Consider the following 46,298-nt stretch of genomic DNA (forward strand, 5'->3'; position numbering starts at 1 on the left):
GCCGACCAGCTGCAGTGGCAGTAAGCGACGCAGCTTAAACTCGCTGAAAAACTGTCTTGACCGATGGGTCCACTTTACTGGACCAGACAAGAACCAGGCGGAGCCTGCCGACCCTTGTCGAGGATCAGCTCAGTTACACCCTGCTCCCCGGCCTCCGACTCAGGGTCGTGGTGCACGAGGATTACGGCGTCGGCGTCCTGCTCGATCTGGCCCGAATCCCGAAGGTCACTAGCCTGAGGCTTCTTGCCCGGACGGCTCGCGGGGTTTCGGTTGAGCTGCGCCAGCACCAGCACCGGCACACCCAACTCCTTGGCAAGGTTCTTCATCGCAATCGAAACCTTGGCCACTGCATCGGTACGGTTCTGCGCTTTGCCATCCGTGCCCACCAACCCCAGGTAATCGATCATCAGGATATCGAGGCCCTTCTCACGCTTAAGCTTGCGAGCCTCTGCCCGGATCGCGCTTACCGTCAGGCCGGGAGTGTCATTGAGGTACAGCTCTGCGCCATTGATCTTGCTTGCCGCAATGCCGATACGATTCCACTCCTCCTGCTCCAGGCACTTCACTTCCTCCAGGCGCCGCAGGTCGATACCACCTTGCGAAGCGATAGTCCGCACGGTCAATTCCTCCTCGCCCATCTCCAGGGAAATGATCAGGCCCACCCCGGCACCGCGAATCGCCACATGGTTGACGATCTGCAGCCCCAGCATGGTCTTGCCGCTACCAGGTCGGCCAGCAATCACCACCATGCTCTTGGGGCGCAGAAAGCCGATTAGCTTGTCCAGATCCACAAGGCCCGTGGACAGCTTCGGCGGCGCCTTGTCGTTGAGAACATCGTCCATGGTGCTCAGCACCAGCGGGACCACGTCAGCCATCCGTTTGTACCCGGCCTTTCCAACCGATTGCAGTTCCCGCAGGTCAGCCATGGCCTCCTGAGCTGCGGCAATTACCTGGGGTGCCGGCGCGCCCTCTGCCACCTGCTGCGCCGCCAAGTCACCAATCTCGATGATCTTGCGCAACACCGCCCAATCCTTCATGTGCCGGACATAGGTCAACGCGTTCGCCGTCGATGGAACGTCACGGCTGAGCGTCACGGCATACGCCATGGTGCCTTGACCACTGGGAAGGCTTCGCTGAATCGACCCGACAGTGACCGCGTCAACGGGCATGTCCTGGGCCAAGCAATCACTGATTGTGTCGAACAAGGATGCATTGTCGGGGTGATAGAAGTCGGCCGAGGTCACCTGACCAACGATGTCATCGACCAGCGCTCGGTTGCCGTCCAGCGACGCCTGCATGATGGCGCCTAGGACGCCTTGCTCTGCCTCAGGCAGATACAGTTCGCGCTCCTGATTCATGCCTGAGCCCTCATTGAGGGCCAGGTGAAGCCAACTGCCTTTCCGCCGTTCTGACGCAATCGGTCGAGCGCTCGGTCGCCGATGTAGGCCTTCAGGCTAGCGGTATCCAGGTTGCTGATCAGTACCGTCGGCAGCACCAGCTGGTACCGGCGATCAATCACGTCGTGCAGCACACTCAGCTCGTACTCGGTCCCCTTCTGACAACCGACCTCATCGATCACCAGCAGGTCGAGGCTGGCCAAGTGCGCCAGCACATCGCGCTCGGTGTACTCGGCATCACTCGCCATCGAGCCACGAGCAACGCGGATGACCTCACCAGCAGTAACCAGGAGCGCCTTTGCGTGATCTGCGACAACCGTCCGGACGATGGCTGTAGCCAGGTGAGTTTTGCCACAGCCCACGTTGCCGGTGAGGATCAGCGAGCGGCCCGCACGATAGTTATCTGGGAAGCATTCAGCATACTCACGGCAGACGGTCAGCGCATGAGCCTGGGCAGCGCCAGCGCCGGTGCGGAAGTTGTCGAACGTGCTCGCAGCAAAGCGCGGGGTGATCCCGGCGGCGATCAGCTCACTGGTGACCCGCTCAGCCTTACGGTGGGCGCTCGCTTGGACAAAGACCTCGGAATCGCGTGGAGTCATGTTCAGTGCCTCCCAGGCGCAACGCTTACACCCACGGGCGAGCATAGAGCCGTCCAACTGCTCAACCTCGCTCATGTCGACCTCCCCGTGCACGGAGCAGTACCCGGCGAACACGCGCATGGCTGGCTGGCGGTGGAACAGATCAGAAATTTGGAACGCCATCAGGCACCTCCTGGTACATGTCTTCGGTGTGTTGCGGGAGATTGGTGAATGCCGAAGCTTTTCCACCGGCGCCAGCAAGCGGCCCAACCTCATCAGTCCACTTCTCACCGTTGAGCCAGCTCGACGCCAAAGGGACGTACTGGCCGTTGTCCTTGACCCAGTCGTGCTGCAGGCGCTGATTTCCAAGAGCAGTAATCAGGGTCTCGCGAAGCTCTGGATTCGGCTTAAGCTTCGCCCAGGCTTTTTTGGCGTCCTTCAGGGATTTCTTCTTCGGATACAGTTTCCAGAACTGATCAAACCCTTCCAGTGGATCGACCGAAGCGCCAGTAGAAGTATCTGCAGTAGTCTTTGTTGTAATCTCTGTATGAAGAACAGGGCAATCTGCACCAATGGAAGAGGGCAATTTGCCCCCTTCTGAACAGGGCAAATTGCCCTGTTCGAAGAGTGCACTGCTCTGGTAATTGATCGCGTAGTGATAGGTCCGGTCGTGCTTCGACTTGGCCAACTGCTCGGCGAAAATAATCCCCTGAGATTGCAATGACTTAAGCGCACGCTTGACGGTATCTACCGACCAGAAGGGGAACTGCTTCTGCCATTGATCAACGGTGTTGTAGACCCAGCGATGCCCGTCATGATCCAGGCCTGACTCCGTTTCATTGAGCCAATACTTGAGCTGCTGCAGTACGATCGCCTCATTCAGCCCAATACGCTCGGCAAGCTGGGGGTTGATGACAAGGGGGCGGAATTTGAAAAGCAAACTCATACAGACCTCCCCGCCGAGGCCACCAGCCGAAGGAATGGCTCTCGAGGATTGAACTTGCACCCGATCTCATCGAAGAGGACTTTGTTGCCTGCATCTGTCATGCAGAAATGCTCAGTGTTCTCTTGGATCAGCGTCGACACCGACTCAAAGCTCGCCTTAAAGAACTCTCGCGATCCGCTGATTCGCTCGTCCGAAAACGCCTCGTGCAAGTACAACTCAGCGTCACGCGGAAGCATCACTTCCCCATAGCAAAGCAGCGTAAACGGCGCGGGAGCACTGGTTGAGCTGGATAGCTCTTGGCAGCGCTGCATTGGCGAGCGATGGGTCATCCCGATCTTCAGGACGCCTGGCATACATGAATTACTCAGGCAATAAACGAATCCAAAGTTGCTCACAGCTCAAGCTCCTCGGTGATGCGGCGCACAAAGGCTTCGTAGCTCTCGGCCATCTGAAAGCCCTTGTCTTCCATTGCCAGCCGTCCGGCTTTCGCCAGTTCGTAGATCGTCCAGCGCTCGTGCTCTGGAATGCTCTTGAACTGGGCATAGCTCGGCCATGGTCCGGCGATTGTCGTCGCTCCAGCGCGCTGCTGGAGCGCCTTGGGGGGGGTAGATGGGCTCATTGAAGGGTCTCCGATGAGGGACCCGCGCTATCCGTCAGCTGATTGATCTGGACGAGCTTGGCGCGGGCGAAGGGCGAGCCCGGGCCGAACAGATCAGGCAGGTCTTCCTTGGGTGCTGTCCTCAGCCAATTGGATACAGCGGCAAAGCAAGCCTCGAACAGTGGACCGCCCTCCCCCCAACGGTCTGAGCTCCGATCTGCGCTGTTTTCCAAGCGCTCGACGTAAATCAGATCTGCGAGGCCGCGATCCAAGTTGCTGATATCCAAGCCATCGCGATGAACAGGGTTGACGCCAAGCAGATCAAGCAGCGTGCCAAGGCCGATCTTTTCGAAGGCCTCACCACGGTCATGCAGCAGCATGTTTCCAATGCCGGCCAGGAGCCCCTCGACCTGATCAAGCTCTTCCCGACGATGGTCATTAGCTCGCTGTTTGAGCTCTGCGATCTGCATCGGGGCGCCGGGCATTTCGACTTCGAAGATCCCGGCCTGACGACTAAACGTACGGCGCTCGGCCCAAATCTCCTTGCGGTGTTGGCCGGCGTTGCGAGCTACGTGCTGGATCAAGATGAACTTCACCTTCTCGGAAGCCCCAGGCTTCTCGCAGATATCCGCCATCTTGCGGACTTTCGCAGCGTTCAGTTTCAGCATGATTGTTCTCCAGCAGCGCCGAACAGTTCGGCCAGGTCAATTTGGTAAACGGCTGCCCAGGCGGCAGCAGGCCAGGATCGAACCCAGCCGAATCGAGGGTCTTGGACTTTCGGGGCGCTCACCCCGTGGCTGTCGCACCAGTTCTTGAGTGGGCGGAAACCCTGGCTGCCGAAGCTCCGGTGGGCGGCCTTCTCCACCGCAGTCACCGTGGCGTGCAGGCAGCCCCTGCCCAGCTCGTTCTCCAAGTGCATGACCTTGCGCACGGCAGCTGATGCGGTGGCCATGGCCGTGGCTTCACGCCGACTTCCGATCTTAGCCTTGGTGGCGATCGCATGGTCACGCTGCTCCAGCGCCAGCTGCTCCGAGCGCTTAGAGGCCAGCAGGTGCTCCAGGGCCGTGATGTAGTCGGTGGGGAGCGCGGGAGCGGGGACCGGCCTGAAGTAGTTGCTGACCAGCTGGCGCTGGACGGTCCAGGCCAGGTCGTCGGTCAGAGACTTGACCAACATCAGGTAGCCCTGCTCGGTCAGGACGATCAAACCGCGGTTCGGCACGTCGAAACCTAAACCGCGAATTTCGCTGTTTTCAGATCGAGCGATGACGTAGTAGTCACTACCGACGATGAGCCGGTCACGATGCTCGCGGAAATTGCGACCGGCAGTGTCATCCGGGCGCTCGTGCACCTGGTCGATCATCGCCAGGGTGACGACGCGTTGGCCCCGGTATTCGACGATGGGCAGCTGGGTGTTGTGAATGGTGATCAGGTTCATACGCCCGCCCCCTCACCCACAACACCGTGTGAAGCGCCCAAGTGGCGGTGGCGCCAGCAGAAATTTCCGCTGAAGGTGCGGGTTTGCTCCAGGTGTCGATCCAGCTCTTTCGCCAGGTCATTTTCGTAACCGCCCAGCATCGGGATAACCAATTGCCGGACTAGGTACTCAAGCTTCCGGTGCTCGCTACGCGCAAAGTTCATGTAGGCCATGGCTTGAGCGTCCAGAGCTGCTTCGCTCAGGACTACGCCGTCAATCACCGGGGCTACGATGGTCAGCGACTTACTCATTGCATACCTCCCGCGCCACGTTTCAGCGAGGTCGCTTTTTGTGGCGCGTCTTCCTGCTGAGGCTCGACTCCGGCGTGAGCTGCATACACAAGCGCCAGCGCTGATTCCGCTGCATAGAAGACGAGCGTGGCGTGATGGGTGACGGCTGGTTCCTGCATTAGCGCCCGAAGGCCTGCCACAACGGCTTCAAGCCGATCAGTGGCAGCACCCAAGGATTCATGCACCGGAATATCGCCAGAGGCCTCAAGTACGTCGTGCAGTCCGTACGTGGCGAACGGGCTCGAGAGGGTTTCGGCTTTAGGTCTCATTGCTCACCCCCGCGGCCCGCGGCGACGGCAACGCTCTTTTCAACCGACCAGATCAGCGCACTGACGGTCTCCCCCAGGAAGCTGAGTGCCGACATGCCGTCGCAATACGCAATCTCGCCCATGTTCAAGCTGTCGTGCATGTGCCGGCAAAGCTGGCTCATGCCAGAGGAAAGTGTCCGAGCCGCCCGCAGCGCATCTACCGCGTTCGCGCCAGCCGCGACGCTGAGCAGTTGCACGCCTTGGTTGTCGATTGGCGTTTCAAGGAAGCCGATCTCGGCAGTAAGGATCTGTTGCGCCAGTGTTGGCGGGGTGGTATTTTTTGAACTCATTTTGGTTTTCTCGAAGCAAAGTGATACCGAGACACCCGTTGGCGCGGGTGCCGACTTGAAGGCTCGACTTAGGTCGGGCTTTTTTGTGCCTGGCGTTTGGGCAAGCCCCATCTTCCACGGAACAAAAAATATGCAACCCCCTCCCCTGAGAGGGTCGTGACCTACCCTGGGCGGGTAGGCGGAGTAAAAGATCGCAGGCGCATATCACGGCTCCAAAATTTGCAAGTCACACCCTATGAGTGGCCGGGCAGTGCCCCCTCATAAGGAAAGAAAATTCACTGAAATCTCGTTTTGGCGGATAAGCCGCATCTTTCGGCAGGTATGCCACACGGATTTTGGATTTTTGATATCCGCGCATTGCGCGGAACATCTCGAATAACGCTCCCACCATACGATCCAACGGAGCTGCAATGCTTTTAACCGGGATTAAAGAACGCCCGTCGACCTCAGAAAGATTTCGCATGCGAAACTTTTCCACCATCCAACATCCGGCCAGCTGAAACGGCTGGATCGTCAAGACCCAAGGTCATTTGCAAAATCTGCCGCCCGCGCTCTATCTCGCCGATCAGGACTGGCTTGTCACGTTTCCAAGCATTCAGTTCTCGACCGGCAGCGCTCGCTACGTCTTTGCGGTCGTCAAATCTCTTGCAGGCGCGATTGAAAACATCCATCGCAGGCTGACTGCCCCGCAGAAGTGCGTCGATCTGCTCGTCCACCCAAATTTCGAAATCAACGGATAGCCAGCGCGCGAACTTCACAGCGAGCCGAGGGTGAATCCACGTGCCGCTATCCGGGGAGTTGCCTCGGCGCGAGGTCACGAAAGTAATGCGGGATTTCCCCGTATTACTCGCTGGCGCCCTGGCAGCCAGCTTTTCGAGATATTCACGAGTGGAAGCTAGGCGCAACCATTCATTCGGGACCTTCCCAAACCGTGCGGCGGCGCGCGTAGCGTTGATCCAGCCGTCCAGATTGAATTGCACAGGGTCGCCATCGAAGGGCAGCGAAATGACGTTGTTCACTGCGCACCTCCCGCACTGGATGGATGAACAGAGGGTTTGCCCGACTCAACGGCCAAGGCCACCTGGCGTATCGTTTGTTCCAAGGTAGGGCAACAGTCAGGCCCCCGATCATGCCGAGCTGGAAACGAGCGCACCTCGATAGCAGCAAAGGACCCATCGGTTTGTTGCGTGACGTAGACCGTTCGCCCAATGCGAATGGCCTTACTCAAAGCGCCTTGCGTCATGCCCAGGAGGGATGCTGCATGTGGCTGCCCGTGACCTTTAGCGAAATCTTTCAGGGGGACCATGATCATGGCCTACCTCCAGTTAGTACTTCGCCGAGATAGTACCTTTGGCATTTATTTGTTGCAATACCTTTGGCATTAGCATGGTATTACTATCGGGAATATTATTGGATGATGAAAAAGCCCCTACCCCCTGATCGCAAGGAAGAATGCCAAAGGCTCAAGGCGATCTTCGATGGCAAAAAAAAGGAGCTGAAGCTCACTCAGGAGAAGCTTGCGCACCTCTTGGGTATTAACCAGAGCTCGGTTAGCCATTATCTAAACGGAGTGAACCCGCTCAACGCCTCCGTAGCCGCAGCCTTCGCCAAGATCCTTGGGGTTTCTGTGTGGGATTTCAGCCCTCGCCTTGCAGAGGTGATTGAGTCCTTTGCATCCATGCAGGTAACTGCTGACTCCTTCAAGGCAACCTGGTCTCGCAGCGCCAAAGTATTGGATGCGATTCCTAATGAGCAGTATGTGCTCATCCCCCAACTCCTGGACGATAACTCATTTATCCCGGGGGTAAATGACGAGCATGTGGGGCTTACTGAGGGCATGTTGTTCCGGCGCGACTGGCTCAGAGATGCGGGGCTACATTTCCCAAACCTTCGCATCTTGTACGCCGCAGACGAAAGTATGGCTCCACATATCGCTCACGGAGACGTGGTGATGATCGACACATCCAAGAAAGCTCTTGAGGATGGGAAGATTTTTCTGATTAGGCGTCCTGATGGCAAAACCAGTATGCGAAGGGCATTTCAAATGATTTCTGGCGGTTGGGCGTTGAGGTCTGACAATCTGGATAAGCAAAGGTATCCCGATGAGACGCTTGATTGCGCAGCTGCCGATGGGCTTCCCATCGTAGGTCAGATAGCTTGGCGCGGCGGAGGCGCCAGGTAAGCAAGTCACAAAGCTGAAACCGCTTTCGAGCGGTTTTTTTGCGCCTCCCCAAAAAAATATTACCAAAGGCATTTACACAATAAATTGCCTTTGGTAATTTTATATCTGTCAACTCATCGCACGGAGCAAGCCCGCATGACCACTCAAACCATCACCGCCAGCGGCTGGACCGGTTTTCTCGGCATGGGGCTTGCTCCGCGTGAGCTTGAGGCGACTCTGTATGCAGCAAGCGACCTGACCCAAAAAGAGATTGCACGCTTGATGGGTATCAGCCCTAAGACCGTTGAAAAGCGCATCGAGGACGCCCGATTCAAGCTCGGCGCCAAGACCATGCGCGGCCTAGTTCTCGAGGCATTCAGGCGCGGAGTGATCAGCCCAGCAGCGGTACTGGCCGCGATCATGGCAGTGCACGGCGTTGTCAGCGACGACCAGTTACTGCGCGTTCGCCGTGGCAACAACGGCAACGAGCGAAAGATTGAAACCCGTGTAGCAACCCGGCATGCCGAGTGCTCCCAGGCGATGGCGTGACACTGCCCGCCTGACCTGATCAAACCCTGATTTTGCGAAAGCCAACAACGCGGCAGGCCCTCGGCTTGCCTGAAATAAGGAGATTCACATGCTTATGCTCAGCCGTTCTCAAGGCAAAGCCATCGTCATCGGCGGGAACATTCGCGTCACTGTCGCCCAGGTCCATGGCAACCAAGTGCGTCTCGGTATTGAGGCTCCTCACGGCGTTATCGTAGATCGCGAGGAGATCCACCGCCGTCGCATCGCGGACGCCGAAGCCGCTCATGACGCAAGCTTCTGCATCGATGAACAGGTTCGGTTGGTCGCCGACGCCCGCCGCTACCGCTTCCTGCGCGATCGCGCCTGCATTGAGGACGTCGACACCGACCTTCTGGTCGTTGGCGGGGATGTTCACTTCACGGGCGAGGAGCTGGATCGGGAGATCGACTCCGCTCTGCGCCTGGAGCAACTGCAGGAGCAGCGGCCATGACCCATGCAAAGCCAGCGCACAGCGAGTTCCAAGACTTGGGCCTGCGCCTGGTGCGCTTCGGCCAAGCGCTGCAGGACAACACTACCAGCGTCGGGCAACTGAACCGCCTTGCCAAGGATTGCGGCATCACGCTGCGCCTGCGCGCCGTAGCCAACACAGAGGGCGCCAGCCATGCGCACCCTCGCTGATATGGCGCTCTGCCGCGCTCGAGGTCGCATTCACTCCGTGCAGTCCAGGGCTTCCGCCAAGGCGCCTGCGAAGGTCACTTCCGCCAGTGTCACTAGCACCAGTGCCGCGGCGGTGGTGAATGGCCCGATCAACCGCTTCATGTTCCTAGAGGGACGCAACTGGGCGATTGACTTGGTTGGCTCGCTCAGCGGCTCGCCAGTCGAGGTTGTGGTTGAGCGCCTGGCAGGCGCAACGGCCAATCGTCCTGGCAGCTACGTCGCCGGCATCCAGTCGGTGATCAGCAAATTGCAGGCAGGGAGTGATCAAGCCGAGGCAGGAGTATGACCAGGAGTCGCAGCGTAAAGCGGTGGACTGAAGCAGAGGACAAGCTGATCTGCCAGCTCTATTCGGAGAGGACCAATAAGGAAATGTGCGTCCTGCTGCCAGAGCGAACCAAGACGGCTATCACATTGCGCGCAGCTCATTTCGGCATCAGGAAGACAAAAGAGCATCGGTCAGCAATATCCAGACAGACATTCCTTGCCACCTGCGAAGCATTAGGAATTCAGCCTGGCCAAGCGCCCAGGCCCATAGGGTCGACCCACAGGAAAGGCCGCTACATCCTGATCAAGGTGGCGCAGCCGGATGTGTGGAAGCCGCTGCACACCCATGTATGGGAGCAAGCGCATGGCCCGGTGCCTGAGGGAATGATTGTCGCCGCGAAGGATGGCAACGTCCGGAACACTGACCTGAGCAACTTGTGCCTGCGGACTTTCGCTGAAAACCAGCTGCGTCGGAATAGGCACTACAAGGACTTGCCGGAGGGGATTGTCGACATCCTCCACCTTCAGAACGAAATCAAGAAAGCTATCAAGAGGAAGACCCATCGTGAAAAATAAACTCAGCGACCTGCGCGACCATCTATTTGCCCAACTGGAGGCGGTGCGCGAGGCTAGCGACGAAGACCTGCCGAAGGAAGTTCAGCGCGCCCAGTCCGTCTCTGACATCAGTCGCGTGCTGATCGAAAGCGCCAAGGTGGAGATCGACTACTACCGCCACATCGGGGGAGACAACCCCGCCAGCTCGTTCATTGAATCGAAGCCAGCGCTACCACCTGGGCGAAATATCTGACGTGACAGGTTTGCGTGACAAGCAAAGCCTGACGCGTCAGGACGGGAGGAAGGAATGAGCGAAGAAACCGAAGTGCTCACGGTCGACGGCCTGGCCAAACTGCTTGGCCGGACCGAGGCATCGATCAGGGAGGGGATTCGCCGCGGCGTGCCGTGGCTGCCCAAGAGCTTCAAGATGGGCAACCGGCACTGCTGGTTGAAGGAGGACGTGCGCAAGTTCTTGCGTGAGTACCGGGACGGGGAGCACCAGAAGCCAAAGCCGGGGCGCAAGCGGAAAGAGCCGCCGTCGCTCCGGGTAGCCTAAACGCTTGATACAGCGTCACACTTCCAAATAGAGTGCAATGGGATGAACGATAATCTGGTTCACTGGGGGCCGATGGAAATGCGCTTCCAGTCCCTGCAGGGCCATCGTGGTGTTTCGAATGATTTCACTCATAGGGCCTCCACCGAGCGGTTGTACATCGTCGTCTTCTTCAGTCGTTTCGTCGTAAGCCCGGCATTGCGTAATCATACCGAGCAGCACGAGCTCAACCTGTGCCATCCGTGAATAGGTTTTGAAAACGAAATCCTCAGATTCCTTTAAGCACTCTCGCTTAAGATCAGCATTGACCCGGCAATCTTCCATATCCATAGAAAGGTCAAAGCGCCTCTTGAAGCCATGCTCCAGAACGGCGGCCATATTTTTGTATTGCAGACGATCGTTGGCAGACTTTTCTTTCGGGACTTGCGATTTGGAAAGTCTATCGAGCTCAGTCTTGAGCTGCGCCAGCTTAATTTTTCTACTAGAATTATCAGGCAAACTAAAGATATCGACCAACAACTGCTCTCGCTCATCATTTGCTGCAACGATGGAAATCGCATCTTGCATATCAACTAACGTTTCGAGGCTGTTAAGAATTTCTATAGTATCAAGGAAACTAGCCTTTGCCTTAAGACGAATGAACTTTCGGCCCTCTGGATCGTCAACAAGCTCTGAAAACGTATTATCCGATGTTACAGAAATCAGCTTGCCGCTTTCTTTCAGCTTATCTTCAAACAACACATAGGCGTAATCGTGGAGGAATTTCTTCTCCACATGAGCAGAGGTAGTCTCAATTATCTCTGCAAGTTTTTGACCGCTGTTGCGTGGACCTTCTTGTTCTTCAACATCAGAGTCAGATCGCTTAGACTCCTTAATCACATAATCTGTAACGCCCTCAAGTAACTGAGAAGATAGCGAATACATCTTATATTCATCGAGGTACACGAAGCTTTTCACGCTCTGACTTCCTTCTCATAAAATCTTGATAAAATTTATTGCGCGTAGAGTTTGCTGACCAGACCGTAAAGGCACACGTGACAATGAAGAAAAAAACTCCAATAGAGAAAATTATTACATTAATCACGCCACATCTCCCACATTCGTGGATGAATATATAATCCTGTCGTATACAGCCCAGCAGAGTAGGAAGGAACAGCACGACATCAAGATGGACATACTAAGAACCGCACCCTGATTAATATCCTTATTAACCTCACCCAACAAAGCGAAGGCAAATAGCGCAGCGTAAAAAATAATCGCCAGCGCGGAAATACCGGTTATCGCAGATTTCCAGCCTGACTCACTAGATTCGGTATATCTAATCTCGGCGAGAATAGAAATCTGCATTACTATGCCCAGAGAAATAAAATCAGAAGCGCTGACCCAGGCAACCTTATCGCCATTTACCAGAAAAGCGACAAACAGCCGTATAAGAATTGGCACCATACCGAACAGAACGGTATAGATGAGCCACAGGACCTTTTTTTCACTGAGCTTGACGATAATCGCCTCCAACCTCGATGAGACATGACGGCATCATGCCATCAGCTGGAATTTACCCTAGTTTTTCGGCTAAGTCATGCGGGCTAAGATGAGTGTAACGTTTGAGCATCGCCAGGGTCTTGTGACCCGTGATGCTCGCGACTTCCATCATGGTGAAGCCGCGCTCAAAGAAACGACTGGTTGCCTCATGGCGCAGGTCGTGAAGGCGTAGACCTTCGATCCCAGCAGCCTCGCAGGCCCTAGGGAAGTAGTTGCTGATCGTGTTGAGCGCCAGACTGAAGTACCGACCGCCGCCGATCGGCGTGGGCAAGCCCTCAAGCAGGGCGATTGCCCGGGAGGATAGTGGCACAGCGCGCCTCTCGCCGTTCTTGGTGTCTTCCAGGTAGGCTACTTTGCCGCGCACCTGGTCGCGACGCAGCATCAGCAGTTCAGACCGACGCATCGCCGTCTCCACCGCCAGCTCGATGAACACAGGGAGCTGGGCATTCATCTGGCCAGCCGCCTTATACAGAGCAGTGAGCTCCGCAGGCGTTGGACGACGATCACGCTCCTTGCTGCCCTTCGGCATCCGGATCGCCCGGCACGGGTTGGTCAGGCCCTCGATTCCCCATTCCTTGGTGGCCACCGTGTACAAGTGGCTGATCACCGCCAGATTCAGGCGCACGGTCGCAGTCGACTTGCCTTCCTTGAGCTCAGCGTCGCGGTAAGCCGCCATGTCGCTGGAGCGGATCGCGGCCAACCCCTTGCCGGCCAGCTTGTGCACCTTCCACTTCTTGATGCGGACCTCTTCCTGCTTGGCGCCCTTCTTGGTGGAGGTCACCTCTGACAGGTAGCGGTCCAAGGCCTCCGCCAAGGTGGTGCTCTCGGCCTCGCGCATGTCGACGAAGCGCGCACGCGACATATCACCCTCGATCTCGGCCGCCCAGCGCTGGGCTTCTGCCTTGGTGTCGAAGGTGGCGGAAAGGGTTGGGTATCCTTTGCGGCGGATCTGGGCGCGCCAGGCGTCGCCGCGTTTTTCGTAGTAGGCCATGGCGGAATGATAGCGAACGCCTGGGGGAATATCATCCTCCCCCAATTCCCCCAAAATTCCCCCAAATGAAAAAGGCCCCGAGGGCTATAAGCGCTCGTGGCCTTTAATATGGCGGAGAGATAGGGATTTGAACCCTAGGTACTGTTGCCAGTACAACGGATTTCGAATCCGTCCCGTTCGGCCACTCCGGCATCTCTCCAGTGGCGCGCATGATACCAGCAGTTTGCCAAAAGGCAAAGCGCCTTGCGAAAAAAATTCGCGTGGTATCAGGCGCTTGCGTTAAAACGCCAGCTTACAGCGGTACGCCCAGGCGCTTGGCCACTTCTTCGTAAGCTTCGATGACGTCACCGAGGCCCTGACGGAAGCGGTCCTTGTCCATCTTCTTGCGGGTTTCCTTGTCCCACAGGCGGCAGCCGTCCGGGCTGAACTCGTCACCCAGCACGATTTCGCCGTGGAATACGCCGAACTCCAGCTTGAAGTCCACCAGCAGCAGGCCAGCGTCGTCGAACAGCTTGGTCAGTACTTCATTGACCTTCAGCGACAGCGCTTTCATTTTCGCCAGTTGCTCGGCAGTGCCCCAACCAAACGCAACAACGTGCGATTCGTTGATGAACGGATCGCCCTTTTCGTCGTTCTTCAGGAACAGTTCGAAGGTCGAAGGCTCCAGCTTGATGCCTTCCTCAACACCCAGGCGCTTGACCAGGCTGCCAGCAGCATAGTTACGCACGACGCACTCGACCGGAATCATGTCGAGTTTTTTGACCAGGCACTCGTTGTCACCCAGCAGTTTGTCGAACTGAGTCGGGATACCCGCTTCTTCGAGCTTCTGCATGATGAAGGCGTTGAACTTGTTGTTCACCATACCTTTGCGGTCGAGCTGTTCGATACGCTTGCCGTCGAACGCCGAAGTGTCGTTGCGAAACAGCAGGATCAAGCGGTCAGCGTCATCGGTCTTGTAAACCGACTTGGCTTTGCCGCGGTAGAGTTCTTCACGTTTTTCCATGATGGGCTCCGCTTGCTAAGTTAGATGGGCCGGGCGATTTCGCGCCAGTCGAGCCCTGAATCCTGATTGGCCACCTGTAGCCAGCCCGGGTCACACCCCAAGGCGTCGACAAAACACTGCCGGGCCAGCTGTGGCTGGTTGTTCTTGCTACTGAGGTGGGCCAGCACCAGATGCTGCAGCTTGTGCCAACCCAACTCGGCCACCAGGCGCGCGGCCTGATGGTTGTTCAAATGTCCTAGATCACCACCCACCCGCTGCTTGAGGAAATAGGGGTAATGCCCTCTCGCCAGCAGATCACGGCAGTGATTGGCCTCAATCAACAAGGCGTCCAGATCCTGATAGTGAGTCAACAGCCGATCATCATACGAACCCAGGTCGGTCAGCACACCCAATCGCCGATGACCGTCACTGAACACATACTGCAGTGGCTCCAGCGCATCGTGCGCCACAGCAACAGCGGTAATACTCAAGCTGCCCACCTGTAACCGCTCGTCACCGGCCAGGAAGCCTGCGACCTCGACGGGCTTGCGCATCCCACGCAACGTCCCACGGCTGAGGTAGACCGGTAGATTGTAGCGCCGCGCCAGCAAACCAACGCCATGAACATGGTCGGCATGTTCATGGGTAACGACGATGGCATTCAATTGATCTGGCGCTACGCCGAGCAGCGCCAGGCGCCGCTCGGTTTCCCGCAGGGAAAAGCCACAATCGACCAGCACACAGGTGTCGTCACTGGCGATCAGCGTACCATTGCCCTGGCTACCGCTTCCTAGTACGGCGAAGCGCACTTAACCCAGGTTGTCCTGAATGACACTCAACACACGACGAGCGACATCAGCTGGCGCGACGGTGTTGATGTTTTTCTCGACCGTAACCTGGACGCTGTCACCCACCTTGCTCAGGCGAACCTGATAACGCTCGGCACGGGCTTCACGCTCTTCCTTGCTCGGCTCGCTGCCCAACAGCTTGCCGAAGAAACCAGGCTCCTGGTCGTGCTTCTCGGCTTTCTCGGCCAGGTTGATGTAGTAAAGGCCCAGGCTGCGGTTGATGTCTTCGACACGCCACTCACCGTGCTCCAAGGCGCGGCCCACACTGGACCAGGCACGATCAAGGTCGGCGCCCAGGTTCAATACCGGGTTGCCGCTGCCGTCTTCGCTCAGGCTGACACGGCTAGGGGCATCGAAATCACGAGCAGCAAGCAGCGAGACGGAACCGCCCTTCTCGGCGCTACGGGTCATGCTGGCGAGCATTTCATCGACCAGCAGGGCATCAGCGGCGGTATTGACGGAACGCGCCGGGAAATCAACCTCGGCGGTACTGCCGGCCGGACGCTCAGCAGTCACCACATAGACTTCACTGGTGCCCCGCTGCACACCCGGTTCGATGCGTACACGCGCACGCATTTCACTGTCACCGCTGGTGGCGGTGCTTGCCAAGCGTTTTGCCATGGCGGCCGACAGCTCGTCGGAACGCTGCCAGGTGGTCGTGAACTCACCGGTTTGCGGACGCTCTTCGGCAATACGGAAACCGTTGTCTTCAAAGAACTGACGAGCCACTGGCCAGACTTCAGCCGGTGCACGCTGGGCCAGTACCCAACGCGAGTTACCACTCTTCTGCAGGCTGAAGTCGCTGGCTTCACCCGCCGCCGACAACGGCAGCGGACGCGGCACGTCGAACTCGCCCTTGGTACTGCTGTCCGCGACGTTACGCGGGATCGGCAGCAGCGGGTCGAGACGCTTGGCACTGCTGACATCCGGTGGCAGTTGCATCGGCGGCTTCTGGGTAGCCTCCAGATAGTCGCCGCCACGGTCACGGAAGTAACCGTCTTCACCCCACAGCCAGCCGCACCCGCTGGTGCTGGAGATAATCAAGGCAAGGGCGGAAAGACCAGCCAATCGCTTCATGCGGTGTACTTCCTCAGTTAAACCAGTACGCCGGACTGGCGCATGGCCTGCCGCAGCGTTTCATGACAAGGTTCGCTCAGCCAGGTCAGCGGCAGGCGAATGCCTTTGTGCATCAGGCCCATTTCCACCAACGCCCACTTCACCGGGATCGGGTTGGCTTCGATGAACAGGTCCCTGTGCAGCGGCATCAGTTTTTCGTTGATGGCACGGGCCGTTTCGGCATCGCCCTTGAGGGCGGCTTCACACAGGTCGGCCATTTCGCGTGGCGCAACGTTGGCGGTTACCGAGATATTGCCCTTGCCGCCCATCAGGATCAGCTCAACGGCGGTTGGATCATCGCCGGACAGGACGATGAAGTCCTTGCTGACGCCATCCAGGATGGCCTTGGCGCGCTTCAGGTCGCCTGTGGCTTCCTTGATACCGATGATGTTCGGTACGGTCGACAGACGAATGACGGTCTCTGCCTGCATGTCGCAGGAAGTACGGCCGGGCACGTTGTAGAGAATCTGCGGGATGTCTACGGCTTCAGCGATATGCTTGAAGTGCTGGTACAAGCCTTCCTGGGTAGGCTTGTTGTAGTACGGCACCACCAGCAGGCAGGCATCAGCCCCGGCGTTCTTGGCGTTGCGGGTCAGCTCGACCGCTTCACGCGTGGAGTTGGCGCCGGTGCCAGCGATCACCGGGATACGCCCGTTGACCTGTTTGACTACAGCCTCGATGACTTTGATGTGTTCTTCGACATCAAGGGTCGCAGACTCGCCGGTCGTACCGACGGCAACGATGGCATGAGTACCGTTTTTCAGGTGAAAGTCCACGAGTTTGCTGAGGCTGTCCCAGTCAAGACGCCCTTGTGCATCCATGGGTGTGACCAATGCCACCATACTGCCCGCAATCATGAAACTGCTCCTGCCGGAAAAAGAGAGCGGTAATGGTACTGGCGCCATCGGGCTTGCACAAGCGAAGCAGGTGGCCGGAGCATTCCCCTCGGCAGCAGTTTTCGCTACCCTTCCCTCTTTGATCGGTACGCAGCAGCCCCCTGGCTTGCTGATGATGCACCTCGGCTGCGCCCTGACCCTCGATTCTGAGCGGCGGAACGATATAAAGCACAGCCTCTTGCCACGTCACGTACTGACCGCTCATCGCTTTAGGAATGCTGCATGTCCACCCCCACCGTTCGCGAACAATTCCTTGTCATCAGCGCCCTGGGCCCCAATCCCATGGAGCTGACCAACATCCTGTGCCGCACCAGCAACGACAACCGTTGCTCTGTCGTAACCTCGCGCCTGACACGCCACGGGGAATGCAGCGCACTGGTGCTCCAGGTATCGGGCAGCTGGGACGCACTGGCGCGGCTCGAGGCTGCACTCCCAAGCCTGGCCAAGAAGCACAGTTTCACGGTCAATGTCGTGCGCAGCGCAGGCCTGGAGGTTCGCCCACTATCCTTGCCGTACGTCGCCTACATCAGCGCCGCCTATCGGCCCGATATCATCAATGAGCTGTGCCAGTTCTTCCTCGACCACCGGGTAGAGCTGGAGAACCTGACCTGCGATACCTATCAGGCACCGCAAACCGGCGGCACCATGCTCAACGCCACGTTCACCGTGACGCTGCCTGCGGGCACACAGATCAGCTGGCTGCGCGACCAGTTCCTGGACTTCGCCGACGCACTCAACCTGGATGCGCTGATCGAACCCTGGCGCCCACAAAACCCCATGTAAGGAATGCACCATGGCTGTTGAACTCGATCAATCGGTACCCGCTTTCCAGGCCGAGGCCACCAGCGGCAAGCAGATCAACCTGGAAGCCCTGAAAGGCCGTCAGGTCGTGCTGTACTTCTACCCCAAGGACAGCACCCCGGGCTGCACCACCGAAGGCCAGGGTTTTCGGGATCACTACGCGGCCTTCCAGGCGGCCGACACCGAGGTGTTCGGCGTTTCCCGCGACAGCCTCAAATCGCACGAGAACTTCAAGTGCAAGCAGGCGTTCCCGTTTGAGCTGATCAGCGACAAGGACGAGGCGTTGTGCCAGTTGTTCGACGTGATCAAGCTTAAGAAGCTCTATGGCAAGGAATACCTGGGCGTAGACCGCAGCACCTTCCTGATCGACAAGGATGGTGTACTGCGCCAGGAGTGGCGTGGCGTGAAAGTACCGGGCCACGTTGAAGCCGTGCTGGCCCAAGCGCAGGCGTTGAACAAGGCCTGAAGCGCTATCGTCGGCAAGGCCGGCTCCTGATGGATCTGGCCTTGCCGGTGATCAACCCTGCCTGACGTTACAGCAATGGCGCCACAGGCGGTTCCCGGCGAGGCCAGGCATCCAGCACCGCCTTGAACAGGGTCGCCAACGGAATCGCAAAGAAGATCCCCCAGAACCCCCACAGCCCGCCGAACAACAGCACGGCGCAGATGATTGCGACCGGGTGCAGGCTGACGGCTTCGGAGAACAACAACGGCACCAACACGTTGCCGTCCAGCGCCTGAATGATCGCGTACACCGCCATCAGGTAAATGAACTGGTCTCCCCAGCCCCACTGGAACAAGGCGATCAATGTCACCGGCACGGTCACCACCACCGCCCCGACATAGGGCACTACCACCGACAGACCGACCAGCAGTGCCAGCAGCGCCGCGTAGTTCAGCCCGAGGGCGACAAAGGCGATGTAGGTCGCGACCCCGCAAATCAGGATCTCGATACCTTTACCGCGAATGTAGTTGGCGATCTGCCGGTTCATGTCCTCGGCCACACGAGTCATCAAGGCCCGCTCACGCGGAAGGTATCCACTGACCCAACGTGCGATCAGTTCACGGTCCTTGAGGAAAAAGAACACCAGGATCGGTACCAGCACCAGGTAGATCATGACGTTGACCAACAGTGGCAGGCTGGACAACGAGAAGGTCAGCGCCCACTGGCCGAACTTGCCGATCTCGCCACGCATCACTTCAATGGCCTGCAAGACCTGTTCGTCCGAGACCAGGTGCGGATAACGCTCCGGCAGCAGCAACAACAGCGACTGCCATTTGCCAAGCATGCCAGGCAGTTCGTTGAACAGGGTGATCAACTGATGCCACAGCAACGGCACCAGCACCAACAGGAACACCGCCAGCGCCCCCATGAACAGTGTGAACACCAGTGCCACGGCAATCTTGCTGGGAACCTTGAAACGCTCCAGGGCATTGACCAGGCCTTGCATGAGAAACGCCAGGACCATGCCTGCCAACACGGGCGCGAGCATCCCGCCAAGGGTCAATATCGCGGCAAACGCCAGGAACAGCAGCACCGCCAGCACCACTGCCTCCTCATCGGAGAAATAGCGCTGCATCCAGTCGCGAAGCACTTTGAACATCAACAATCCTTAAATACGGGGGAAGACTCAGGCTTTCTTCAGCCAGTAGCTGAAAACCCCGGCCTCGGCCTTTTCGAGTAGCAGCGTGTGACCTGCCAATTGAGCAAAAGTGCGAAAATCACGTTGCGAACCCGCGTCGGTGGCGATCACCTTGAGCACCGCGCCACTGGCAAGCCGATTGAGCTCCAGCTTGGCCTTGAGCAGAGGCAGCGGGCAATTCAGGCCACTGGCATCGAGCTCGGCGTCACAGGGCAGGCTATCGGTCATCGGTTCTCTCCTGGCAGGCGCCCGGTCAAGGGCATTGATACAAAGCAAGCCCGGTAGAATACCGCCTCTGGTCGCAGACGTGCGAGCGGGCTACAGTAAGGTCTTTGTCGACCAGAGCTTCGTGCATGAATTTTTTGCGCCCTACCTTGCTGACGCTGGCCTGCCTGTTGGCGCTACCGAGCCATGCCGACGACCTTCCGTCACTCGGCGACGCCAGCTCGGCCATTGTCTCGCCGCAACAGGAGCACCAACTGGGCCGTGCCTGGCTCAGCCTATTGCGGGGCAATGTCGGCCAACTGTCCGACCCCCAGCTCAAGGATTATGTCGAGACCAGTGTCTACCGGCTTGCCGAAACCAGCCAACTGCAGGACCGGCGCCTGGAGTTCATCCTGATCGACAGCAAAGAGCTGAACGCCTTTGCTGCGCCCGGCGGCATTGTCGGGGTCAACGGAGGGCTGTTCCTCAACGCCCAGAACGAAGGCGAATATGCCTCGGTACTCGCCCACGAACTGGCGCACTTGTCGCAGCGCCACTTTGCCCGTGGGGTTGAAGCCCAGCAACGCATGCAACTGCCGATGATGGCGGCACTGCTGGCGGGGATAGTGGTTGCGGCTTCCGGTGCCGGGGATGCCGGTATTGCCGCCATCGCCGGCTCCCAGGCTGCCGCGATCCAGGAACAACGGCGCTTCTCCCGACAGAACGAGCAGGAAGCCGACCGTATCGGCATCATCAACCTGGAAAAGGCTGGCTACGACCCACGGAACATGCCCAGCATGTTCGAGCGTTTGATGCGCCAGTACCGTTTCGACGCCAAGCCGCCAGAATTCCTGCTGACTCACCCGGTGACCGAGTCGCGTATTGCCGACACCCGCAACCGTGCCGAACAGGCACCTGCCGGCGGCACCGAAGACAGCCTGCGTTACCAATTGATGCGTTCTCGGGTGCAATTGACCTACGAGGGCACCCCCGGCCTTGCGGCCAAACGCTTCCGCGCCATGCTCGAGGAAAACCCCACACTCGATGCCGCACGCTATGGCCTGGCCATCGCCCAGACCAAGGGCGGCCAACTGAACGAAGCCCGCGAAAACCTCAAGCCTTTGCTGGCCAAGGCACCGAACGACATCACCTACAACCTGGCGCAAATCGACCTGGACATTACCAATAATCGACTGGCCGACGCCGAACAACGGGTGACTAAGATGCTCACCCTCTACCCCGGCAGCTACCCACTGCAGCAGGCCCGGGCCGATGTATTGCTGAAACTGAATCGCCCCGCCGAAGCGGAAAAGGCGCTGGACGGTTTGCTGAAGAACCGCCCAGACGATCCGGATGTCTGGTATGAAGTGGCCGAGGCACGCGGCCTGTCAGGCAACACGATAGGCCTGCACCAGGCTCGCGCAGAGTACTTTGCCCTGGTCGGCGACTACGACCAGGCAATTCAGCAGCTTGATTACGCCAAACGCCGTGCCGGCAACAACTTCCAGTTGGCGTCGCGCCTCGATGCACGGCAACGGGAAATGCTTGAGCAGCAACGCATGGTCAAGGAAATGATGCGCTAACCCACGTACGGCAGCAGCCCCACAGCACATGGGGCTGCCCTGCCGACGCAGGATTCAGCGTGTATCAGGCGTTACCGGACAACTTCATCCGCGCTGCATGGGTGAAATCCAGCATGCGTTTGAGCGGGCGAATGGCCTGCGGAATCAACGCAGCGTCCACAAAAATCTCGTTACTGCCCTCACGCAGGCACTGCAGGGTGCGCTCCAGCGTGTTCATGGCCATCCATGGGCAGTGGGCGCAACTGCGGCATGCGGCACCGTTACCTGCGGTAGGCGCTTCGACGAAGACTTTGTCCGGGCACAGCTGCTGCATCTTGTAGAAAATGCCGCGATCGGTGGCGACGATAAAGGTTTTGTTCGGCATGCTTTGCGCAGCGGCAATCAACTGGCTGGTGGAACCCACCGCATCGGCCAGCTCGATCACTGCCTCAGGGGATTCAGGGTGAACCAGAATCGCCGCATCGGGGTACAGCGCTTTCATGTCCGCCAATTGTCGCGACTTGAACTCTTCGTGAACAATGCACGCGCCGTCCCAGAGCAGCATGTCGGCGCCGGTCTGTTTCTGGATATAACGCCCCAGATGCTGGTCCGGCCCCCAGATAATGGTCTCGCCGTTATCCATGAGGCTTTCAACGATTTCCAGCGCACAACTGGAGGTTACCACCCAGTCGGCCCGCGCCTTGACTGCTGCCGACGTATTGGCATAAACCACTACGGTGCGCTCAGGGTGCTTGTCGCAGAACGCCGAGAACTCGTCCACCGGGCAACCCAGGTCGAGCGAGCAGGTCGCTTCAAGCGTTGGCATCAGCACACGCTTCTCAGGGTTGAGGATCTTGGCGGTTTCGCCCATGAAGCGAACACCGGCAACTACGACCGTCTTGGCCGGGTGCTTGTTGCCAAAGCGAGCCATTTCCAGCGAGTCAGACACGCAGCCGCCCGTCTCCTCGGCAAGTGCCTGAATAACCGGGTCACAGTAATAGTGCGCCACCAGGACCGCATCCTGCGCCTTGAGCTCAGCAGCGATGGCGGCACGGTAATGGGCTTCTTCTTCCGGTGTCAGTGGCTTGGGTTGCTTGGCATCCAAGTGAGCTTGAACCAGAAGGCGTTCGGAGATATGCGTCATGTTCGGCAAGACCTGCAGGCGCTGATACGCGTAAGTCGAGTGTATCACCGAGCCCCGGCAAATCGGCTACAGGTTCCGTCGGCAAGTGCCCGAACGGCAATTGCGGCTGGACCGTAAAGCCTCTGCGGCCTCGGCTTCATAGGAGGCCGAAGGCTACAGATAATCAGATGAATTCTAAAGGCTTTTTTGGCCTGAAACGGCCAAGGGCAGGCAGCCATAGCCTCGGCTGCCCGCCCCTTGCATCACATCAACCGCCGATTTGACCCATGGCACCGAGGTTGGCCATGACCAGCCCGGCGAACTCTTCAAGGGTCATTTTCTGCCCATTGAACTCCACCTGGCCATCGACATAGTTCAAGTTGGCAACGACATCACTGCCCTGCAGCTTGGCCAACTGCGTCTGCAGCGCCATCTGCCCGACCATTTCACTGGTCATGGACGCCTGCTGGGCAATCGCCTGGGTGTCGGTTTCACCCTGGAAGGCAGCCTGCAGAACCGCCAGATCAACGATCATCGGCTTGGACAGCGTCAGGTTGCTCTTGAGCTGGGAGATCAATTGGCGACCCAACTGATCCGGTGGCAGTTCCAACGAGGTAGGCTTGTTCAGCTCAACCGCCAGGCTGAAACGGCTTTCACCGTTGGCGGTCTTGAAGGACAAATCTTCCAGCGCGACCTGCGGCTTGGCCGCGAGCATCTTCAGGATATCCTCGCGTACCTTCGCCTCTTCTTCAGGGCTCATCGCCAACTGCGGCATGGACCGCCCTTCGGCGGCGGCCTGCTGAATCTCGGGCAGATGGCTTTCATACCAGCTCATCAACGACTGGAGCGCCGGAATGTCCAGGCTCTTCACGCTCATGACCATCTGCGCACTGCCGACCGACTTGCCCTCGTAGCTGATGTCGCCGACCTTGTAGGTCAGGCGGCCCGACATTTTGTCGCCCTCAGCGCGGTAATCGTTGCGCTGCTCAAGCGCCTTGAGCAGCAACGTCGACTGCTGATCACCGAACACGAACTGGCTGCTGGCCAACCCGAAGTCAACCTGCCCCACATAGAAGCCATAGGTGGTCTTGGTCAGGTCACCCGTAATATTCATGCCATTGAGGTCGATCTTGACCGGCGCAGTGTCAGGCGACACCAGCGACATGGCGAGGCTGCCCATGGTGCCATTGACCTTGACCTTCTCGGCATCGGCACTGCTGTCGACATCCAGGTTGAAGCCGGAGAATTTCACCACCGAGCCGTCGTCACCGGTAACGTCCAGCGGCAACAGTTTCATGCTGCCCTGTACCGAACGGTCATAACCCAGGCTGACCTGACCCTGCAGCGGCGCAACTTCCTTGGCCGCGGCAAACCACTTGGCGGTACCTTCAGTCTTCTCCAGCGCATAGTTGCTGGTTGCCATGACCGGCATCAGCTTGAACGCCTTCAAGCGCGACCATGGCAGCGGGCCGTGCTCGATGCGATCAACGAAGTTCAACTCGAGGCTCACCGACTCGTCACCGGCATCCAGGTTTGCAACCTTCACACGGTAATGGGCGGTACTGGTGTAGAAGTGCTGCTCCAGCGAAACCAACTCGACGCTGGCACTGGCGCCCGTGCCAAGCAATGCCTTCTGGGCCTGCTCGTTACTTTGCGCAATAGAGGCCTTCAAGGCGTCAGGCAACTGCTTGCCGGTGTACCAGGTACCTGCACTCGTCAAGGCCGCGAGTACCGCAAGACCGGAAAGTACGCCTACTGATTTCTTCATGAACTGACCCGAACGATATCCATAATGGGGGAAGTATGACTGTTCAGCCAAACCGGCATGCCGCGACGACACGGGTTGACCGAAGGCGCGAAGAATATCACTTTGCCCGCCCTTTCCCCCAGTACTTCACCAGGATCATGAGGCGCTTCACACTATGCGGGGTCGGTACTGTTCAACACGCCCTTGCGGCCATCCGGGCTTTCCACAAGCCACTTCTCGAGCAACCCGCTCAGGTTCATGCCATTGCCCTCGGCCTGATGAGTAATGTAGTTGAAACCGCTGTCAATCCATCCCTGCAACTGGCTCACATAGGTATCGGGGTACTGCGCCTGCTCGATGGCAGGTAGTCCCTCATAATGCTCAAGCACTTCCATGAAAAAGCCCGTGAGCTTGCCGGTGCTGTTGTATTCAACATCCGATTTTGCCAGCACCATCCGGCGCCACTCGTACTCCTGCTCTTGGGTTTCGTACACTGCAGCAAGCCGCTCATTGACCGTGAAAGCACCACTATCGTCATAGGCAATCAAGGCCAATTGATCTCGTGACATGCCCGCGAAAGGATTGGTCCCGGTACGGGCGCCATATATACGGCCATTGACGAAGTCCGTCGCGTCTTTGGCCCGTGCCAACAGCTCCGGGTCATCACTGTTTGGCAGCTCGGCGTCATGCTTCGCCTTGTTAAAGAAATAACTGTCGCCCAAAATTTCATTCAACCGTGCTTTCGCGACGTCACCCAGCGCCTTGCGATCAAGCCCGGCATCCCGCGCCTCGGCATGAGCAGCCGCCTCGCTTAGCTGCCGCGCCAGAGTAGACACCGTACTGGCATCACTCGCTGCCGGGATGACCGCAGCGGAGCACGCGGTGTCGTCGGTGCTAACGGGTAAACTTGGGCTGGCCCTGGTCAGCACACTGGTACCGGAAAAGGATGTATACCCTGTAACGCCGACCATGGCGGCCCTCCTTTGACTGACGAATAGGTCTTGCAAAAAAAATGGCCGGCTAATACAGCGCCGACCATAGGGATGATTACTTCATTGCAAACTCTACCGACCACTCGTGACTCGTGTAATTGGTCGACGTGATAGTCGCGGTACACGTGGCACCACCACTGGGGGTAGACGTCTTGTTCCAGGACGGTACCTTGATACCGCTTGAGTTGTATGTATTCACATACGTCGTGGTAAATGCACAGGTTTTGCCGCCAACCTTGTAGCGGACAGCAGCGAAATTTGTATCAGGAGAGACATTGCTTTGAACATAGTAGGTATCCGCCCCTCCATAATCAACCAAAGCAGCCGGCTTTGGCGAAGCATTTACATTGGTACTAGCCTCATTTGACGTCTCTATTACATATGCAGCATCTGAGATAGCGTTATTCTTAAAGGTCACCATAACCTTAGGCCCAGCATGCGCCGCACCTGCAGCAAACAAAGTAACGATCGAAAACAGCGCAAGCACCACCTTATGTACATTCATATTTCATGTCTCCACGTGATTGAACAGGCATTATTAAATTACAGCGACACTTCTTGGAGCGACGCCAAAAGCAATGCTGAACTTACGATTTCTCGATAACCCTAACTGACTGCGCCTGATTGCGCCGTTCACTCAACTGCGTTTGTTCGCAGCCCCATCACCTGTTCTAGCGGGCAGGTAATCCGTTGCATCATTTTGTTGGGACGACGCTGAAGCCATCCACTCTTCGAGTAACCCGACCAAGGTCGTAGCGTTGCCCTCAGACTGGTGAGTGATGTAGTTGAAACCGCTGTCAATCCATCCCTGCAACTGGCTCACATAATTGCCAGGGTACTGTGCCTGCTCGATAGCCGGCAGACTTTCATAATGCTCAAGCACCTCGGTGAAAAAGCTGGTGAGCTTGCCGGTACTGTTGTATTCAGCGTCACCTTTTGCCAGCACCATCCGACGCCACTCGTATTCCTGATTCAGACTCTCGCACAGTGCTGCGCGTCGCTCATTGACTGTAAAAGCACCGCTATCGTCATAGGCAATCAGAACCAGTTGATCTCGTGACATGCCCGCGAAAGGATTCTTGCCGACGATGTTGGAGCCTGGGTAACGACTGTTGACGAAATCGGTTGCCTGCCTGGCCCGCTCCAGCAGTTCTGGGTCATCACTGTTCGGCAGCTCCGCATCGTGCCGAGCCTTGTTGAGTGTATAGCTATCACCCGATATTTGATTCAACAGCACTTTTGCCGCCTCACCCAACGCCTTGTAATCAAGCCCAGCATCGCGCGCCTCGGCGCGAGCAGCCGCCTCGCTGAGCTGCCGAGCCAGCGTAGACACCGTACTTGCATCACTCGCTGGCGGGATGACTGCAGCGGAGCACGCTGTGTCGTCGGTGCTAACGGGCAAGCTTGGGCTGGCCCGGGTCAGCGCACTGGTACCGGAAAAAGATGTATAGCCTGTAACGCCAACCATGGCGGCCCTCCCTGCGTATTTATTTAACGCGAAGCGTTCCAGCGACACAGACATGCCTTCGGCTTATCACACTTGCAATGCGCCCTTGAAATAAGCCGACCACATTGCAGCCTGACCTCATCACGCTATTTACAACCGTAAAGAACGTTGCCACAACTGCTGCTATCGCTGTAACCGGCTGCAATTCTTAGTCGGCACAACAAATAACGTCAACCCTTTTCACGAACAATACCTTTTCATACCCAAAGAAAATTCTCGAATATCAGAATATTCATACAAACAACCAGGCATAAAATAAACAGCCAACACCTAGCAAAACCAAGACAGCACGCATCGACAATTAAACCTGCGCTAGCCTTCTGAATAACTCTACCCACCACTCATCAACACCTTGTTTATTGCCTGACTCACAAAAACCATAGAAAACTAGATAAATACTTTGGAGCAGGCCGTGCCGAACAACGGAAACAACCACACAACCGCCTCGCCAGGCGAAAACCTTCTACAGCTGGAAAGTATCGGCTACACCTACTCAACAGCGGCCGGGCTTCGGCCAACACTTCACAACGTGTCGCTGTCCATCATGCGAGGACAAAGCTGCGCAATCGTCGGCGCTTCCGGTTCAGGGAAAAGCACGCTGCTCAATATCATTGGCCTGCTTGACCAGCCCACATCCGGTCGCCTGTTACTCGACGGGCACGACATGACCCGCGCCAAGGCGCACATACGTGCCCAAACACGCAACCAGCGCATCGGGTTCGTATTCCAGAGCTTCAACCTGCTCCCTCGCCTTAGCGCACTGGAAAACGTGGCACTGCCCCTGCGCTATCGAGGGTACGGGCACGCAGAGGCACAGTGCCTCGCCCTACAGGAGGTCACGCGTGTCGGCCTGGCCAATCGCGCCCATCATCGCCCGGCAGAGCTGTCCGGCGGACAACGCCAGCGCATAGCCATTGCTCGGGCCCTGGTCGGCCGCCCCGACCTGATTCTGGCCGACGAACCCACCGGCAACCTCGACAGCGCCACCGCTGGGGAAGTGCTAGCGCTGTTACAGGCCTTGAATCGAGAACAGGGCGTCACCCTCGTGATCGTCACCCACGACGAATCACTGGCCCAGACACTGCAGCGCTGCCTGCTGGTCAAAGACGGGCATCTGCTTGAACAGTATCCGAACCCAGCACATGCCTGACGCACGGCCAAACAGCTACGGGCCATCCTTGCGCCAAACACTGAGCGAACCCCTGAGCAGCCTGCGCCTGCTTGGGCGCCGCGCACTGCTGGCCCTGCTGGGGATCGCAGCAGGTTGCGCCTCGGTGGTCGCACTGCTGAACATAGGCCACAACGCGGCCCACGAAGCCATCCGCACATTCAAGGGCCTGGGTAGCGATGTAATGGTAGGCAGCTTCACCGCCACGCCCGGCACGGTCACGCGCCCCGCACCTGCCACACTGGACACCCAGCTTGTGAAACACGCCGTCCCAGGTCTTCGTGAAATCGCGCCGGCCATACTCTATTCGACGACCGTCCACATCGACGGCCAAGCCTATCCCTTGAGTGTCATAGGCACCTCCCACGAACTGGAAGGTGTATTGGGCCTGCAGCTCAGTCACGGTAGATTCCTCTCCCCTTACGATCAGCAGAGCACCTACGCGGTGCTGGGTGCACAAGCAGCCAGAGCGCTGAACGTAAGCACGCTGAACAATCAGGATCCCGTGGCGATTGAGGGCTACCTGTTTGAGATCATCGGCATCCTGGCCGAGCATGGGCACAACCCACTCATACCCATTCCCGTGGACGAGGCGATCCTCCTGCCTATCGAGGGGATGAGACGAATAACACCCACCCCCGAGATCAACAGCATCATCGCCAAGGGGCTACAGAGTGAGCGCCTGGCTGAAGATGCCAACGCGCTGCGTGATTACCTGGCCCGCAAGGCGCCAGGCCACACCGTACAGGTGCAAATTCCCCAGCAGTTGCTGGATGGGCTGGAACGACAGGCCCGAACCTTTTCCTACCTGCTCCTCGGGCTGGCTGGTATTTCACTGCTGGTCGGTGGTGTGGGCATCATGAACGTGATGGTCATGAACGTGTCCGAACGGCGGCAAGAAATCGGCATACGCATGGCAATCGGTGCCCGACCACGCGATATCGCCAGCCTCTTCCTGCTGGAGGCCATGGCATTGGCCGTGGTCGGCGCGTTGGCTGGCGCCTTGTTCGGCGTGGCCGCTGCCTGGATGTTTGTGACGCTATCGGGGTGGTCATTTTCACTATCAATGACCTCGCTGCCAATGGGCATCGCCAGCTCGCTACTGAGTACACTGGTCTTCGGCCTCCATCCGGCACAGCGTGCGGCCGCCCTGCAACCCGTGACGGCGCTGCGTGATGACTGACATGTGCGCACGTCCCAGCACTGCGACCCGTTACCTGTTGGTGGGCGTGGTCCACCTGCTGCTGTTTACGACAAACGCATGCGCCGAACGTTTGTCACCCACGCAAGCCAGCCCCCCCGACAAGAGCCTTTCCGCGAATGAACAAACGATAGCGCTGGCCTTGAACGAAGCGGTACTGCTAGGTCTGCGTAACAATCACGCGATCCGTAGCGCGTACTTCGAACGCATCGTGCAGAAATTCGATCTACGTGTGGAAAAAGACCGCTTCACGCCAAAACTGGTGCTAAGCAGCCGCCACCTGGCTACGCGCAACCAGGATGACCACTACCGGCAAAACGAAGTCGCCCCTTCAACCACGCTGCTTGGCGAATATGGAACACAGTTCAGCCTGTCATGGCGTCATCACCTTACCCAGGCGAACCACGCTGGTCGCACACACAACGATGGCGCAACGTTCAGCGTCATCCAGCCCCTGCTCCGCGGCGCAGGGCGCGAGGTGGCAACCGCGCCCATACGCTTGGCCGAACTTGCCGAGCAGGTCAATCGCCTCAACCTGAAAGCAACCGTCTCAAGCACCGTCACCCAGATCATCACTGCTTACCGCGAACTGCTGCGTGCACAAGAACAGTTGCGCATCACCCGCGAAGCACTGGCGCGCTCACGCCAGCTACTGGATGCCAACAAGGTCATGATCGCCTCTGGGCGCATGGCCGAGTTCGAACTCGTGCAGACCGAAGCGGACGTGGCGACACAGGAACTCGCTGTCGAAGAAGCCTCCAACCAACTCGACGCTAGCCGGCTCGAGTTACTGCACCTGCTGGCGCTCGATCTGCAAACACCGGTACAGGCCATTGAACGCCTTGACGTGACACGCACAGACTTCGGGCTGGCCGAGGCTCTAGCGGTTGCACAAAACCAGCAACCCACCTACCTCACCCAGTTGATCGCAATCGAGCAAGCCGCTGTCAACCTCACGGTGGCCCGCAATGAACGACTATGGGACCTATCGCTCATTGGTGCTGCCACCCAGGCCCGTAGCCGCTACCCGGGTGAACGCGGCTACGCATCCGACCACACCTGGGAGGGTTATGCCGGCCTACAGGTCGAGATCCCCATTGGCGACCTGAGCCGACGCCAAGCTGAAGTGCGCGCCCGAGTCAACGTCGAAACCCAGGACATTCGCCTAAGCGAAACGCGCCAGTTGCTCGAACGCGATGTCGGCGATGCTGTGCGCAACCTCGGCACCCGCTGGCGCCAGTATGAAATCGCACAACGTGCGCGCGAGCTGTCACGCCGAAAACTCGATATCGAACGCGAGAAACTGCAAGCCGGTCGCTCCAGCAACTTTCAGGTACTGAGTTTTGAAGCCGATTTGCGAACAGCGGAAAGCACACGCCTCAATGCACTGATTGCCTATCTCAACACACAAGCCCAACTGGACCAGACACTGGGCACAACGCTGGAGAGCTGGGACATTGACCTCAACGACTAAGCGCTACTTGTTTCCACGCACACGTCAGGCGCGATACTGGCTGGCGGGCGCACTGAGCCTGATGTTGCTGGCAATCACACTCGTGTACCACGCAAGGCCACCAGGCTCACCGCCTGGAAGCGACTGGCTGCAAGTAAAACCGCAAATACTAGAAAACCAGTTGGGCCTCATCGGGCGTTTGGAAGCCGCGACACGGTTGACCCTTGCTGCGCCCTTTGAAGGGTTAGTACACAGCGTTTCCGTTACCGAAGGCCAGCGCGTCGAGCTAGGCCAGCTCCTGCTGACGCTCGACAGCTCGCAACTGGAGATTCAGTTACGCGAGGCACTGGCCGTGCAACTCAACGCTCAGCGCGCCCTGGAAGAAATGCAGAACTGGCCGCAAAGCGCCGATGTGGCCCGCGCCCGTCGATCCGTGACCAACGCCCAACTGAGCCTGAGCGATACGCGCAACAAGCTCACCGACACCCGGCGCCTGTTCGATCGCGGCATCGTGGCCCGAATGGAAGTCGAAGCCCTTGAGCAACAAGCCCGCATGCAAACACTCGACCTGGCCGCTTCACAGGCCGAACTGAGCGCCACACTCGAAAAGGGCAAAGGCGAACATCGACAGATCGCCGAAATGGAGTGTGCCAACGCCCAATCACGCTACCAGGCACTGGTTGCGCTGCATGCTCAACGCGAGCTACGCGCACCGTTCGCGGGGATCATCCTGCGCCCACGCAAACAGGACGAAAACACCACCACCGCTATCCAGCAAGGCATCCGCGCCACTCAGGGTATGCCCTTGTTCGAGTTGGTCAGCCTCGAACAAATCAACGCCGTGACCCGAGTTGAAGAAGCCGACCTGCACCAGTTGAGCGAAGGCATGCGTGTGCGGATCATCGGTGATGGCTTTCTCGGCATGACGCTGACAGGCAAGATCTCAGCCATCAGTGCACAGCGCCTACCGTCAGAAACGTATGGAGCCGGCGCCAGCTACGGGGTGGTCGCGACCCTCGACCCACTGACTCAAGCCCAACAGCAACGCGTGCGCCTGGGAATGAGTGCGCGCCTGGCAATCGTCACCTATCACGCTGAAAACGCGATCGCGATACCGGTGGCCGCACTTAGACGTGATCATGAAGGGCGGACGTTCGTACGCCACCAACCGCATCGTGAACAGATACCGCAGAAGGTCTTTGTCACAACCGGACGCGCTGTTCCTCAAGGTGTCGAAGTCTTTGGCCTCACACCGGGCTACATCGAAATGCCAATAAGCCGGAACAGCGTCCCTCCGTAACGCTAGCTGACGGGCCCTTGCCGGTGAAGAGGGGTATACCCAGCCTCCTAGGCGACAGTGGTTGGAGCCGGAACCTGCTGCTGAGGAACCGGCAAATTGTGCGACTCACCACGGCCCATCGGGAAGTAGGTGAAGCCTGCACGTGCCATGCGCTCAATGTCGTAGAGGTTGCGACCGTCAAAAATCACCGGTGCCTTCAGACGCGATTTGATGGCATTGAAGTCAGGAGCCTTGAACTGTTGCCATTCGGTGCACACGATCAGGGCGTCGGCACCGGCCAGGGCTGACTCCGGGGTCCCCATCAGCGACAGGTTAGGCTGGTCCGGATACAGGCGCTGGGTTTCCTGCATGGCTTCAGGGTCGAAGGCCCGCACCTGTGCACCGGCCGCCCACAGGGCTTCCATTAGCACCCGGCTTGGTGCATAGCGCATGTCATCGGTGTTAGGTTTGAAGGCCAGCCCCCACAGGGCAAAGGTCTTGCCGCGCAGGTCGCCCTTGTAGAACGCATTGATACGCTCGAACAGCTTGTGCTTCTGCCGCTGGTTGATGGCCTCGACCGCTTGCAACAGGTCACTGGAGCAGTTGGCCAACTGGGCACTGTGGATCAGCGCGCGCATGTCCTTGGGGAAGCACGAACCGCCATAGCCACAGCCTGGGTAGATGAAGTGGTAACCAATGCGCGGATCGGCACCAATGCCCATACGCACGGCTTCAATGTCGGCGCCCAGATGTTCGGCCAGCTCGGCGATCTGGTTGATGAAACTGATCTTGGTGGCCAGCATGCAGTTGGCGGCGTACTTGGTCAGTTCGGCGCTGCGCAGGTCCATGAAAATGGTGCGGTCGTGGTTGCGGTTGAATGGCGCATAAAGTTCACGCATGACCTCGCGCACTTCTTCACGGTCGCAACCGATCACAATGCGGTCTGGACGACGGCAGTCGCTGACGGCCGAGCCCTCCTTGAGGAATTCGGGGTTGGAAACAATGTCGAACTCAAGGCCGCGTCCGGCCTTGCCCAAGGCCTCTTCGATGTGGGCGCGCAAGGTGTCGCCGGTGCCGACCGGCACGGTGGACTTCTCCACCAGGATCAATGGCTCGACCCGGTAGCGGGCCACTGCATCGCCCACCGACAATACGTACTTGAGGTCAGCCGAACCGTCTTCATCCGACGGCGTCCCGACAGCAATGAACAGCACCTGACCATGCTGGATAGCCATTTTCTGATCACTGGTGAACTGCAGGCGACCGCTGTCCAGGTTGTCCCGCACCATGCTCTCAAGACCGGGCTCGAAGATCGTGACATGGCCCTTTTGCAGCATCTTGATCTTGTGCTTATCGACGTCCATGCACACAACATCGTGACCCACTTCAGCCAGGACAGTTGCTTGAACCAGGCCTACATAACCACTACCAATTACGCTGATTTTCATACGGAGTCTCGAGGACGAGTTACACGTGACGAGTTAATGGTAATGACCCCCAGCATGACGAATGCCACACCCAGGGTTTTGAACAAACTGAACTGTTCGTTGAACAACGGCAAGCTGGCTGCCAGCAGGTACACCAGCGCGTAGCTGATGCTCAACAGCGAATAGGCTCGGGCCAAAGGCAAGTCCCGCAGGGCCGCCAGCCAGCACAGCATCGACAGCGCGTAGGCGAAGATCGACAACATGACCACGCCCAGTGCCAGCCCATCCACCGCACCATTGCCCAACGCCATCAACCATTGATCCGGTTGCGGCAGGTGACTCATGCCCCAACGCATGCCCAACTGGGCGCCACTGACCAGCAACACGCTGCCCATGGCAAAAGCGATTCCACGCCCCTGACTCATGCGTGCTGCCCCAGCAACACGACGCCGGCAATCACCAGTACCATACCGATCCCATGACGACGATCGATAGTCTCGTGAAACACGAAACGGGCGGCCAAGGTAATCAGTACAAAGTTGAGACTGAGCATCGGATAAGCGATACCGACTTCCAGACGCTGCAACACCAGCAGCCACACCAGCAAGCCAGCACCCAGGCAGGCCAGCGCCAGCCATAACCAGGGCGAGAGCAGTTTCGCGCCCAGGCCCGACTCGACGCCGCGCCAGCTTTCCACGGCATATTTCTGGGCGATCTGGCCCATGCAGGTCAGCAGGCATGCCCCCAACAGCAAGGCCCAGGTCATGGCGCACTCTGCGGGATTATCAAAATGATGATGCTGCCGCGCTCGTAACGCTTGCCCTCTTTAGGCAGCAATTCGGCTTCACGCACTTCATCCTCACCCTTGACCCGCATCACCACACCCACCGGGCCGATCTTGCGAGCCTCGCTCATCCACTGTTGTACTTGGTCGACGTCGACCCGACGTGTGGCAGCATCCGGGTACTGCAGGCCATACTTCACTTCGCCGATGGTGTTGTACAACGCAACGTCCGGGCGTTGTAGACGCCAAGCCAGGGCCGAAGCCGCCCCCAGATCGTTGCTCAACAGATGCTTGGTCTGGCTCAACTCTTCGAGGTGTTCCAGGACGAACTGGTCTGGCGTCTTACTGTAGACCACTGAGTGCGGTAACGCGGCCGGCAAGATAGCCACCAGCAAAAGGCTGCCAATGGCCGGCGCAGCCCAGGTGCTCAAAGGTCGGACGATTTGCATCAGGTTGGCCAGGACCCAGGCCAGAATCACAATGAACACCAGGACCAGGTTGTTCATCTCATCGACGTACACCGGCTTTTTCAGCTGCAGGTAGACAATCGCCAACAACGTCAGCAGGCCGATGGCCAGATTCAGCACGCCATTGACCTTGAACAGGCGGCTTTGCCCCTGTTTCAGACGGTCCACCAGCGTACTGGCCATCAACAGTGCCAGTGGCAACAGGCACGGCAAGATATAGGTCGGCAGCTTGCCCTTGCTCAGGCTGAAGAAAGCCAACGGCAGGACCAACCATAGCAACAGGAAACCGGTGCCTGCCTGACGCCGGGTGCTCCAGGCCTGCTGGAGCGAGGCTGGCAGGAACGCCACCCATGGCAAGCTGAAGGCCACCAGCAACGGTAGATAGAACCACCACGGCGAGGCGTGCTGGGCGTCATCGGCAGAGAAACGACGAATGTGCTCATTCCAGAAGAAGAACCGCCAATAGTCCGGCTCTTGACCATGCACTGCCAGCGCCCACGGCAAGCTGACAACAATCGCCACGGCGATGGCTATCGGCCCGTAGACCAACAGTTCGCGCCAGCGCTTCTGCCAGATCATGTAGGGCAGCGCGATCAGCACCGGCAGCAGCCAGGCAAGAAACCCCTTCGTCATGAAGCCCATGCCGCAGGCCAGCCCTAGCACGGCCCAGCCAATCAAGCGTGAACCACGGGATGGCGTATCGAGGGCAAACCACAGGGCCACCAGGCTCAGGTTGACCCAGAAGGTGAATTGCGGATCGAGGTTGGCATAGCCACCTTGCCCCGCCACCACCACAAAGCTCATGTAGAGCAGAGCACTGGCAACGCTCTTGCGCGGGTCGTTCCACAATCGGCGGGCAATGATGTAAGTCAGGACAACGCTCAGGCCTGTGGTGAGGGCTGAGGCAATGCGCACACCGAACAAGTTGTCACCGAACACCACCTGGCCGATGGCGATCATCCAGTAGCCGGCAATCGGCTTCTCGAAATAGCGCAGCCCCAAGAAATGCGGCGACACCCAGTTACCGCTCAGGAGCATTTCCTGACTGATCTGGGCGTAACGGGTTTCATCCGGGATCCATAGGCCATGGGTGCCCAGCGGCACCAGGTAGGCCAAGACGAATGCAATCAACAATAGGGGCAGGGCCCAACGTTTGCTCATGCCCCTTGCACCCCCAGCCAGCCTTCACGCCCCTCAAGGGTTCCGCGCAGCACACGGCCCTGAGGCAGGCTGCTCGGGTCGACGGGCAGCAGGTTACCCAGGGGCTGGAACCGGATCTCATGCGAGCGTGCAGCAATCAGCAGTTGACGGAAATGGTCGGCCATCAGAATACCTTCGACTTCAGCATGGATGGTGTAGACGTTCAGCGCCGAGGGGCTGAACCGACCAAGAATGAAGGCGTTGAAAGCCTCGGCAGAGACGACTAGCCCTACCACCTCATCGTAGGTTGGCAAGTCGACCGGAATTTGCGGCGTGCCGGGTTTGCCATCTGTCAGCCGTGGCCGAAACAGGCTTTGCCCACGGCAGTCGCTGTTGTAACGAAAGCCGAAGCGCTCCTTGACCTCAATGACGCGCTCGTCCGCCCGCCATCCAGCAGACGCCGAACAGTTGACGGGCTGGCCGAGAATATCGCTGAGGGTGTCTACGCCGCGGCGAATCTGCTCGGTCAATTGGGCATCGCTCCAGCGTCCGGCATTGGCCTGCCAGCCATAGTGATCCCACGCGTGCAAGCCGACTTCATGGCCAGCCGCTGCGGCCTGACGCATCAAGTGCCCCAGATCACGGCCAATCGGCTTGCCCGGCCAAGCGGTACCGGCCAGCAAAATGTCCCACCCGTACAAGCCTGGAGCGTTGGAACGGAGCATTTTCCAGAGAAATTGAGGGCGGATCAGGCGCCACACATGGCGCCCCATATTGTCCGGGCCAACGCTGAAAAAAAACGTTGCCTTGACCTGCTCCTCATCGAGTATTTCCAACAGCCGAGGCACCCCCTCACGCGTGCCTCGATACGTGTCTACATCGATTCGAAGAGCTGCCTGCATCAGCGCTTATCCGCAATTTCGAGCATGGCTTCGCGCAGGAAGAAGTCCAGCGTGTTGCCGATCGTCTCGCTCATTTCAACGGTTGGTTCCCAGTTCAGCAGGCGCTTGGCGTTCTGGATGCTTGGCTTGCGGTGCACCACGTCCTGGTAGCCGGCACCATAGAAGGCCTTGCTCTCTACATCGCGGAAACCGGCGAACGGAGGGAAGTTGGCGCGCAACGGATGAGCTTCGAACTGACGCAGCAGTTCTTCGCCCAACTGACGGATGCTGGCTTCGTTGTCCGGGTTGCCGATGTTGATGATCTGGCCGTTGCAGACGTCGTTTTCGTTGTCGACGATGCGTGCCAAGGCTTCGACACCGTCGGCGATGTCGGTGAAGCAGCGCTTCTGTTCACCCCCATCAAACAGCCGGATCGGCGTGCCTTCCACCAGGTTGAGAATCAGTTGGGTAATGGCTCGCGAACTGCCGATACGTGCCGAGCCCAGGCGGTCCAGACGCGGCCCGATCCAGTTGAACGGACGGAACAGGGTGAAATTCAGGCCCTTGGCGCCGTAGGCCCAGATCACGCGGTCCAGCAGTTGCTTGGAAATCGAGTAGATCCAGCGTTGCTTGTTGATCGGGCCGACGACCAGATTGGAGGTGTCTTCGTCGAAGTTCCGATCCTGGCACATACCATAGACTTCGGAGGTCGACGGGAAGATCACACGTTTGTTGTACTTGACGCAGTAGCGAACCAGTTTCAGGTTCTCTTCGAAGTCCAACTCGAACACGCGAAGCGGGTTACGGGTGTATTCGATTGGCGTGGCAATGGCCACCAGTGGCAAGACCACATCGCATTTCTTGACGTGGTACTCGATCCACTCGGAGTGGATGCTGATATCGCCCTCGACGTAGTGGAAGTTCGGGTGGCTGCGCAGACGCTCAATGGCGTCGGAGCCGATGTCCAGGCCATAGACGTCATACTTGCCGTCGCGCAGCAGGCGTTCGGACAGGTGATTGCCGATGAAGCCGTTGACCCCCAGGATCAGCACACGGGTACGACGTGGTGCGCGGCCCGATTCGGCACCACGCAGTACCGAGCCGTCGACCAGGCCCAGTTCGGCAGCCAGTTGCGCGCCGCTGAGAAACAGACCGTTATCGTTGCGCTGGCCCGAGGTGATCACCAGCGAGTCTTCGCCACAGGCAATGCGCAACGGATCGATACTGATCACGCGACCAGGGGCCTGCCCCTCATTGCCCTTGACTACCTCTGCGCTCCAGACGATCAGCTTGTGCTCCCCCACTGCACCGAAGGCACCTGGGTAGGGCTGGGTCACGGCGCGAACCAGGTTGAACAGCGTTTCCGCCGGTTTGTCCCAAAGCAGCTTGCCATCGGCGGCAGTGCGACGACCAAATACGGTGGCCTTGGACTCGTCCTGGGCGGTCTCGTTGATCTTGCCCTGGATAAGTTGCGGTAGTGTGTCGCGCAGCAGACTGGAAGCGGCCTCGCGCAGCTTGCCGTGCAGGGTAAGCGCAGTATCGGAACGCTCGATGGCCACGCGTTGCTGGGCGACGATGGCACCGGCATCGGCACGCTTGACCATGCGGTGCAGGGTCACACCGGTTTCTTTCTCACCGTTGACCAGCACCCAGTTGGCCGGAGCACGCCCCCGGTAAGTCGGCAGCAGCGAACCGTGCAGGTTGAACGCACCTTTACGGGCCACGGCCAGCAGCGGTTCAGCCAGCAGGTTGCGGTAGTAGAACGAGAACAGATAGTCGGGGTTGAGCTTGGCGATACGCTCGATCCACAGCGGGTGATTGACGTCTTCCGGTGCATGCACCGCAATGCCTTTACGGGCGCAGAGTTGAGCGACCGAGCCGTAGAAGATGTTTTCCTTCGGATCGTCGGCGTGAGTAAACACGGCAGCAATCTCAATACCCGCATCAAGCAGTGCTTCGATGCCTGCACAGCCAATATCGTGATAAGCGAAGACAACGGCATTTGAACTCATGACGAAACCTGGTCAGTAGGAGTGGGAGTCAGTCCATCGACAGTTGCGACAGGAGCAGGCGATGCGGGTTGGTTACGTAAGACTTTTTCGATGAAAAACCGTGGACGGGCCCTGACGTCGCCGTACATACGCCCCAGGTACTCGCCTAGCAGGCCCATACCGATGAACTGGCCACCGGTGAACACGAACAGCACCGCAAACAACACAAAGGTCCCGCCGCCGGCCCACTGCGCACCAAAGGCCAGACGCAGGATGATCAGCAGCACGGCGAACAACATGCCCAGTACCGCCATGCCAAAGCCGATGATGCTCAGCAGGCGCAACGGGGTAGTGGTCATGCAGGTGATCAAGTCAAACATCAGGTTGATCAGGCGCATCGGGCTGTATTTCGAGTCACCGTGCTCGCGCTCGGCGTGCTGTACCAGGATCTCGGTGGTATGGCGTGCGAAGCTGTTGGCCAGAATCGGGATGAAGGTACTGCGCTCGCGGCAAGCCAGCATCGCGTCGACCACCGTGCGGCGATACGCCCGCAACATGCAGCCGTAATCGCTCATCGCCACGCCGGTGGAACGCTTCACGGCCAGGTTGATCAGCTTCGACGGGTAGCGACGCAGGGCGGAGTCCTGGCGATTGTTGCGCACGGTGGCGACCACGTCGTAGCCCAGTTCAGCCTGTTCTACCAGCCGCGGAATTTCTTCCGGCGGGTTCTGCAGATCGGCATCGAGCGTAATCACCAGGTCGCCCCTGCATTGCTCGAAACCGGCCATGATCGCCGCGTGCTGGCCATAGTTGCGGTTAAGGATGACCGCAACGATTTGGCTGCCCTCGCGCTGCGCCGCGTTTTCAAGTTGCTCGGCCGAACTGTCACGACTCCCGTCGTCCACCAAGACGATTTCATACGCCTGCTTGAGCTGCTTGCAGGCCGCTTCGGTACGACGCAGTAGTTCAGGCAGGCTTTCTTCTTCGTTGTAGACCGGTATGACGACCGACACGCAATTAATTGGATAGGGCTTCAATGGACTAGGGCCAGGCTAGTTTCAATGGCACCGACAACGCGCTCGACGTCATCGGGGGTCATGTCAGGGAACAGCGGTATCGAACACAGGCGCGCCGAGTTCCACTCGGTATTTGGCAAGTGGACGCCCGGGAAGCGTTGGCGGTAATAGGTATGCAGGTGCGTGGCAATAAAATGAATGCCCGTGCCGATGTTCTGCTCCTGCAAGGCTTTCATGAATGCCTCGCGGTCCATGCCGCAGCGCTCGGGATCGATACGCAGGATAAACAGGTGCCAGGCGTGCTGTTGCGGGTAGGTCGGCATGCTCAGCGGCTGCACCGGCAGGCCTTCCAGGCGTTGCAGGTAGGTCTGGGCCAATTCATTGCGTTTGGCATTGATTGCATCCAGGCGCTGCAGTTGCACAAGGGCAATGGCGGCATTGATGTCGGCCAGGTTGTACTTGAAACCAGGCTCGACTACCTGGGCCTGAGGCTTGCGGCCACCGGTCAGGCGGTCGTAGGCGTCGACACCCAAGCCATGGAACTTGAGCATGCGTACCCGGTCCGCCAGTTTCTGGTCGTCGGTGACGAACATCGCACCTTCAGCACAGGTCATGTTCTTGATCGCGTGGAACGAGAAGATCGCCGTGCCCTGGGCTCCGATGGCTCGCCCACGATAACGGGTGCCGGCGGAGTGGGCGGCGTCTTCGATAACGGCAATGCCGTGCTTGTCGGCCAGGGCATACAGCGGATCAAGGTCAAACGCGGCGCCGGCATAATGTACCGGGATGATTGCTTTGGTGCGCGGGGTGATGGCGGCTTCAATCGCCACAGCGTCGGTCATCAGGGTGTCGCGGTCGACATCAACGAATACCGGCGTGGCCCCTAGCAGACAGATCATGTTGGCGGTGGAAACCCACGTCTGGGAGGGTGTGATCACTTCATCACCCGGGCCAATACCCAGTGCCAGTAGCGTGATGTGCATACCGCCGGTAGCCGAAGACAGCGCTACGGCATGCTTGCAACCCACATAGGCGGCGAACTGCTGCTCCAACTCCTGGTTTTTCGGTCCGGTAGTAATCCAGCCAGAGCGCAGTACTTGCTCTACAGCAGCAACCTCTTCGTCGCCAATGCTGGGACGCGAGAACGGGAGAAAAGCCTGATTCATGTGTACCTCGGGTCAGTAAACAACAGCAGCTGTCACCCCCCTCGAATCAACACGACAACTGCACCAGCGATGCATCATCCATGACAGCGTAGTTCAAGAAATGAAAACCCTATCAACCGCTTAGCCAGCGGCAATAGAAAAACTCATTCATTGACGTTAGTAGACGGGACCGACGGGTGGGAATAGTTCAGCGACTCAATGCAAGCCGAGTGAAGCGTAAGCACGAAAATATGAAAGAGAGATGAAAAGCCAGTGTTGGAAACGTCAGGGTTCCAGCTCAAAGCAAGTATTCATGTTGGAACTGCGGCACAGGAACGCTCAAATAGATCCTGCATGTACGCTGAAAGTCCTTCACGCACACGGCCTTGTTTAATCGCGCCGCATTCAATCAAACTTCAATTGAAGACTGATCTGCAGAGCCACTTTGATTAAACAAATCTTAAAAAATCTCATAGGCCTGGTGAGTTACACCGGACGACCTAGGCAAAACTGAAAGGGATTTTTCCTGGGTGAACTTGCTCAGGCCACCGTGCACTCCCGATGCCTCTCAACGCACGTCATGTGCAGAAGAACGTTGCCAGATGAACGCCTCAAGGCGAGCTGGGCGCCAGCGATAACATCAACATCGGAGGGGGAAGGTAAATACGCGACGAGAAACCGTGGCGCTCTGGCAGGCAGATCGCTCCTGCATATGCAAAAGGCTACTGAGATCCGGAAACGAAAAAGCCCGCTCCTTTTAAGGAAGCGGGCTTTTCGTGCCTGACCAGTTAAACCAATAATTGGATTTAACATATCAGACTGTATGTGGTGGGTCGTGTAGGATTCGAACCTACGACCAATTGGTTAAAAGCCAACTGCTCTACCAACTGAGCTAACGACCCGTTGGATGAGGCGTATAATACTGATTTCTAACGAGAAATCAACACCTCATGTAAAAAAAATCAAAAATAATGCGTTGGGTCTGCTACACCGGCAGCCTTGAAGCCTTCGGCGCGCAGGCGGCAGCTGTCACATTTTCCACAGGCACGCCCCTGCTCATCGGCTTGATAGCAAGAAACGGTAAGGCTGTAGTCGACACCCCGGGCAATACCGGCCTGGACGATCTGCGCCTTGCTCAAGTTCTGCAGCGGCGCTTGAATTCTAAAGCCCTGACCTTCAACACCGGCCTTGGTCGCCAGGTTGGCCATGCGCTCGAACGCCTCAATAAACTCGGGCCGGCAATCCGGATAGCCGGAGTAATCCACCGCGTTGACGCCAATGAAGATATCCCGCGCCTCCAGCACCTCGGCCCAACCCAGCGCCAGCGACAAGAATACGGTATTGCGCGCCGGCACATAGGTCACCGGGATACCTTCACTCGGCGCCTCAGGTACGTCGATGCTGCTGTCAGTCAGGGCCGAGCCACCAATACCGTTGAGGTTCAGGCCGATCACCTTGTGCTCGACCACTCCCAGATCACGGGCAACCCGTGCCGCCGCATCCAGCTCGGCGCGATGGCGCTGGCCGTAGTCGAAACTCATGGTGTAGCAGCTGTAGCCTTCTGCCTTGGCCATCGCGACCACCGTGGCAGAATCCAGGCCGCCGGACAATAGAATTACCGCACGTTTCTCAGTCATTGCATCACTCCCCTGTCAGCGTCCGGGCTCGTCATTCCAGAGCAGTTTGTGCAACTGCAACTGGAGACGTACCGGCAGATTGTCAGCCACGATCCAGTCGGCCAGATCAGTTGCCCGCACCTGATGATGGCTTGGCGAAAACAGCACCTCCCCCGCCCGCTGATCAAGACCGTACTGAATGAGCTTGGAAACGGCCCAGTCGTAGTCTTCGCGCGAACAGATCACGAACTTGACCTGATCGTTGGCCGTCAACAGTTCGATGTTCTCGTAGCGGTTGCGCGCCACTTCCATGGAGCCGGGGGTTTTCAGGTCAAGGACGCGACTAACACGCGGGTCGACGGCTGAAATGTCCAGTGCACCACTGGTCTCCAGGGAGACCTCGTAGCCGGCATCGCAGAGTTTTTGTAGCAACGGGATGGCATTCGGTTGCGCTAAAGGCTCACCGCCAGTAACGCAGACATAGCGCGGACGAAAGCCGGCAACCTGCTCGAGAATGGAGTCCAGGGTACGCAACGTGCCGCCACTGAAAGCATAGGCACTGTCACAGTATTGGCAGCGCAAAGGGCAGCCAGTGAGACGAACAAACACCGTGGGCAGGCCAGCGGTACGCGTTTCACCCTGCAACGAGTAAAAAACTTCGGTAATACGTAGTGTGTCTTGCATAGTCGCCACGGGCGTAACAGCTAAACAGGCTGTCCGCCTCCGTCAGGCACCGCTACGAACCCGTCATCGCGTAGTTCGCAGCAGCGTATTCAAATAAAGGGCGCAAATTCTAACGAAAAAACCCGCGACAAGCGCGGGTTTTCTTTTAAGCCGTTGACTTAGAGCTTCTGCAGGTCACGCTGGGCCAGTTGTGCGGCCGAGGTACCAGGGTATTGATTGACCACTTGCTGCAGAATGCCCTTGACGCGATCGGTATGCCCCAGTCGACGCTCTACGTCGGCCAGTTTATACAGTGAATCCGGCACCTTGTTGTGCTTCGGATACAGCTGGCTGACCTTTGCAAAGGCCTGACCTGCACCTTGCAGGTCGCCCTTGGCAAGGTTGACTTCACCCAACCAGTACTGGGCATTGCCGGCATACTGACTATTCGGGTATTTGCGCAGGAAGGCATTGAATGCCTGGCTGGCCTTGTCGAAGTCCTTGGCCTTGATAAGGTCGAAGGCAGCGTCGTAGTACAGCTTCTCCTTCGCCGGATCACCCGGCTCGGAGCTGGCAGCAGGCTGAGAAGCCGGCGCTGCGCTATTGTCGACGGCGGCACTGGCGCCACCGGCAGCAGAATTCTCAGGAGTCGCGGCAGGTGCAGCACCGCTTCCAATGCGTCGATCCAGGTCCTGGTAACGCTCCAGGCCTTCCTGTTTCAGACGCGCTACTTCGTTTTGCAGAATCTCGATACTGTTCTGCTGACGCTCTATCTGCTCCTGCATCTGCTGCAGTTGCATGAAGAGCTGACCCTGTGCCGAGGCAGGGGCCGAAACCCCTCCCCCGGCATAGGCGCCGTTCGTACCATAACCCGCGGGCGGATAACTGCTTGCGCTGTTATAGCCAGCGTTGTCATCAACAACAGGAACCTCACCCCAGGCCAGCAAAGGCAGGAAGAGAGCCAGGACGGTTACAGCACGACGGCACGTACGCATATCGAATTACTTACGCAGTTCGACGCGACGGTTTTGAGCCCAGGACTGCTCGTCGTTGCCGGTAGCAACTGGACGCTCTTCGCCGTAGGAAACCAGTTCCAGTTGGGCTGGGGAAACGCCTTGCAGTACCAGGTAGCGCTGAACAGCTTTCGCACGACGCTCGCCCAGAGCCATGTTGTATTCGCGAGTACCACGCTCGTCGGTGTTGCCTTCCAGAACGACGCGAGCGCCGTTGCCTTTCAGGTCTTTGGCGTGAACGTCCAGAGCGCGCATGGCTTCTGGCTTCAGGTCCGAGCTGTCGTATTCGAAGTAGAAGGTGGTGATTGCGCGCAGAGCAGCTTCTTCGCTCAGGCTGCCGTCAACAGCACCAGTGTTGGCACCGTAGCCAGCGTTTGGATCGACAGCGCCTTCGCCAGCGTTGTCGCCGCCTTTCGAGGAGCAACCTACAGCTACGGCCATGGCCAGAGCCAGCGCAGCAAACTTACCAAACTTCAACATTTCCATCGTGAAACTCCTAATGAACCCCAATGTGTTAAGTACAACGTAAAGCGCCGCGTCAGTTCAGGTAAGGGGACCAGGACGGTTCTCTAACTTCGCCTTGAGCGGTAGGAAGCGGGAGCCTCACGCGGCCATTTAGCGACACGAGCATCAAGACTCCCCGGCCCTGCTGGCGGGTGGCGTAGATTAGCATGGTGCCGTTAGGCGCAACAGTAGGAGACTCATCAAGACTGGTCTCTGAGAGGATTTTTACGCTACCGCGCTGCAAATCCTGAGCCGCCACCTTGAAATTGGTGAAACCATCTTGACGATGAATCATCACCAATGTCTTTTCATCAGCCGACAACTTAGGGTTGGCGTTGTAGTTACCGATGAATGTCACACGCTCGGCGCCACCGCTGCCGATAGTGGTTTTATAGATCTGTGGCTTGCCGCCACGATCGGAGGTGAAGTACAGGGTCGAACCGTCTTTACCGAAGAAAGGTTCGGTATCGATGGCCGGGCTGTTGGTCACGCGGGTCATCTGACGCGAACCCAGGTTCATCACATAGATCTCCGGGTTGCCGTCACGGGACAGCACGAAGGCCAGGCGAGAGCCATCGGGCGACCAGGCTGGCGCACCGTTGAGGCCTTCGAAGTTGGTGATCTGCTCACGACGACCAGTGTCGATGTGCTGAACGAAGATGCGCGGACGCTTCTGTTCGAACGACACATAAGCAATGCGCTTGCCATCTGGCGCGAAACGCGGCGACAGAATCGGCTCACGCGATTGCAACAGGGTCACCGCGCGGGCACCGTCATAGTCCGAACGCTGCAGGGTGTAGCGGGTGTTGTTGGTCGAGAAGCGTTCGGCCGTCACGTAGAGCATGCGCGTCGAGAAGGCACCCTTGATACCGGTGAGTTTCTCGAACGACTGATCGGCGATGTAGTGCGACATGTCACGCAACTGGTCGACGCTGCCCGAAACGCTGCCGGTCAGCACTTGCTGCTCGGTGGCGACGTTGAACAGCGCGTACTGTACCTGCAGACGACCACCGGACGGCACGATGCTGCCGACCATGATGTACTGGGCACCCAGCGCTTTCCAGTCACGGTAGATCACTTCACCGGCCTGGGTCGGCAGGCTGATCATGTTCTGACGTGGAATCGGCGAGTAGTAGCCGGAGTTGCGCAGGTCATTGCCAATGATGTCGGCCATGTCCTCGGGCAGCACGCTGCCGCCCTGCAGACCGAACGGTACGACGGCGATTGGCGTGGCACGGTCGCTGCCACTGGTGACCATGATGTTCTTTTCCTCTGCAACGGCCATTCCCGCCGCACAGCAGAGAACGACCAGCAGTCCTCTAAGAAGGTTAATCACAAGGCTAGATCCTCAGGTGTGAATGTCATCTTGAATGAACGATAGGGATTGAATTCGCTCGGTTTCAAGCCCTGCATTTCGGTTAAGCGACCAATATTCTTGACCGCCGCCACAGCCGAGTTGTCGAAAGGTGCATCACCACTGGAACGAGAAACACTCACAGAGGTAATGGTACCGTCCGGCAACATGCCGATCTGCAGGACCACCGTCATGTTCTTGCGAGCAGAAGGCGGACGCGCCCATCCCTCGGCCGCACGGGCACGGATCAGGTCATCGAAGCTACCGGCTACCTGGTCACCCTGCTCATCGGCCAGCGCCTGCTGCCGCTCGGTGGTATCGGACAACAGCTCGGCCAACGCCTGAGCCTTCTTGTCTTCTGCCGCCTTGCGAGCTGCTTCCACTGCTTTCTTCTTGGCCGCATCAGCTGCGGCTTTCTTTTTGGCCTCTTCAGCTGCCTTTTTCTTCGCCTCTTCGGCGGCAGCGGCTTTCTTGGCGTCTTCGGCTGCCTTTTTCTTGGCGTCCTCAGCCGCTTTTTTCTTGGCTTCTTCAGCCGCCTGTTTCTTCGCCTCTTCTTCAGCCTTTTTCTTGGCTTCTTCTTCGG

At 58.2% G+C, this 46,298-nt stretch carries 55 protein-coding genes and 2 tRNA genes; 15 read left to right on the forward strand and 42 right to left on the reverse strand.

Annotation, left to right across the window (positions count from 1 at the left end; translation table 11 throughout):
• Positions 1-74: 74 nt before the first annotated feature.
• From EKA13_RS11875 to EKA13_RS28700, 12 genes are all read right to left on the reverse strand, one after another.
• Positions 75-1,358: a replicative DNA helicase gene (locus EKA13_RS11875; RefSeq protein ID WP_083199796.1), complete on the reverse strand. Its 1,284-nt coding sequence runs from the start codon at positions 1,356-1,358 to the stop codon at positions 75-77.
• Positions 1,355-2,158, reverse strand: a complete 804-nt coding sequence (locus EKA13_RS11880) for an ATP-binding protein (protein WP_065759595.1) — start codon at positions 2,156-2,158, stop codon at positions 1,355-1,357. The genes EKA13_RS11875 and EKA13_RS11880 overlap by 4 nt, the downstream gene beginning before the upstream one ends.
• Positions 2,139-2,921: a hypothetical protein gene (locus EKA13_RS11885; RefSeq protein ID WP_065759596.1), complete on the reverse strand. Its 783-nt coding sequence runs from the start codon at positions 2,919-2,921 to the stop codon at positions 2,139-2,141. The genes EKA13_RS11880 and EKA13_RS11885 overlap by 20 nt, the downstream gene beginning before the upstream one ends.
• Complete coding sequence (locus EKA13_RS11890) at positions 2,918-3,316, reverse strand: GIY-YIG nuclease family protein (RefSeq protein ID WP_125862927.1); 399 nt, start codon at positions 3,314-3,316, stop codon at positions 2,918-2,920. The genes EKA13_RS11885 and EKA13_RS11890 overlap by 4 nt, the downstream gene beginning before the upstream one ends.
• On the reverse strand, positions 3,313-3,540 hold the full coding sequence (locus EKA13_RS11895; RefSeq protein ID WP_065759598.1) for a hypothetical protein: 228 nt from the start codon (positions 3,538-3,540) through the stop codon (positions 3,313-3,315). Before EKA13_RS11895 ends, EKA13_RS11890 begins: the two co-directional genes overlap by 4 nt.
• On the reverse strand, positions 3,537-4,187 hold the full coding sequence (locus EKA13_RS11900) for a hypothetical protein (RefSeq protein WP_065759599.1): 651 nt from the start codon (positions 4,185-4,187) through the stop codon (positions 3,537-3,539). Before EKA13_RS11900 ends, EKA13_RS11895 begins: the two co-directional genes overlap by 4 nt.
• Positions 4,181-4,954 carry an ORF6N domain-containing protein gene (locus EKA13_RS11905; RefSeq protein ID WP_065759600.1) on the reverse strand — a complete coding sequence of 258 codons (774 nt, stop codon included), beginning with the start codon at positions 4,952-4,954 and terminating at the stop codon, positions 4,181-4,183. The genes EKA13_RS11900 and EKA13_RS11905 overlap by 7 nt, the downstream gene beginning before the upstream one ends.
• On the reverse strand, positions 4,951-5,244 hold the full coding sequence (locus EKA13_RS11910) for a hypothetical protein (RefSeq protein ID WP_065759601.1): 294 nt from the start codon (positions 5,242-5,244) through the stop codon (positions 4,951-4,953). Before EKA13_RS11910 ends, EKA13_RS11905 begins: the two co-directional genes overlap by 4 nt.
• Positions 5,241-5,552 (reverse strand): hypothetical protein, encoded by a 312-nt coding sequence (locus EKA13_RS11915; protein WP_065759602.1) that lies wholly within the window; start codon positions 5,550-5,552, stop codon positions 5,241-5,243. Before EKA13_RS11915 ends, EKA13_RS11910 begins: the two co-directional genes overlap by 4 nt.
• Positions 5,549-5,881 carry a hypothetical protein gene (locus EKA13_RS11920; RefSeq protein ID WP_065759603.1) on the reverse strand — a complete coding sequence of 111 codons (333 nt, stop codon included), beginning with the start codon at positions 5,879-5,881 and terminating at the stop codon, positions 5,549-5,551. Before EKA13_RS11920 ends, EKA13_RS11915 begins: the two co-directional genes overlap by 4 nt.
• A 446-nt stretch (positions 5,882-6,327) precedes the next feature.
• Entirely contained in the window at positions 6,328-6,900 is a 573-nt protein-coding gene (locus EKA13_RS11925; protein ID WP_065759604.1) for a KilA-N domain-containing protein, read from the reverse strand.
• Entirely contained in the window at positions 6,897-7,193 is a 297-nt protein-coding gene (locus EKA13_RS28700; protein ID WP_083199797.1) for a Cro/CI family transcriptional regulator, read from the reverse strand. Before EKA13_RS28700 ends, EKA13_RS11925 begins: the two co-directional genes overlap by 4 nt.
• A 102-nt stretch (positions 7,194-7,295) precedes the next feature.
• On the opposite strand from EKA13_RS28700, the gene EKA13_RS11935 reads away from it, so the two are divergent.
• The 8 genes from EKA13_RS11935 (at position 7,296) to EKA13_RS11970 (ending at position 10,662) form a co-directional block, all read left to right on the forward strand.
• The gene (locus EKA13_RS11935) at positions 7,296-8,063 is read left to right on the forward strand and encodes a LexA family transcriptional regulator (RefSeq protein WP_245704324.1); all 768 of its coding nucleotides are present in this window, start codon (positions 7,296-7,298) and stop codon (positions 8,061-8,063) included.
• Between the two features lie 135 nt (positions 8,064-8,198).
• Complete coding sequence (locus EKA13_RS11940) at positions 8,199-8,591, forward strand: response regulator transcription factor (RefSeq protein WP_065759605.1); 393 nt, start codon at positions 8,199-8,201, stop codon at positions 8,589-8,591.
• A 94-nt stretch (positions 8,592-8,685) separates the two neighbouring features.
• Positions 8,686-9,060 (forward strand): carbon storage regulator, encoded by a 375-nt coding sequence (locus EKA13_RS28845; protein WP_425415172.1) that lies wholly within the window; start codon positions 8,686-8,688, stop codon positions 9,058-9,060.
• Complete coding sequence (locus tag EKA13_RS11950; RefSeq protein ID WP_065759607.1) at positions 9,057-9,248, forward strand: hypothetical protein; 192 nt, start codon at positions 9,057-9,059, stop codon at positions 9,246-9,248. The genes EKA13_RS28845 and EKA13_RS11950 overlap by 4 nt, the downstream gene beginning before the upstream one ends.
• Positions 9,232-9,573, forward strand: coding sequence for a hypothetical protein (locus EKA13_RS11955; RefSeq protein WP_065759608.1), 342 nt, complete (start codon positions 9,232-9,234; stop codon positions 9,571-9,573). The genes EKA13_RS11950 and EKA13_RS11955 overlap by 17 nt, the downstream gene beginning before the upstream one ends.
• A gap of 83 nt (positions 9,574-9,656) precedes the next feature.
• Positions 9,657-10,127: an HNH endonuclease signature motif containing protein gene (locus tag EKA13_RS11960; RefSeq protein ID WP_245704325.1), complete on the forward strand. Its 471-nt coding sequence runs from the start codon at positions 9,657-9,659 to the stop codon at positions 10,125-10,127.
• Entirely contained in the window at positions 10,117-10,359 is a 243-nt protein-coding gene (locus EKA13_RS11965) for a hypothetical protein (RefSeq protein ID WP_065759610.1), read from the forward strand. The genes EKA13_RS11960 and EKA13_RS11965 overlap by 11 nt, the downstream gene beginning before the upstream one ends.
• Before the next feature lie 54 nt (positions 10,360-10,413).
• Complete coding sequence (locus tag EKA13_RS11970) at positions 10,414-10,662, forward strand: helix-turn-helix transcriptional regulator (protein ID WP_065759611.1); 249 nt, start codon at positions 10,414-10,416, stop codon at positions 10,660-10,662.
• A gap of 15 nt (positions 10,663-10,677) precedes the next feature.
• Here EKA13_RS11970 and EKA13_RS11975 read toward each other — a convergent pair whose 3' ends face one another.
• The 8 genes from EKA13_RS11975 to dapA form a co-directional block, all read right to left on the reverse strand.
• Complete coding sequence (locus EKA13_RS11975; RefSeq protein ID WP_065759612.1) at positions 10,678-11,616, reverse strand: DUF6414 family protein; 939 nt, start codon at positions 11,614-11,616, stop codon at positions 10,678-10,680.
• A gap of 123 nt (positions 11,617-11,739) precedes the next feature.
• On the reverse strand, positions 11,740-12,174 hold the full coding sequence (locus tag EKA13_RS11980; RefSeq protein WP_083199798.1) for a hypothetical protein: 435 nt from the start codon (positions 12,172-12,174) through the stop codon (positions 11,740-11,742).
• 40 nt (positions 12,175-12,214) lie between these two features.
• Positions 12,215-13,192: an integrase gene (locus tag EKA13_RS11985; RefSeq protein WP_065759613.1), complete on the reverse strand. Its 978-nt coding sequence runs from the start codon at positions 13,190-13,192 to the stop codon at positions 12,215-12,217.
• Between the two features lie 109 nt (positions 13,193-13,301).
• Positions 13,302-13,391 (reverse strand) — tRNA-Ser (locus EKA13_RS11990).
• A gap of 93 nt (positions 13,392-13,484) precedes the next feature.
• Positions 13,485-14,195, reverse strand: coding sequence for a phosphoribosylaminoimidazolesuccinocarboxamide synthase (gene purC, locus EKA13_RS11995; RefSeq protein ID WP_009399599.1), 711 nt, complete (start codon positions 14,193-14,195; stop codon positions 13,485-13,487).
• A 20-nt stretch (positions 14,196-14,215) separates the two neighbouring features.
• Positions 14,216-14,983 carry an MBL fold metallo-hydrolase gene (locus EKA13_RS12000; protein WP_065759614.1) on the reverse strand — a complete coding sequence of 256 codons (768 nt, stop codon included), beginning with the start codon at positions 14,981-14,983 and terminating at the stop codon, positions 14,216-14,218.
• Positions 14,984-16,099, reverse strand: a complete 1,116-nt coding sequence (gene bamC / locus EKA13_RS12005) for an outer membrane protein assembly factor BamC (protein ID WP_065759615.1) — start codon at positions 16,097-16,099, stop codon at positions 14,984-14,986.
• A 17-nt stretch (positions 16,100-16,116) separates the two neighbouring features.
• On the reverse strand, positions 16,117-16,995 hold the full coding sequence (dapA, locus tag EKA13_RS12010; protein WP_065759616.1) for a 4-hydroxy-tetrahydrodipicolinate synthase: 879 nt from the start codon (positions 16,993-16,995) through the stop codon (positions 16,117-16,119).
• 261 nt (positions 16,996-17,256) lie between these two features.
• Between dapA and EKA13_RS12015 the strand changes: the two genes are divergently transcribed.
• The gene (locus EKA13_RS12015; protein WP_065759617.1) at positions 17,257-17,817 is read left to right on the forward strand and encodes a glycine cleavage system transcriptional repressor; all 561 of its coding nucleotides are present in this window, start codon (positions 17,257-17,259) and stop codon (positions 17,815-17,817) included.
• 10 nt (positions 17,818-17,827) lie between these two features.
• Positions 17,828-18,301 carry a peroxiredoxin gene (locus tag EKA13_RS12020; RefSeq protein WP_065759618.1) on the forward strand — a complete coding sequence of 158 codons (474 nt, stop codon included), beginning with the start codon at positions 17,828-17,830 and terminating at the stop codon, positions 18,299-18,301.
• A gap of 67 nt (positions 18,302-18,368) precedes the next feature.
• Here EKA13_RS12020 and EKA13_RS12025 read toward each other — a convergent pair whose 3' ends face one another.
• Positions 18,369-19,439: an AI-2E family transporter gene (locus tag EKA13_RS12025; protein WP_065759619.1), complete on the reverse strand. Its 1,071-nt coding sequence runs from the start codon at positions 19,437-19,439 to the stop codon at positions 18,369-18,371.
• Positions 19,440-19,466: 27 nt separating this feature from the next.
• Complete coding sequence (locus tag EKA13_RS12030; protein ID WP_065759620.1) at positions 19,467-19,706, reverse strand: sulfurtransferase TusA family protein; 240 nt, start codon at positions 19,704-19,706, stop codon at positions 19,467-19,469.
• A gap of 125 nt (positions 19,707-19,831) precedes the next feature.
• Here EKA13_RS12030 and EKA13_RS12035 point away from each other — a divergent pair, with 125 nt between their 5' ends.
• On the forward strand, positions 19,832-21,265 hold the full coding sequence (locus tag EKA13_RS12035) for a M48 family metalloprotease (RefSeq protein WP_065759621.1): 1,434 nt from the start codon (positions 19,832-19,834) through the stop codon (positions 21,263-21,265).
• A gap of 64 nt (positions 21,266-21,329) precedes the next feature.
• Here EKA13_RS12035 and nadA read toward each other — a convergent pair whose 3' ends face one another.
• The 5 genes from nadA to EKA13_RS12060 form a co-directional block, all read right to left on the reverse strand.
• On the reverse strand, positions 21,330-22,388 hold the full coding sequence (nadA, locus tag EKA13_RS12040) for a quinolinate synthase NadA (protein WP_065759622.1): 1,059 nt from the start codon (positions 22,386-22,388) through the stop codon (positions 21,330-21,332).
• Between the two features lie 247 nt (positions 22,389-22,635).
• A complete protein-coding gene (locus EKA13_RS12045; protein ID WP_065759623.1) occupies positions 22,636-24,135 on the reverse strand; it encodes a YdgA family protein in 1,500 nt (499 codons plus the stop codon).
• 152 nt (positions 24,136-24,287) lie between these two features.
• Entirely contained in the window at positions 24,288-25,085 is a 798-nt protein-coding gene (locus EKA13_RS12050) for a hypothetical protein (RefSeq protein WP_065759624.1), read from the reverse strand.
• Between the two features lie 76 nt (positions 25,086-25,161).
• The gene (locus tag EKA13_RS12055) at positions 25,162-25,611 is read right to left on the reverse strand and encodes a hypothetical protein (RefSeq protein ID WP_065759625.1); all 450 of its coding nucleotides are present in this window, start codon (positions 25,609-25,611) and stop codon (positions 25,162-25,164) included.
• Between the two features lie 132 nt (positions 25,612-25,743).
• Positions 25,744-26,628, reverse strand: a complete 885-nt coding sequence (locus tag EKA13_RS12060) for a hypothetical protein (RefSeq protein WP_245704326.1) — start codon at positions 26,626-26,628, stop codon at positions 25,744-25,746.
• Between the two features lie 397 nt (positions 26,629-27,025).
• Between EKA13_RS12060 and EKA13_RS12065 the strand changes: the two genes are divergently transcribed.
• The 4 genes from EKA13_RS12065 to EKA13_RS12080 are packed head-to-tail and all read left to right on the forward strand — an operon-like array spanning position 27,026 to position 31,735.
• Positions 27,026-27,763 (forward strand): ABC transporter ATP-binding protein, encoded by a 738-nt coding sequence (locus EKA13_RS12065; RefSeq protein ID WP_065759627.1) that lies wholly within the window; start codon positions 27,026-27,028, stop codon positions 27,761-27,763.
• The gene (locus EKA13_RS12070) at positions 27,756-28,964 is read left to right on the forward strand and encodes an ABC transporter permease (protein ID WP_065759628.1); all 1,209 of its coding nucleotides are present in this window, start codon (positions 27,756-27,758) and stop codon (positions 28,962-28,964) included. The genes EKA13_RS12065 and EKA13_RS12070 overlap by 8 nt, the downstream gene beginning before the upstream one ends.
• A 1-nt stretch (position 28,965) precedes the next feature.
• Positions 28,966-30,456, forward strand: a complete 1,491-nt coding sequence (locus EKA13_RS12075) for a TolC family protein (protein WP_065759629.1) — start codon at positions 28,966-28,968, stop codon at positions 30,454-30,456.
• Entirely contained in the window at positions 30,440-31,735 is a 1,296-nt protein-coding gene (locus EKA13_RS12080) for an efflux RND transporter periplasmic adaptor subunit (RefSeq protein ID WP_083199799.1), read from the forward strand. Before EKA13_RS12075 ends, EKA13_RS12080 begins: the two co-directional genes overlap by 17 nt.
• 47 nt (positions 31,736-31,782) lie before the next feature.
• Here the strand turns inward: EKA13_RS12080 and EKA13_RS12085 are convergent, their stop codons facing one another.
• From EKA13_RS12085 to tolA, 15 genes are all read right to left on the reverse strand, one after another.
• Positions 31,783-33,162, reverse strand: coding sequence for a UDP-glucose dehydrogenase family protein (locus EKA13_RS12085; RefSeq protein WP_065759631.1), 1,380 nt, complete (start codon positions 33,160-33,162; stop codon positions 31,783-31,785).
• Positions 33,159-33,566, reverse strand: a complete 408-nt coding sequence (arnF, locus tag EKA13_RS12090; protein ID WP_065759632.1) for a 4-amino-4-deoxy-L-arabinose-phosphoundecaprenol flippase subunit ArnF — start codon at positions 33,564-33,566, stop codon at positions 33,159-33,161. The genes EKA13_RS12085 and arnF overlap by 4 nt, the downstream gene beginning before the upstream one ends.
• Positions 33,563-33,907, reverse strand: a complete 345-nt coding sequence (gene arnE, locus EKA13_RS12095) for a 4-amino-4-deoxy-L-arabinose-phosphoundecaprenol flippase subunit ArnE (RefSeq protein ID WP_065759633.1) — start codon at positions 33,905-33,907, stop codon at positions 33,563-33,565. The genes arnF and arnE overlap by 4 nt, the downstream gene beginning before the upstream one ends.
• A complete protein-coding gene (gene arnT, locus EKA13_RS12100; RefSeq protein WP_065759634.1) occupies positions 33,904-35,553 on the reverse strand; it encodes a lipid IV(A) 4-amino-4-deoxy-L-arabinosyltransferase in 1,650 nt (549 codons plus the stop codon). Before arnT ends, arnE begins: the two co-directional genes overlap by 4 nt.
• Entirely contained in the window at positions 35,550-36,434 is an 885-nt protein-coding gene (gene arnD / locus EKA13_RS12105; protein ID WP_065759635.1) for a 4-deoxy-4-formamido-L-arabinose-phosphoundecaprenol deformylase, read from the reverse strand. Before arnD ends, arnT begins: the two co-directional genes overlap by 4 nt.
• On the reverse strand, positions 36,434-38,425 hold the full coding sequence (arnA, locus tag EKA13_RS12110) for a bifunctional UDP-4-amino-4-deoxy-L-arabinose formyltransferase/UDP-glucuronic acid oxidase ArnA (protein ID WP_065759636.1): 1,992 nt from the start codon (positions 38,423-38,425) through the stop codon (positions 36,434-36,436). Before arnA ends, arnD begins: the two co-directional genes overlap by 1 nt.
• Entirely contained in the window at positions 38,422-39,441 is a 1,020-nt protein-coding gene (gene arnC, locus EKA13_RS12115; RefSeq protein ID WP_065759637.1) for an undecaprenyl-phosphate 4-deoxy-4-formamido-L-arabinose transferase, read from the reverse strand. Before arnC ends, arnA begins: the two co-directional genes overlap by 4 nt.
• Positions 39,438-40,586, reverse strand: a complete 1,149-nt coding sequence (gene arnB / locus EKA13_RS12120; RefSeq protein ID WP_065759638.1) for a UDP-4-amino-4-deoxy-L-arabinose aminotransferase — start codon at positions 40,584-40,586, stop codon at positions 39,438-39,440. The genes arnC and arnB overlap by 4 nt, the downstream gene beginning before the upstream one ends.
• A gap of 805 nt (positions 40,587-41,391) precedes the next feature.
• Positions 41,392-41,467 (reverse strand) — tRNA-Lys (locus EKA13_RS12125).
• 60 nt (positions 41,468-41,527) lie between these two features.
• Positions 41,528-42,202 (reverse strand): 7-cyano-7-deazaguanine synthase QueC, encoded by a 675-nt coding sequence (gene queC / locus EKA13_RS12130; RefSeq protein ID WP_065759639.1) that lies wholly within the window; start codon positions 42,200-42,202, stop codon positions 41,528-41,530.
• 15 nt (positions 42,203-42,217) lie between these two features.
• Positions 42,218-42,865 carry a 7-carboxy-7-deazaguanine synthase QueE gene (gene queE, locus EKA13_RS12135; protein ID WP_065759640.1) on the reverse strand — a complete coding sequence of 216 codons (648 nt, stop codon included), beginning with the start codon at positions 42,863-42,865 and terminating at the stop codon, positions 42,218-42,220.
• A gap of 158 nt (positions 42,866-43,023) precedes the next feature.
• A complete protein-coding gene (gene ybgF, locus EKA13_RS12140) occupies positions 43,024-43,839 on the reverse strand; it encodes a tol-pal system protein YbgF (RefSeq protein ID WP_065759641.1) in 816 nt (271 codons plus the stop codon).
• A 6-nt stretch (positions 43,840-43,845) separates the two neighbouring features.
• Complete coding sequence (gene pal / locus EKA13_RS12145) at positions 43,846-44,343, reverse strand: peptidoglycan-associated lipoprotein Pal (protein WP_042121796.1); 498 nt, start codon at positions 44,341-44,343, stop codon at positions 43,846-43,848.
• Positions 44,344-44,395: 52 nt separating this feature from the next.
• On the reverse strand, positions 44,396-45,646 hold the full coding sequence (gene tolB / locus EKA13_RS12150; protein ID WP_245704328.1) for a Tol-Pal system beta propeller repeat protein TolB: 1,251 nt from the start codon (positions 45,644-45,646) through the stop codon (positions 44,396-44,398).
• A gap of 47 nt (positions 45,647-45,693) precedes the next feature.
• Positions 45,694-46,298: cell envelope integrity protein TolA (tolA, locus tag EKA13_RS12155; protein WP_065759643.1), on the reverse strand; the 605-nt coding region annotated here is incomplete at its 5' end.

Origin of the sequence: Pseudomonas defluvii (genome assembly GCF_001695625.1) — a bacterium.
GTDB classification, from domain to species: domain Bacteria; phylum Pseudomonadota; class Gammaproteobacteria; order Pseudomonadales; family Pseudomonadaceae; genus Aquipseudomonas; species Aquipseudomonas defluvii.

What these genes read in the sequence shown, in the direction of transcription:
- EKA13_RS11875 (WP_083199796.1), bottom strand. Translation starts at nt 1,358, where the DNA reads ATGAATCAGGAGCGCGAACTGTATCTGCCTGAGGCAGAGCAAGGCGTC.
- EKA13_RS11880 (WP_065759595.1), bottom strand. Translation starts at nt 2,158, where the DNA reads ATGGCGTTCCAAATTTCTGATCTGTTCCACCGCCAGCCAGCCATGCGC.
- EKA13_RS11885 (WP_065759596.1), bottom strand. Translation starts at nt 2,921, where the DNA reads ATGAGTTTGCTTTTCAAATTCCGCCCCCTTGTCATCAACCCCCAGCTT.
- EKA13_RS11895 (WP_065759598.1), bottom strand. Translation starts at nt 3,540, where the DNA reads ATGAGCCCATCTACCCCCCCCAAGGCGCTCCAGCAGCGCGCTGGAGCG.
- EKA13_RS11900 (WP_065759599.1), bottom strand. Translation starts at nt 4,187, where the DNA reads ATGCTGAAACTGAACGCTGCGAAAGTCCGCAAGATGGCGGATATCTGC.
- EKA13_RS11905 (WP_065759600.1), bottom strand. Translation starts at nt 4,954, where the DNA reads ATGAACCTGATCACCATTCACAACACCCAGCTGCCCATCGTCGAATAC.
- EKA13_RS11910 (WP_065759601.1), bottom strand. Translation starts at nt 5,244, where the DNA reads ATGAGTAAGTCGCTGACCATCGTAGCCCCGGTGATTGACGGCGTAGTC.
- EKA13_RS11915 (WP_065759602.1), bottom strand. Translation starts at nt 5,552, where the DNA reads ATGAGACCTAAAGCCGAAACCCTCTCGAGCCCGTTCGCCACGTACGGA.
- EKA13_RS11920 (WP_065759603.1), bottom strand. Translation starts at nt 5,881, where the DNA reads ATGAGTTCAAAAAATACCACCCCGCCAACACTGGCGCAACAGATCCTT.
- EKA13_RS28700 (WP_083199797.1), bottom strand. Translation starts at nt 7,193, where the DNA reads ATGATCATGGTCCCCCTGAAAGATTTCGCTAAAGGTCACGGGCAGCCA.
- EKA13_RS11935 (WP_245704324.1), top strand. Translation starts at nt 7,296, where the DNA reads ATGATGAAAAAGCCCCTACCCCCTGATCGCAAGGAAGAATGCCAAAGG.
- EKA13_RS11940 (WP_065759605.1), top strand. Translation starts at nt 8,199, where the DNA reads ATGACCACTCAAACCATCACCGCCAGCGGCTGGACCGGTTTTCTCGGC.
- EKA13_RS28845 (WP_425415172.1), top strand. Translation starts at nt 8,686, where the DNA reads ATGCTCAGCCGTTCTCAAGGCAAAGCCATCGTCATCGGCGGGAACATT.
- EKA13_RS11950 (WP_065759607.1), top strand. Translation starts at nt 9,057, where the DNA reads ATGACCCATGCAAAGCCAGCGCACAGCGAGTTCCAAGACTTGGGCCTG.
- EKA13_RS11955 (WP_065759608.1), top strand. Translation starts at nt 9,232, where the DNA reads ATGCGCACCCTCGCTGATATGGCGCTCTGCCGCGCTCGAGGTCGCATT.
- EKA13_RS11960 (WP_245704325.1), top strand. Translation starts at nt 9,657, where the DNA reads ATGTGCGTCCTGCTGCCAGAGCGAACCAAGACGGCTATCACATTGCGC.
- EKA13_RS11970 (WP_065759611.1), top strand. Translation starts at nt 10,414, where the DNA reads ATGAGCGAAGAAACCGAAGTGCTCACGGTCGACGGCCTGGCCAAACTG.
- EKA13_RS11985 (WP_065759613.1), bottom strand. Translation starts at nt 13,192, where the DNA reads ATGGCCTACTACGAAAAACGCGGCGACGCCTGGCGCGCCCAGATCCGC.
- purC (WP_009399599.1), bottom strand. Translation starts at nt 14,195, where the DNA reads ATGGAAAAACGTGAAGAACTCTACCGCGGCAAAGCCAAGTCGGTTTAC.
- bamC (WP_065759615.1), bottom strand. Translation starts at nt 16,099, where the DNA reads ATGAAGCGATTGGCTGGTCTTTCCGCCCTTGCCTTGATTATCTCCAGC.
- dapA (WP_065759616.1), bottom strand. Translation starts at nt 16,995, where the DNA reads ATGATTGCGGGCAGTATGGTGGCATTGGTCACACCCATGGATGCACAA.
- EKA13_RS12015 (WP_065759617.1), top strand. Translation starts at nt 17,257, where the DNA reads ATGTCCACCCCCACCGTTCGCGAACAATTCCTTGTCATCAGCGCCCTG.
- EKA13_RS12020 (WP_065759618.1), top strand. Translation starts at nt 17,828, where the DNA reads ATGGCTGTTGAACTCGATCAATCGGTACCCGCTTTCCAGGCCGAGGCC.
- EKA13_RS12025 (WP_065759619.1), bottom strand. Translation starts at nt 19,439, where the DNA reads ATGTTCAAAGTGCTTCGCGACTGGATGCAGCGCTATTTCTCCGATGAG.
- EKA13_RS12030 (WP_065759620.1), bottom strand. Translation starts at nt 19,706, where the DNA reads ATGACCGATAGCCTGCCCTGTGACGCCGAGCTCGATGCCAGTGGCCTG.
- EKA13_RS12035 (WP_065759621.1), top strand. Translation starts at nt 19,832, where the DNA reads ATGAATTTTTTGCGCCCTACCTTGCTGACGCTGGCCTGCCTGTTGGCG.
- nadA (WP_065759622.1), bottom strand. Translation starts at nt 22,388, where the DNA reads ATGACGCATATCTCCGAACGCCTTCTGGTTCAAGCTCACTTGGATGCC.
- EKA13_RS12045 (WP_065759623.1), bottom strand. Translation starts at nt 24,135, where the DNA reads ATGAAGAAATCAGTAGGCGTACTTTCCGGTCTTGCGGTACTCGCGGCC.
- EKA13_RS12050 (WP_065759624.1), bottom strand. Translation starts at nt 25,085, where the DNA reads ATGGTCGGCGTTACAGGGTATACATCCTTTTCCGGTACCAGTGTGCTG.
- EKA13_RS12055 (WP_065759625.1), bottom strand. Translation starts at nt 25,611, where the DNA reads ATGAATGTACATAAGGTGGTGCTTGCGCTGTTTTCGATCGTTACTTTG.
- EKA13_RS12060 (WP_245704326.1), bottom strand. Translation starts at nt 26,628, where the DNA reads ATGTCTGTGTCGCTGGAACGCTTCGCGTTAAATAAATACGCAGGGAGG.
- EKA13_RS12070 (WP_065759628.1), top strand. Translation starts at nt 27,756, where the DNA reads ATGCCTGACGCACGGCCAAACAGCTACGGGCCATCCTTGCGCCAAACA.
- EKA13_RS12075 (WP_065759629.1), top strand. Translation starts at nt 28,966, where the DNA reads ATGTGCGCACGTCCCAGCACTGCGACCCGTTACCTGTTGGTGGGCGTG.
- EKA13_RS12085 (WP_065759631.1), bottom strand. Translation starts at nt 33,162, where the DNA reads ATGAAAATCAGCGTAATTGGTAGTGGTTATGTAGGCCTGGTTCAAGCA.
- arnF (WP_065759632.1), bottom strand. Translation starts at nt 33,566, where the DNA reads ATGAGTCAGGGGCGTGGAATCGCTTTTGCCATGGGCAGCGTGTTGCTG.
- arnE (WP_065759633.1), bottom strand. Translation starts at nt 33,907, where the DNA reads ATGACCTGGGCCTTGCTGTTGGGGGCATGCCTGCTGACCTGCATGGGC.
- arnT (WP_065759634.1), bottom strand. Translation starts at nt 35,553, where the DNA reads ATGAGCAAACGTTGGGCCCTGCCCCTATTGTTGATTGCATTCGTCTTG.
- arnD (WP_065759635.1), bottom strand. Translation starts at nt 36,434, where the DNA reads ATGCAGGCAGCTCTTCGAATCGATGTAGACACGTATCGAGGCACGCGT.
- arnA (WP_065759636.1), bottom strand. Translation starts at nt 38,425, where the DNA reads ATGAGTTCAAATGCCGTTGTCTTCGCTTATCACGATATTGGCTGTGCA.
- arnB (WP_065759638.1), bottom strand. Translation starts at nt 40,586, where the DNA reads ATGAATCAGGCTTTTCTCCCGTTCTCGCGTCCCAGCATTGGCGACGAA.
- queC (WP_065759639.1), bottom strand. Translation starts at nt 42,202, where the DNA reads ATGACTGAGAAACGTGCGGTAATTCTATTGTCCGGCGGCCTGGATTCT.
- queE (WP_065759640.1), bottom strand. Translation starts at nt 42,865, where the DNA reads ATGCAAGACACACTACGTATTACCGAAGTTTTTTACTCGTTGCAGGGT.
- ybgF (WP_065759641.1), bottom strand. Translation starts at nt 43,839, where the DNA reads ATGCGTACGTGCCGTCGTGCTGTAACCGTCCTGGCTCTCTTCCTGCCT.
- pal (WP_042121796.1), bottom strand. Translation starts at nt 44,343, where the DNA reads ATGGAAATGTTGAAGTTTGGTAAGTTTGCTGCGCTGGCTCTGGCCATG.
- tolB (WP_245704328.1), bottom strand. Translation starts at nt 45,646, where the DNA reads ATGGCCGTTGCAGAGGAAAAGAACATCATGGTCACCAGTGGCAGCGAC.